The organism is Paenibacillus phytohabitans (assembly GCF_013141775.1).
In the GTDB taxonomy this organism is placed as follows: Bacteria; Bacillota; Bacilli; order Paenibacillales; family Paenibacillaceae; genus Paenibacillus_AQ; species Paenibacillus_AQ phytohabitans.
Genome location: NZ_WHOB01000066.1, coordinates 1 through 57,671, shown reverse-complemented (window position 1 = coordinate 57,671; position 57,671 = coordinate 1). Strand labels below are relative to the sequence as shown.

The window sequence follows — 57,671 nt, the reverse complement described above, 5'->3', positions numbered from 1 at the left end:
AATTAAGGGATCTAATCCAAACGATGATGAAAGGAAGTTGAAACCATAGTGAGCACTCCAGATCCACCCTCAAAGGAATCTTTTGGACAGTTCGTGAATCGCCTGACCGTCCTGGCTGCGCTGGGAAGTGTAATCGTATTGTTTCTGGAGCCAGCGCCAGAATTCAGCCAATTGGCACAATTGGTACTCCGGTATGCAGTCACGTTGTGGCTATGCATTGTGGGTGTACCTCATATTGGGCGAGTGGCTTGGAAGCATCGGAAACGCATGTGGCCATGGCTTATCCAGTTGCGGCAAATGATTCGAAATCGGGAATGGAGACCGGGGCCATCTTCAGCAGACAGATCGTTGAGTAAGCTGCCGAATACCGGGGGTATGGAAACTATGCCTTCCGCACCTTGGCGGGGAGAACCCAATCATAGGCCAGTTGTGCTTGCAACCGAACAGAGTGTTCAATCGGGACCCTATGCGCTATTCCCGCTGAACCCTCGGCCGCATTCTTCTTCTACATTATCGGCAGAGCAGGCCTCGGAGCTCATCTTCAATACCGTACAACTGGCGGGGTTGAAAATGGAGGAACCGCCAGAAATTTTGTCCATCGATGCGGGGCCAACGCTACAAACCATTTCCTTTCGATTACCGGCCCGGCTGCAGCTCAGTGACCTGGTCAAGAAGAGAGATGATCTGGCGAATCATATCGGGCATGACCGGAGTTTCGCAGTGACCTCATCCCCGTTTTCAAGTGCAGCAGCCTTTATATTGCCTCATACTGAACGGGCATTTGTGTATATGAGTGACATGGCACAGGACCTGAAGGTGTTTGCTCAAACAGCTCAACTGCCTATGGTGTTCGGAAAGGATATGGAGGGCAAACCGATCCTCATGGACTTAGCCAAATTACCGCATTTGCTCGTGGCAGGGGCAACCGGTTCCGGGAAATCTGTTTTTATTAATGGACTGCTAACTTCATTAGCTTCCACGCGTTCCCCGCAGCAAGTCCAGTTTCTGCTCATTGATCCCAAAATGGTCGAGTTTACGATGTATACCGGCTTGCCGCATCTGATCTCCCCGCCGGTCACTGATCCGAAACGGGCAGCACTGACGCTCAAGAAGCTTGTGGTGGAGATGGAAAAGCGCTATAAGCGTTTTGCCGAAGCCGGTGTACGGAACTTGCTGCAGTATAACCGGAATCATACGCAGGATCAGCTGCCCTATATTGTTACCGTAATGGATGAATATGCAGACCTGATGGTCATTGCCCGTGCGGATGTGGAAGAAACCGTACAACGCCTGACCCAAATGGGACGAGCTGCGGGTTTACACCTGATCCTGGGGACTCAGCGTCCCAGTGTGGATGTTGTGACCGGCGTCATTAAGTCGAATCTACCGTCCCGGGTCGCTTTTCATTTACTGAGCGTATATGACTTCAAGACGGTCATGGATACAGGTGGGCCGCATTTACTCGGGGGTGGGGATGGAATCTGCATGCTGAATGGTGGGGGACAGAAGAGATTCCAGTCGGCTGCAATTAGTGCAGATGATGATGAGACGACTCGGTATATTGAGGAGTTGAAGCGCTATTGGCAAAACGAATTACGGCTAGGGAAAGTAGATCCTGAAAGAGGAGTAGAAGGAGGTTCTTCTTTGCTTAGTGAAATAGCCGATGAGGAAGTCCGCCAGCCAAGAGGTATTGTGAATGAAACTATCGGGCCATCACCACTAAGCGATGCTCCATTGGTGGATTGGACAGAAGCAGAGGAAGAGGAAGTGCCACCTATAAATGAGAGTGTGTACGATCAGGTTATTCGCTTGGCGCGGGAACATCATGGTGTATCCGGAAGGCTGCTGCAGCATGCACTGAACGTTGATTATGTGACGGCAGCTACTTATGTGGAACAACTCAGCAAAGAAGGGAAGGTCGCACCTGAATATGATCCGGAGTCGGGGTTGAAGCCATGGTTGGTGGATACTCGGGAGAGTGATGAAGAATTACTGCTACGAATGCAGCGAATAATTTGCGAGACAGGCACCGCAAGATCAGCTGAACTGCAGCAAGAACTCGGTATACGTAAAGAGAAAGTGTTACAGTTAATGAGTCGACTTGTGGAAGAGGAGTTCTTATTTCCTCCCTTAAGTCCTAAAGCGGGATATACCATTGCATGGAGCCAAGGGAGAATTGAGCAACTTTTGAAAGGGAATTTTTAGCTTAATTACTCAGGGTTATGGATATAAAATGATAAGTGTTCAGAAATAAAAGAAAGAGGAAATCCTCTTTCTTTTATTTTGTTTCATGTATTTCTTTTAATGTGTTTTTTTGAAGAATATTTGATTTGTAAACAACTAAATAGTGAGAAGTTTTATTAAATTCACTAGTATCAAATTCAGAAGGCACTTTTATATCTACTTTTTCTCCCAACTCCATGGTCACAGTTATATTTTGTTTGTTGATTTCTGCAATCTGTACAATTGCAGTAGTGCTTTTCATGCTATCAATAAAAATAATCATTACGAAGATGATAAGTATAATCAATGCGAATTTTGTTTTTTTTGCCATTATATTCTCCTTTTATTTGTTATTATACACTATATGTGATATATTGTTAAATGTTATACCAAATAAAGGAATTGGAGGAAAAAAAGGATGAAGAAAAAAGGGCTTTTAGTTACGTTGTTATTAGTTTTAAGTTTACCTGTAAGTGGAGTAAATGCTTTTGCTAGTAGTTCAAGCACTAGTGAAACGGGTTTGAATGCGCTTTCAAAGATTGATGTAGTTCAAAAGAAAGTCATTGATCCGAACTTATCGGTAGAGAAATATATGGATGGTAGAGTAGTTGGCGTTGATAATGTAGATACTTTAAACGAAAGCCAGAAAACAAAAATACTGAAAGAGATGAGATTCAACTCTGAAGAAATAAACGCTATGCCAGAACAGTTAAAAGATGATTTGTTAGAATCCGGTGGTGTAAAAGTAGATATTAATACCGAGATAAGTGAGGAATATCACTCACTGGATGGTAAAACATATATTGTTGATGAGAGTAACAAAGAACTTATTCAAAAAATAAAAGATGCTGATTTAAAAGAAATCCAAAAGGACTCTGTTACATCACAGATGCAGACTGCAAAAAATTCAGTGAATGATGGTGCTTTTTCTGCCTATCATTCATTATTGTATAGCGGTAAGACATCTAACGCAAAAGAATTTGTATATTCGTATTTAACATATTATTCAATGTCGACAACGATTTTGCCTGGAGCTATTGACAAAGTAGGTACTGCTTGGAATGTAAATGCTACAAGAACAGGAGCAGTTGCGTATTCTTACCTGGGGAATTCTGGGTACCAAGTTTCAGTTGATGTTTCTTCTGTATATGGTACTTCAACAAGTTATCTCCCGGAGACATATACGAGAGGATATATGAAAAATGACGTGAATATTCCTGTTTCTTACGTAGGGACTACGACAAATTTTGCTAGTGCTTATGCTCATCCGTATGCTCTAGTTTCTCCAGCAGTTAGTTTTGGTCCTCTTGCGGTTTCGTTTTCTTCATTTATTGGAAGTCAATGGTCATGGGGAAGTTCGTTTACAGTTGGAGCAACTTCTTTAAATCCGTAAACTGATTTGAGAAAAATCGCAGTAAACATACGTGATATACTATGTGCATGTTAAAGCGCCAGTGTGGCGCTTTTTCTTTTACCAAAATACTCAGTAATTGCAATTACTGAAAGCAGCGGATACTAGAGATTTATTTTTACTCAAATTAGTATCAAATTAAATATACAGTTCCCGTTTATAGTTCCCAGTTCAAAAGCCAAAAAACCTAGTGATTTAGGCTTATTTTTGTTTTCCTGTACTTCCATATGTCCGGGAACCAAAGAGGGGAACTATAACGGAAGTTATTGTATGTTTAATAAAGCGGAAAAGGTAAACTAAAGATTATTAACGGGCATCGAGAATGCCAAACAGGTTATAAAACCAATCATAGTATTCGGGAATAATTATGAGGCAGATTCTCCAACTAGCAAACGCTGCCCTGTCTTGAGAAACGGCTGGCTAAGACTCGCGTACTTCAACCCTGAAAATCCCATACTTTTTACGTACTTTTCGAACACGTTTCTCTTGAACAATTGAGTTAATCTTATATCATGCAAGAAAACAAAAAGAGGCCGCCCCGGCAATCCAAGGGGCGGCCTTTGTGTTGAGGGAGGAGAGTGCTGTGCAGGAAGTTGGATTTAAAGAAGCAGGAGAAATATTGAATACGCCGGTCAGCACATTGCGGCGCTGGGTTGTCTTGTTGGAGGAGCAAGGGTACACCTTCAACCGGGACGGCAAGCGCAGGCAGCTGGATTGGCTGGATGTAGGTGTGCTGCGGGAAGTCAAGCTCGGGCTCCAGGAAGGAACGCTGGAAGAGGCGATTCAGAAAGCTATCTCTTCATCTGGGGTTAAGCAGGAAGAACATCATCAGCAGGAGTCACGGCCCGTAATTGACTGGGGCGAGTGGGAAGCTTTTGACTTCCAAGTGAGCAGCCTAATAGAAAACTTGTTTTGGCACGGTCAGGAACAGGCGGTGAGCACTTTGCTTACGACTTGGCGAGCACTCAAGGAGACGAAAGGGGGAAAATAACCATGGGAAAAAAGTTCAGCCTTGCTGAGCTGAAGGCTTTGCCCACGCTGAAGCAATCACACACGGATAATTTGAAAAAGGACACCGGGAATGAACGGGTTTGGTTGTCCCGAATGACTGTTGCGGATGGTATGCCATATAACAATCAGGTCACAGTGGAAGTGTTCTCGAACGGTAAATGGAACATCGTAGATACGTACCAGGCACAATAAGGAGTGAACATGAAATGATAAAGACCTATGCTAACTGGAAAGGGGATTTGGAGGATTACCTCCAGATCGGTGATTTGGTAGATGAGGAAATGGCGGATCACTTTCTGAATGTGCTGCCTCCAGCCTGCTGGACGGCGAAGATCATTCAGATCGGGGAGCCGAATAGCGATGTTGGTGGCAGGGCCACCTACGCCACTTTAGAAAAAACAAGTCAAGGTTGGGTGTACCGGGGCAATTGTCACCGGGGCGAGACGGAGGGGAGATCATGACCGGCAAAGCACAGGTGATTGCCTTTGCCAATCTGGGCGGCGGTGATGCCGTTCAGGGCGTGATGAAACTGATCCGCACCTACCCCAAAGATCAGCGAGTGGTGGTCGCGGAATTGCCTTGTGTCGGTTTGCCGCGAATTGCCTACACCTTTGATCAGCAAATTGCTGAGCTCCACAAAGAGCGCACCATGGATCAGTTCCTGCTCGATCTGGACCGGCAAGCCTTAAAGCCGATTCAGGAATACATGGTTCAGCGAAATGGAGTGGACTACTTACTAGTGAATCCACGCTCGCAGCCGGAAGCGCCCGTGATTCGTAAATTGTCTTCGAATCAAACGCTGATCTCAGCCTCCGTAATGCTGCGGCAACAGTTGGAAGCTATCTATGATGTGATCATTCTGCTCACACAGGGTTCGCTGATCCAGCCAACGACTCACTTCGCTCTCCGGACTTCGGATGCAACGGTACTCTACAGCGCTGATGCCATTGATTTTGTCGGCAATTATACGCATTACCGCCGACTGATTGAAGTGTTCAGCGTGGAGCGGGAGCGACTTTATCTGTTCAGTGCAGATACCAATGTCAAAATAGACGAAGCGCCTGTGTATACCAAATTCAGTGAGCTGATCAAGCGCTGGAAGGCGCTTGAACCGAACAAGATCCCTTTGCGGGAAGGACAAGCTGCCGGGCGTGACAATGAAACGGTGGGAATCATTGAACCACTGGAATATCTGGATGTTCAGATTTCCATTCAGGCGGTCAACAGCGAATGGTCAGAGGGGGATGCCAAGAAGCTGGAGGGGCTGCTGAACTTTGTCCGTTACCGGCTGCAGGAGGATCACCTGGACGAATATGTTCAGTCCCTGACCCATGAACCTTCGCGGCAGAAGATTCGTTACTACATCTCGGATTTGATCCGGGAACAGAATGAATATGCCCTATCGATTCCCTTGAATGAAGTGGTGGAATGGGTGCAGAAGGAAATCACGGAGCTTGGAGTACTGCAGGGCATCCTGGATGATCCTACGGTCAGTTCGATTGAGATCAACGGTCCGGAGCAAGTGATCATTGAGCAGGGTGGGCAAGACATACACCGGCCGGATATCCGGTTTCAGAGTGTGTCTCACTTGTATGAAGTGATCAACAAAATGCTCATGCCGATCGGAAAACCGATCTCCAGTACAGATCCGATTGTGGATGCCAATTACCGGGGCTTCCGGATTTGTGTAGTCGCAGATACGAAAGAGTATCAAGGGATTAGCGCCAATGCACCGCTGATCAGTATCCGGAAGTTCCCTCCGGATGTGTACACCGATGAGCAGTGTATCCAGTACGGGAACATCTCGCCGGAGATTGCCGAGTTCCTGCATTTCATAGTTCCCAAGGGAGCCAATCTCGTCATTGGCGGGGGAACCAACAGCGGCAAGACCACACAGCTGATTCGTCTGCCGATGTGCATGGAGCCGATCACCCGCATTATCTCGATTGAGGATTCCGAGGAAATGATGCTGGCCAGCAAACGGCAGTATCTCGATTACCCGAATCTGCCTTCCCTTCTGGTGAAGGAGGTCGAGGATGAGAAGAAGAGCTATGGCATCGCCAAGCTGATTAAAGCCTGTCTGCGGCTCAAGCCAACCGTAATGTGTATTGGGGAGATCCGTGATGAACCGGCAGCGCAGCAAAGCCTGATCGGGATGAACACCGGACATACCGTCTGGACGACCATTCATGCCAATAGCGCGAAAGAGGCCGCGACCCGGTTCCTGCAACTAAACGGTAATACGATGGCTGCAGCCAGCCAGATCTCCGGATCGATAGACCTGATTCTGTTTCAGAAGAAATTGCCCAATGGGGCCCGGGTCGTGACCGAGCTGTCGGAGCTGATTGGCTACCGGGGAACCGAGGAGCCGGTGCTCAATCCGATCTTCAAATACGATTACAGCCGGAAACGGCATATGCGGGTCGGCAAGATCCAGTCCGAGTCGCTGATGGAGAAGATTTATTTGAAGGACCCGGCGCAGGAGGAAGTCCGGCGCTGGTGCGAAGGGAAGGAGCTGAAGGCCATATGATGCCCATTCTGCTATTGGCAGCGGGACTCCTGGTCTCTTTTGGTTTGTTCTCGTTATTGCCAGCGGCAAGCAGCCGGTCCCGGCAGCTGCGTATCGCCTTTGGATTTGAGCAAACCCAAGCAGAAGCGAAGGCGGCAGGCATACACCTGGAATGGCGAAACTATGTGCAGATCCTGAGCATCTCCCTTGTGATAGGAGCAGGGGTGGCCTACTGGACGGCAAACATCTGGTTTGTCGGCGTGGGAGTTGCGATGGGAGTGATTGTACCCAAGATGATCATTTCGGCGGTGAAGTTCAAACGCAGGAAAGAGGTTCTCCTGAACTTGCCAGGGAATCTGCGGCTCTTGTCCTCCAAGTTCCGGGATTGCAAATCCCTGCAGAAGTCACTAGAGATGTCTTTGCCGGTCATGAGCGGTGTGACGGTTCCGTACTTTGAGCAAATGTACGCTTCGCTGCGGATCGGGATTGATGTTCCTACGGTATTGGAGCAGATGAAACAAGTTGTTCAATTCAAAAAGTTCGATGATTTCTGTGAAAAAGTGATGGCCGGGAACAAGGACGGATTCCATGCCCGTTCGGTCGAAGGAATTCGGGAGAGCATCGCAGACATTGCGTCAGACATGCATCTGCTGCAGGAAATTGATATTGAGAATGAGAAAAAGCGGATGGAACCGTTCGTGGTGTTCGGGATCAGTCTGCTCTTCCCGTTCTTGTTTGGGTATCTCGAAAGTCAACTGGTGCTGGAGTTCAAGGCAGCGACCACCCTGCAGACCGGACTCGGCAAGCTGCTGCTGGCGAGTATGATTGTGAGCGTGATGATTGGACTGTGGAAGAAGGATTCGCTGCTGCGCCTGAATCTGGATGATTTGTAAGGGAGGTGAAACATGATTACATCCATACTGTTTGGGCTCGCCGCACTATGTATCGTCATTCCTGTGCTGGGGATCGCCATTCCCGGCTTCCGGCGGCAGCAGCAGCTCATGAATCTGGCGGCTCTGGTCAACCAGTCCGATGCGCAGCGGCTGCGGCTGCAGCAAAATGCTGTGGTCCGGTCCCTAGCGGACAGGCTATCTGCTAGGCAAGGAAAAAGGCAGAGTAGTAAGCAGCGCGAAATGTACGGCATGCTGGGGTACCCGGTGAGTTATGAAATCTATCTCGCCAAGGCGATCATCCAAGCCCTCTTGCCGGGAGGATTTGCCCTCGTGCTCGCGGGGATGGTGCAGCAAGTCTTTTTTGCCATCGCCGGACCGATTTTATCTTTTCTATTCTTTTGGCTTCAAATGCGGCAGATTCCCCAAGCGTATCAAAAACGGCAAAATCAGCTCATTGCGGATTTGCCGTTTTTAATTAGCAAAATGATCACTGCGCTGGAAGTCGGCAAGCCGTTAAACGTGATATTTCAGGAGGTCAGTACCCGCTGTGGTCCTACACTATCTGCGCTGCTTAAGCGCCTCGTTGCCAACATGGGGACGATGTCGCAGAAGGATGCTCTGCAAATGTTTGCCAAAGAGGTCCATGTGCCTGTGGTGTATGATTTTGTGTCGGTGGTTAATGTCGTTGCAGAGAAAGGCTTTCATGAAGCCGAGGATGATCTGAATGGTGTCAAAAACGATTTGCGTAATCTGAGCAAGCTTGCCCTGCGCGAACGCACCCGGGGCAATCCGGGAAAGATGAACCTTTTCTACGGAATGGTTATTGTCCATGTGGTGGTTTTCTTTTTTATGATGCTGATTAAAATGTTCGGCGCATTTAATTCCCTATAAACCCATTTGAGAGGAAGATTAACGAATGAAGAAGCTGATGAAGAAAATGGTTGAAGGTACAAAGCAGGTAGTGGTGAACGCTCCAGGAGTCCTGGCGGTAAGGCTGAACCGGTTCCGGACAGAAGAGCGCGGAGATGCAATGCAATGGGTGATTGGTATTCTGATCACGCTGCTGCTGTTCATCGCCGTGTATCTGCTGTTCAAGGCACAGATTAATACCTTTGTCGTGGATAAAATCTTCGGCAAGATGAACTCGCTTGACTAAGGAGCCTGTCATGCGCCGCAGATGGAAACAGTTCCTCCGGAGCGAGAGGGGGGATGGAATCATGTCCTTCTTCTTTCTGATGATGATCGTCCTGATTATTGCTCTGATCGTCGTGACCATTGTGCAGTATGTGATGATTCGTTCCAACTTACGTACCGCAGCGAATGAAGTGCTGCAGGTGATGAAGGTAGAGAACGGGGCAGATCAGGCGACCCGGACTCGGCTCGATGGGTTGCTCCAAAGCATGGGTATGAATCCGGCAAAGGTCTCGCTTATCGCTACCCCTAAGCCGGTGCAGCGCGGGGATCGCCTGGAAATAACCGTCACTCGGGAGTATAACGTATTTGCCCTGAAGGCAGTCGGTGTGAACTACACCGTACCGATCACCGTGCATCTCCCCGGACTGGCACATGTATTCTACAGGACGGGGGAGTAGGATGTGGATCAAGGTGTTAGGAGCCATTTTGTTTGGTTTGATTCTCGTGGTGCTGGTGATGGATCTGCTAGTGGTGGACAGTGTATATGACTCGACAGGGAGAACGATAGAGAATGCGATTGACGCAGGAATTATCCGTTCCGGCATTGTGACAGATGCCCAGCAGGGACTGGTGCAGCTGGAACAGAATACGCTCCGCTCCGCAACTAGAGAAGCCTTTATCCAGAGTCTAGGCCTGAATGCTGCGATGGAGAATCCGGTGATGAAGAGCAGCAGCTTTGAGCTGCATCTGATGTATGATTCCGGGGATGTTCCCTGGATCGATGTGGTGTTTCGCACGCATGTATCGTTCGCACTTCCGGGAGTTTCGTATCCAGTTACCGTTCACCGCAATATTCCCTATGAGAGTATCTATAAATAATGAGGGAGGAAGACCAAGCCGTTGAAAAAATTATGGAATAAATATACCCGCAGCGCATTGATCGTCCTGCTCGGACTGATCCTTGCGCTGGTTGCGTTTCAGCTCAATAGCCGAAACATTGCCCAGCAGGTGCAGACGAAAAAGATCATTGTCGCGACAACCACTATTGATCCATATATGCCGATCACCAAGGACCAACTGAAATTCCGCGAGATGGTGGTCAGCGAAGTGCCGGAGGATGCGCTGGAAACCGCAGATGAGCTGGATTTCAGCGATGCGTATGCCTCCAAGTATGGATTCATGGCGGGCGCTCCGATTCGCAAGTCGCTCGTCACAACGGCAGCAGCCTCGGGGTTGGGGGCTGCGGTTTCCTTACAGGAAGGCATGCGGCAGATCGGGGTGAAGACGGATCTGGTCTTATCCTCCGGAGATGAGGTCAAGCCTGGTATCCTCGTGGATGCCTATGCATTCGTGTCCGACACGGCAACCGGTCAGTCTAAAAAAATGGTCCTGCCTGAATTGTCTAGTCTGAAAGTTGTGAAACGGCTGAATGCGGAAGGGAAGGTTCCCGATCCGGCCGACGGCGGTAGCTTGATTCCCGCCGTGATTGTACTTGAGGTAACTCCGCAGCAGGCCGCGCTGCTGATGGAGGTCCAAGAAACGGGAAAGGTCTACCTGCTGCCTGCAGGCACCCTTCTTCCGTAGAGGAGGGATTTTATGAAACACAGTAGTTTTTGGTTAGGACTGGTCCTGCTTATAGCAAGTTCCCCGGTAACTCATGCCGAGAAGGCTGAGCCTGAGACCGGAGAAGTGAGCACGGTCATGTCAGCTACCTATGCGGTCTATGACGATCCCCTGGGCAGTCTGCGTGTCGCCGGTCAACCGGCGCATCTGACGCTGAATGCTTCCGGAAACCTTCAGTTCACAGAGTCGCTGAACCTTACGGTGGAGCAACAAGGCGACTCTGGCTGGCAGTATGCCGTTTCGCTTAACGATTTCACCATCCGGCATGCCGTGCAGGAAGGAAACATCCAGGCGAGGATTCCGGCAGGGTATGCTTCGTATCACGTTTCCAGTCTAACCTCAGAGCAAGAAACGGATGGAATCTCGACCGGTTCAGGCGTGTTTGCTTCCGGAACCTCCCAGGTTGTGATGGAGGCGGCGGAAGGCGCGGGCAGAGGAATCACAAGCGCTGAACTGCTGCTGCAGGTAGATCTGCCTTCACTGATTGAGATTGCGGAAGTAAAGAATACCGATCAGGTCTCACCCGGTGAACGGGTGGGACTGCTTGCCGGTGAATATGAAGCTAGCCTGACATTTACCCTGGTCACCGGGCTATAAGAGAACGAGAGAATTGAGGTTAACCATGAAGAGAGTAATCGTTAGTAAAATCATGAGTGTATTACTGTTCGGGTTCATCGGCTGTTTGTGGATGTCTACTGCCGTTCATGCCGACAGTTCCTTTGTCCTGTCTCCGATCAAAGCCGTAGAAGAAGGCCGGGGGTATTATATGGATCAGGTGCAGCCGGGGGACACGCGGGAGTATACCTTTGTGGTCCGCAATGCCAAGGATACGCCGGTACAGCTCAAGCTGTATCCGGCAGATGCCCTTCCGGCGCAAAATGGGGGCCGAAGCTTCTCGGAAAAGGAGCAGCACCTTACCCTGGTCGGGGCCTGGCTGGAGCCGCAAGGTGTGAAGGCCATCACGCTGAAACCGCAAGAAGTGCGTAGTTTCAATTACGTCTTGAACGTACCGGAGGATCTCCTGCCCGGTCAGTACGTGGGAGTGATCGCTGCCGAAGAGCTGATCAAGGCAGAAGAACCGTCTGCAGGTACCGAGGGGCAGCAGGCTTCGGTGGCCATCGATGTGGTCAACCGTAGCGGGGTGCAGATGGTCCTGGAATACAAGGCTGATCAGGCGAATCATGAGATGAGTATTGATGAGTTCAAGCATGATTATGTCAGCACCGGCCATTCCCGGCTGACGATGAAGCTGAGTGATCGCGGAACGATTCTGGAGAAGCCAACCGGCAAGATCACGGTCCGTGACGGGCAGGGGCAGGTCATGTTTGAGCAGAAGTATACAGCGGACTCGATATATGCGGGGAGCACCGCGGATATGGTCTATATCGTCAATGACCGGCTGCTGCTGCCGGATGTCTATGAGGTCAACTACACCGCCTCCTTTTCAGGCAAGACGATCAGCCGAACGATTACCTTCAAAGTCACACCTGAGCAGTCCAAGGCTTCCCAGGTCGCATTGACAGAGGCAGGCAAGATTGAAGTCACACAGACGTTCTGGGATTGGCTGGGGCTGCATCTGTGGGTCGTGGTGATCACGATTGTGGTGATCCTATTGTTTTTTGTGTTGTTGTTCTGGCTGTTGCTTCTGCTGTGGAAACGGAAGAAGGACAAACAGAAAGAGGAAAAAGAGACTGTTCCAGATCCTGTTGGTGCTGTGGATCGGACCTTGGAAGGTTAAGAAGGCAGGACAAAGAGCGGACTCTTCATGGGGTCTGCTTTTCTGTTCTCATTCGGTTCTTTGAAAGGAGGAGATGCTTTTCAACGTGTAGTCCGTCCATTTAACCACGATAAATGATTGAGGAGGAGCAATATGAAGAAAGTATTAGTAGGTTTGTTTATGCTGATGGCCTTAAGCATCCCGATGTCTGCCTTTGCTGCAGATACAGATGAGTCTGAAGTAGTAGTGACCGGTGCGGGACTTCAAATCACCCAGACGAAACCCGCATTCAAGGATATCACGCTTGATTTGAAGCAGAACCAAACGTCAGCAGCAGACAGTAATCTCTATGTCCTGGATGCACGCGGTACGGCAGCGGGATGGGGAGTGGTCCTCCGGGCCACGGATTTCAAACTGACCAAGATGGTGAGCGGACAGGCCGTTGATTTTGTCATTCCGGCATCGTCCGTATCTTTTTCCACGCAGTACAAGACCGCCATTACAGGAACGCCTATTGATTTTGCAGCAGCCAAAGGAGAACTGGCCAATCAACAGGTGTTGTCCTCCGGGGATAGCCGGATTGTGGGGGTGATTCCTTCGGAAGGCGCAGGTACGCATCAGTTCGGGATCGCCTATACCTTGAATGTTCCCAAGCTGATTTCGGGAAGCAATGGGCAGAATGTGGGACTCCTGCAAGGAACGTATACCTCGACATTTACCTACACGGCCACGGCAGGGATTTAACCCATCGCGAGAAAATAAATAAAGGGTTCATAAGAAAGGTGGCATGAATTAATGAGTGTTGTTCGAACGAAAAAAATGAGAAGTCTGCATCTGCTGATGATCGCAATTCTGGTGATTTCACTGGCCTTTATCCCGAATCATATCGAAAAGGCGGATGCCGCGACCTCTATCGCACCGCTACAATCCGTTGTCACGTATAACGGAGCCAATTATCTGCTCATTAACAGTAAGGTATACAAAATGGAGACCACGGGCCAAGCCACGTTACTACTTAGCGATGTGGATACATTTGTAGGAAGTGATGATGCAGCGGTTGCCTTGAAGAAGGATGGCACGGTGTGGGCATTGGCGAAAGATGGGCAGTATGTTGGTAAGCCTACTGGAGCGATTTCTACCTTTACGCAATTAGCAATCGCTGATGTATCGAACATTTGGGTAAATGACATGTCCGTTCGGTACTTAAAGAAAGATGGAACGTTGTTTGCTTCCGGGTTTAACACGGGTGGTTCGCTAGGTGTAGGGAATACGAATTACTGGATTGGCTACATCGCTCCTGTTATTGACGCGAGTTACGGGCAATTGCAGAACGTTGTAGATTTCTTTCAATTAGGGAATGCCATTTCCTATGTGAGAACGAAGGACAAATTATATGCCTATGGGGATAACGTCAGAGGGTTGCTGGGCAATACCTCTGTAGCTGTGAATGGACAAACGGTTACTCCCGTGCAGGTGCTCGGCTTACCCGATCTGACTGGGAAAACCGTGAAGTTAACGGATGCCTCGGAAACCATTGTAGCGCAGATCGGAACGGAAACTTATTATTGGGGGAGAGATCCGTTTAGTGCCAGTTATGCGACGAACCAGACGACAGCGAAGAAAACAACGTTGGCGGTAGGAGAGCTCAATTCCTATTCTGTAAGTTATATTGACCCTGTGAAATATGCCAGTAACAAAGATATGAGTACGGCGAGAGAGCAATTCCATTTTGATTCGTTGATGAGTGGAGCCTTGTATAATTTCGGAGTAACCATTGCCAACTTCAAAGATCCGGTAGCTCTTCCAGGGACCTCACCTTATACAGCCACGCCGGTTAGCCGATTGACGAATGTGGTGAAGTATGTGCCGGTTGGCGAGTATTCCATCGCCTTGAAGACCGATAAATCCCTTTGGTATGTCCGGGATGCGGATGTTCAGAAGATCAACGGGCCTACAGGAGAAATATACAATGTGAAGGACATTGTCACTGCTCCATTGCAATTCCAAAGCAAGCGATTCAGCCAGGAAGTGTACTCTTCGGGTTCTACCACATCGTATATGTGGCGTGCCCTTTCCTACCAGTTGCCGATGTGGATACTTAAAGACAATGGTGATCTGTGGGCCAATGCATTCAGCATGAACTCGGGAGAGGTGAAAATCCCCGTAACAGGAGTCCAGTCATTGGTGCAAGGTGGATACAGCATGTATGCACAGACAGATACAGGCGATGTGTATGATGTGTCGTACATCTACAAATACAGCAATCCAACCAATAACTACAAGTCAGTTAAAATTACCGGGCTGGATACGGTGCAAGTTGTGCTTGAGACGCCTATCCTTACACAGACGCTGGATAAATTCAATAATCATATTCTCTCGGTAGATTACGGTTCTTCTACAGATATTACAACACGGGAATACTCTGTTGATGGGGGGACCACATGGTTGGCGTACACGGCCCCAGTAACCCTAACCGGACAAACAACGGTATCCTTCAAAGCAAGATCGGGAGCAGCCGGAGGCATGTACAGTGCTTTGCTGGAGTCTACGGTTGTGAATGACCCGATCATTATTGCTGCAGGCTATCCGAGAATCGTAGATGCAGGGAATGGGAATGTTTCCGTTGAAAGTGGGACAACCCATCCGGATGTGAACATTGAGATCCAAATCGATGGAGGCAGTTGGCAGACCTACACCGGTCCGGTGGTATTACCTGCCGGAGGACACTCGATGGAGACGCGGGTAACCAATCTGTCTGGTGATGTTCTCGGGTCAGACGCCAAAGCGGTGAATGGTCCTACGCCAGCACCTACAGCCACGCCAATACCAACCGTGGCACCTACGCCAACCGCGACTCCGATGCCGACTGTAGCGCCAACTGTAGCGCCAACGGTAGCGCCTACAGCGACACCAATACCAACGGTAACACCAACCGCTACACCTGTGCCGACAGTAGCCCCTACGGCCACACCGCAGCCGACTATTGATCCAGGCTGGGGCAGTCCAATTGGGTCTGAGGATATTTCCTTTACAGTCCTGGGCGGCGGGTTCAGTTCACAATTCAACGGATTATTGCTCGATACCGTGACCATCGGTACGACCAACCAGTATCAGGTTATTAATAGCGTCACGAATTCTGTGATTGAGGATTCTCGCGGCACCGGGGCAGGATGGAACTATTCACTCCGAATCACCGATTTTGTCAGTGATCCCGTGATTGATAACAGTCTGGGAACAAGCAATCTGGTGGTGAAGATGCCTTCAACCGCCCTCAGCGTGGATGTTACTGATACCACAACGCTGGTAGGACAAGATATGAAGCTCAGTCTTAACGGAACGTATGTCTTTAATAGCGAGCCAGTTGTACTTGCCAAAGCTGAAGCGTTTCAGGGTATGGGACAATATCAGCTGCCGATGAGCTACATGCTCCGGATTCCGGACAAAGTGGAGGTAGTGTCGGCAGGCAGCGGAAGTGCCTACCAAGCCGGAGCGAAGACCGGCCTTCGTGTGGGGACCTACCGGTCACAGTTCACATTTACGCTGGCTTCAGGAATCTAGGACATCCATATGAACTGATCGTCTTCTATTTTGGACGGTCAGTTTTTTTGTTTAATGAATTATAACGAAGGAAGCGTGGAGCCGGTTGCTGAATTGACTTAACATGCTATAATCATTATCAAACCTGTGATATCATCCTGCGATCCTCAAGTATATATAGAATGATTGGGGTATATACTTTACACCAAGTCTAGCCTGGGAGGAATTCTGATGGATGAGAAGAAGGAGGATGGACAGATGATCGATCAGAAACAAGAGGGTAACAAACCAGTGGCTTCCGATGCTGAGGTTCTGAAGCTTGCAAAAAAGGGCATGAAGAAATACAGAAAAACCCTGGATAAGTTGGCTAAGAACTAATGTATATCCAACTTACACCTCGACAGATTATCGAAATTCATGATGCAGAACTGGCCGAATCGAACGGGTTGGCCGGAATCAGAGAACCGGGATATCTTGACTTCATTTCCGAGAAGCCTTTTAGTGTGGTCTTCGGAGAGGAGCAGTATCCCGGTTTATTTTTGAAAGCTGCTGTTTTGATGGACGGTTTAATTTCATCCCATTGTTTTTATGATGCCAATAAAAGGACGGGAGTCCTGGTAACGTATGTCTTTCTCGGGATGAACGGAGTTGAACTGGATGCAGACCCCGAGGAACTCTTTAACGTTGCGATCCAGATCGCAACCAAAAAAATAGGTATTCATCCCTTAGCAACATGGTTAGAGAAGAACTCGTACAAGAACGGGTAATTCCATGCTTTTTGCATACGTTTGTCTTGAATAAAGGCTGTATGCTTGTTCTGTAGGATAATGAAGGCAGGGGATATGAATAGCATCACGACACAAGCGCCGCTGAGGGGCTTTTTATTTTGCCTTTTTCAGTGTTAAGGTGCGGCGGGGGAGAGGAGGGAGGGGGACATAAAACTAGATAATTAGGATAAATTTGGGTTTACATAATGAAATCATTATGTTAGTGTAAAAGAAACTCAAAATGTAGGATGTGAATCTCAATGGCTGCTAAAAAAATGGGCAGACCGCCTTCTGTCAATCCAAAAAGTGAACAACTATCTGTAAAGATGGACAAAACTACTGAGACGATATTGGACAACTATTGCCTTAAACATAATGTCAAAAGGCCTGCAGCCGTGCGTGAAGCAATCTCCCGACTCAACGAAGAGGAAACACGGTATTTTTGGAGTCCGGAGTGGAGGCAATTGCTTGAAGAAAACGAGACCACTTTATTAAAAGGGACAGAGGATCTACAGCAAACCCTTAGCTTGCTTCTTTCGTTGATACGGAGTATGAAAACAAAAACAGGGAGTGAAGATGAATGAGATCCATTCGGTTAAGATTTAGCAGTGCGATTCTAACCATGGTTATGTTGTTAGGTTTGGTGGCGAGTGTCGCCTCTGCAGCCCAAGTCACGGTTTCGGTACAGGTCAATGGAACAGCGCTCAGATTCCCGGACGCGAAGCCGTACTATGAGAATAACCGGGTCATGATACCGATCCGGTTCGTCAGTGAAGCGTTGGGAGCGAAGGTGGGCTATAGCCTCGATAGATCCGTAACCATTGAGTTAGGTCCGAAGAAAATCCTGATGAAGATCAACAGCGATACTGTAACGGTTGATTCTGTGCTGCAGAAGCTGGATGTACCTGCGCGTCTGCAGCAGAACCGTACCTATGTACCCTTGCGGTTTGTGTCGGAGGCCCTCGGTGCTGAGGTGGGTTGGAATCAAGAAAAACGTCTGGTGACGATTACGACAGGAGCATCTGCAACACCGGTAGCGAGTCCTTCCCCTACGGCGACGCCTGCTGTGGGTGGGAATAACATGTTTAAAGTCGGTTTTGAGTGGCCTCGTGAGACAGAGCTGGGTAAGGCTCTGTTTGTCGATAATATGCGAGTATCTGGCGGTAAACTAAGTTTTACTTTGCCTAAAGAAGCTAGTGGTGACTATGACGGTCCTGTTGGGGGTAAATCATATAAGCTTGAGCCAGGTAAATCATACTCATTTCCTATCGGTAAGAATGCAGGTCTAATCTCGCTATCCAAGGCTGAAACGTCTGGTGATAGTTGGGAAGGATACGCCATAGCTTTAGATACAAAATACAATGAGGATATGGCCCTGCTCTTTGGGGCAATTACAAATGATGTAGTAGTCTTTGGGAAGGGGAATAGTGGAGCAACTTTGACTGAAGTTATTCAGAAGGCCAAGTCTCTAAAGTAAGATGAAACTTAAGGGTGAATATCGGTGATCATATGTGCTTAATATAACTTTTTACAAGAGTCTGATTCGCTAAATGCGGCAGGCTCTTTTTTTTGAAATAGTATCCGAATGGAGGGAGAATTATGAGAAAACAAAAGCTAGGAAAAGCTTTTCTATTAATAATTGCTGTAATATTGCAACTGGTCCCGGTGGCTGCTGCAGCGGGAACACCGATGTTGTATCCATATACTCCGTCATGGGAATATGGCCTGGAGGGAGAAAATTTCAATGGTTTTGTCCCTGCATTAGAAAGACAAGTGGAAAATAACCCGTGGCAGCTGTACCAATGGGCTGGATTGTTCACATTCGCAGATGGGCAGACAAGAATAGTCCCTAATTACGATGTCTTTAATGTAAAGAAAACTCCTGTCGATGAGAATTTTAGTAAGGAGAATGGCTTTGGATTGGTTTTTAAAAGTGAAGCAGCTCTTGGTGATTTGTTTGACTCTATTTGGTCGGGTCAACCGATTGAAACTAAACAGCGGAAATATTTCAGTGATCGGTTTGTTCAAACTGCTAAAGATCCCATTTTTAAATCAGGACACGAATACTACTATATTCTCAGGAATGCCTTTCCGTTCCTCCGCACATCCGGCATTGTCCCGCGCATGGGGATAAAGTTCAACAGCACCCAAAAGATCAGTTCTGACTCCTACCGAGCGCTCTATGATGTTTCTCCTTGGCCTAAATTAACAGTATCCCAGGGAAACGCATTGAATGTTGCATTTTCCTCCTATGGTTATTCCGAACGGGACATTCGGGTCATTGCAGCACCTAAGGGGGCATTTCCGGACTTATCCAAAGTGGTTAGTCTGACAGACGGTAAACTAATCCACACCACTGAACCGAGCTATGACGGCAATGTAAGCGTGAATGCAAAGGATATCTCCAAAGTCCTTGGTAAAGATGTAGATATCATCGTGGATGATGGTTATGGCCGGACAGCGATTAAGAGTATTACGCTCCCAGATGAGCAAGCACTAGACTTCGTGCCTACGAAGCTGACGCTCACGGACGGCGGACAGCTCTGGGTGAAGTTCCGGTATGACGGTGATGATATCATGGCTTCCGATTATGTGAATACACGAGGAATGCCAATGAATGCTGCAGTCAAGATTGGCGGTGTGCTTACCGCAGAGTTTTCGCTGGCCTCGATGTACAGCTCACTTCCAGCGACGATAACGAATGGCCAAGAATTCAATTACATGCTTGGCAAAGTCGAGATTGGTGATGATCCGGGGAAGTACTATATCAAAGTAGACGCTACAATTAACAATCCTGTCCATCAGGATCGGGCGCTGGAGTCACCAGCGGCGGCTTACAACAACAATATGCTACATGGGGAATGGATGATTGAACGTGTGGCTCCGAAGGCTGATCTGATTGCGGTATCGATCACTGCTTCGCCGGATTCCATTACCAAGGGCGGTCAGTCCAGCATCACCGGAAAGGTCAAGAATGACAGCGCAGCTGGGCAGAATGATGTGCTCATTCGCTTGTATGATAACGCCAGCAAAATCTATGAGACGCGAAAATCTTTTGCTGCAGGTCAGACGCTAACCGTAGGGCCTTTTAATTGGACAGGCAACTCGACAGGGGTCCACAACCTTACGCTCTCCGTAGATCCCGAGAAAGAGAAGACGGATCAGAATCGGAGCAATAATATAGTCACGACAGGCTGCAGTGTTGTCTCAGGAGCTTCAGGAAGTGGGAGCGAGTGTAATCAGCCTGAGGCTGCTGGTGAATGGTCAGTGTCCTATCCAGTGATCACTGGATATCCAACAAAGTATTACACTTCTAGCTATACAACGGCAGATGGTAAGACTCACTATTTCACTGACTATTACACAGACTACGGTGACCCTAACTGGAGCAGCACTCCTGTAACGTACCAGGAGAATCTGAAAATCTCTGCCGAAGTAAGCACCAAGCAAGGCATAGCGACAGATCTCAATCACCCCAAAGAGACGGATAGGGACAGCCGTGGTTCCTGGGAGATTATTCCCTACGCCAAGAAAAGCGGAAAGGATGCCAATGCAATTACAAGAGCCGGTTACGGTATTGAGCTGAAAGTAAATACAACCTACACCACGAATTGGGAGACCAAAATCCCTGCTGGTCTGGAAGGAACGGCATATCCGTTAGGGGGAACCTATTATGGTCCCGATGCAGTGTATGCTACCTTCTATGATTCAAACTGGAAGTACGAACGCCAAGTCAAACTGGAGAAGACCAGCGGGGACCGCAATAATGCCACCTGGGAGTTACCATTGACCAAGATTACCTCCGACTCCGGCAAAGTCTATCAGAGCCGGAAGTACATGACATCTATGAATGCTCCAGACGGCTATTACAGGATCAAGATTTCAACCGATCCTGCAGGAATGAATGGCTTGGTGACTTGTATTACGAAACAAGTAGAAATCTACGGCAGCATGTATGATGATGTACAGAATGTAAGACGGACAAACTGAATTTAATGTAGCTTACCCCATCGTTCGCGGTGGGGTTTTGCTTGTGAGTCCCGTGAGGGCTCACTGAAGGAGGAAATTATGATACCTAATTTATGTTCGCTGGTGGAAGCTATACTTATCTGTGGCTTACAGCTGCTATTCCCGGATCTAGGAGTATAAAGTTATGGCCATAGTAAACATGTTGCTAATAATGAGTCTAATCATGCTTTGCTGCTGGTTCAGTTACACCGATATTAAGGAGCGTCGGATTTCCAATAAGCTGACGTATCCAGCAATTTTAGTTTTGCTTGTGTTTAGGATCGTGTCTAGTCCGGAATATTTATGGGGGCTGATCACAGGTGCAGTGTTTTTCCTAATCTTTATGATCAGCCCCCGATCCTTGGGAGCCGGGGATGTGAAACTGGTTGTACTGGTTGGATTAGTCATCGGCCTGGAGCGAGTGGTGGTAGCTCTGTTGTTAATGTGCATTTTTGTTTTTGTGTACCAAGGGGGAAGAAAGCTGCTGTCATTGGGGGTTACGCATTCAGTGCCTCTGGCACCTTTCCTTACTTTGGGGTTGCTAGGGATCGTTGTCGGTTTATGACTTTGAATTGTCGATTTACAGATTGTTACAATCATGTTAATGTGAAATAACACTGATCGGAAGCACCGGCGTGTAGTCCGAAAGAATCGGCAAAATCGCCCTGTTAGCTTAGGCTGGCAGGGCGATTTTTTGTTTTAGTGATTTAAATTGTAATTACTGGGAAAAATATTACAAGAAGCGTACTATTATTCGTCTGTTTGTTTAAGTCTTGAATAATTGTGGTCAGATAATATCAAAGGTAAAGGTGGCTGTATGTATGAAGAATATCAAAGTTACTATAGAGAATTGTTATGGTATAAGTAAATTAGAACATGAATTTGACTTTACTGAAACCAATTCTGCTTATGTAATTTATGCGCCGAATGGGGTTATGAAGTCCTCTTTTGCTAATGTATTTGATGACTACAGTAAGGACAAAGACTCAAGCGATTTAGTTTTTAAGGACCGTATATCATTGCGAAAGATAATAGATGCATCAGGTAATGAAATTGATAGAGAGTCGATTTTCGTAATTAGGCCGTATGAGAAAAAATATAAATCAAATCGTGTTTCTACTTTGCTGGTAAAGGAGGAATTAAAAAAAAGATACTCTGAAATTCATGAAAAGATAGATAGCGCTAAAGACTTACTCATGAAAGAGTTGAAGAAAAACACTAAACTAAATAAAGTTGAAGATGAAATTACTAGTGCTTTTAGTGCGGGGAAATCAAAAATTTTAGAAATATTGTATCAACTTGAGGATTCAGTTTCAGCTGATAGTTAGATTTATCCGTTTTCAAGTATTTCTTATAAGGTGGTATTTGATGAGAAGGTTATTGAGTTTCTATCTACTGGAGATTTTAAGTATCAAATCAAGCAATACATAGAGAAGTACAATGATCTAATAAAAAACTCGAATTTTTTACGGAAAGAGTTTAACCATTACCATGCCACTACTGTTCAGAAAAATTTATTGGATAATGGGTTTTTCAAGGCTGAGCATACAATTAACATGAATATGAAAGGTGTTAAAACAGAGATAACTTCAGCATCCGAGCTGTCAAAGCTAATAGATGAAGAGAAAAATAAAATTTTATCGGATATCCACCTTCAAAAAATATTTCAAACTATTGATAAAAAAATTTCAAATGCTCAATTAAGAGAGTTTAGAGATTATTTATTCGAGAACCAAGATTTATTGATTGAACTAGAGAATATTCAAAATCTAAAGAAGAAAGTTTGGCTTTCTTATCTTCAGCAACATTCCATTTTATATTTCAATTTAATTAAGGAATACAAGGACGGACAAGTTGAGTTAAAAAAGATAATTAAGCAGGCGAATGAAGAAAAAACGGATTGGGAAAATGTAATTGATATTTTTAATAGAAGATTTTATGTGCCATATACCCTTAGAATGAGTAATAAATCAGATAGCGTATTACGAGACGAAGCGCCTAGTGTTGAGTACGTTTTTAAAGATCGAGATGAAAATTCCGAAACTGTAAGTGAGGAAATATTGCTATCGATATTGAGTCAAGGTGAAACAAGAGCTCTTTATTTGTTAAACATTATTTTTGAAATTGAGTGCAGGAGAAAGCAAGGTCTACAGACATTACTAGTTATTGATGATATTGCCGATTCCTTCGATTATAAAAATAAGTACGCTATTATTGAGTATCTAAAAGAAATCTCTGATTCGGAAAATTTCAGTTTAGTGATATTAACACATAATTTCGATTTCTACCGAACAGTACAAGACAGAATAAACACGGATAAATTTACTCAATCATATATGGCAGTGAGGAACGTTGATTCTATAAACTTAATAAATCCTGGCTATAAATATATAAGTAATCCTTTCGGGAACTGGAAAAAAGACTTGAATGACAAAGTTAAATTAATTGCTTCTATTTCATTTGCTAGGAATATAGCTGAATACGTAGGGGATAAAGTTAATTTTAATAAACTCACTTCAATTCTACATAAGAAGGATAACTCGGGAACTCTTTTAATAAAAGACATTGAAAGCTCCTATAAAGAAATCTTTAAAGATATGGATCAGTTGGTATTAAATGATCCGGATAAGTATGTATTAGATGTGATTTTTGAGGTAGCTGAGCAACTTTGTGGTGAGTCAACTGAGACAGGGTTGAATTTGGAAAATAAGATTGTGTTGTCGATAGCAACAAGAATTAATGCAGAAATCTATATGATTTCAAAAATTCACGACCCATCTTTTGTTTCAAAAATTAAAAGCAATCAGACAGGGAAATTATTTGGTCGATTCAAGAATGATTTTTCAAATGAGGCAGAGTCTATAAAAATTCTTGAAAAAGTTAATCTAATGACACCTGAAAATATTCACTTGAACTCATTTATGTTTGAACCAATACTGGACTTAACTGAGCATCACTTGAAAGATCTTTATGTAAATGTTAAACGATTAATTATATCAGAAGAGCAGAGTGAAATGTTTGCCGCAACAACAACAGAGAGTTATGATCATTAGTGGTTCAAGACTAATCAGTAAAGAGGAACTCACCTTAGTAACAATGCCAGGATGAGTCTTAACTTTTAGTGCATCTGGAAAGTTAAAAGCACCGATCCTTCAGCTCAATTGTAATAGTAACCCCCTACCAACTTTAAATGGTCGGTGAGGTTTTGTTTAGAATGACAAGTCGTAAAAAGTAAAATTGAGGAGATATTAATAATGAGTAATGGATATGTATATGTGCTTACAAATGAGAGCATGAAAGGGTTAGTGAAAATAGGAATTACGTCTATAAGTCCCCTCGAAAGAGCAAGGAAATTATCGAAGCATACTTCAGTACCTACGCCGTTTAAAGTTGCTTATGAAGTTTATATAGAAAATAGTAAAGAATTGGAAAAAGAAATACATACAGAGTTGGATGATTTTAGAGTTAATTCAAGGAGAGAATTTTTCAATTATCCGTTGAATAAAACCATTGAATTAGTACAATTGTTATCAAAAAAAGATAGATCTAATAACGAAGATATTTATGAATCCATCGATATACTAGGTGCATTAAAAGAAAAATACGAAGACTTTATAAATGAAAGTGTAACTTCGGTAAAATTGTATCAAACCAAAGAAAGAGTATCCTTACAGGTAACTTCTGAGTATGAAATAGGAAATGATTTATTAGACGAAGTGATTAGGAGAACGGATTTAGGATTTATTAGTGACGGGGAGTATGAAAAATCCTTGGCATTTGATCCAAAAAAGCCAATTCAAGTTAATGTAGATAGTTTCTTAATGAGTAGCCCTGCCACTCACGTTGTAAGCCATACAGATTTGTTTACTGAGAAAGGGGCAGAGCAACTTTATAATGAAGATGTGCATGGAATTCAATATAGTAATGAAGACTAAGGTTATCCAATTAACTTTCTAAGTTGACCAACATATCTATGTCTTTAATGAACGTGTAAACACAGGGATACCCATGTACAAGGAGATTTAGGAAGAAGTGATATGCTGGCCAATTACTTAGTATTACTCCAGCGGGAGGGCGGTGCTAAGGTAGCATTTCGTTCTAACAAAACTTCTAACCAATCTTCTAACAACAACCAAACATCAACAAATCTTTAGAAGTAACTATACGCTTAAACACGCGATTTATTGCCCAACAGACCCCAGAAAAACCTTATAAATCTATGCTGGGTCGCACTCGTAATGCGTAGGCCGGGGGTTCAATTCTCTTCACCAGCATAGGTGAGATTCCAATAGTGGTGCTGCTTTCCGAGATTTCGGGGGCAGCGCTTCTTTTTTTTGGAAAATCAGAGCTTCTGATATTCTTCTAACCTTTACTCAAGTAAAGTGATTGTTTCAGGTTCTTCCTGCGCTTTGTGACGAAATCCTAAGATGAAAATACCAATGTCCCGAAGGGCCGCTTCTTGCAGTTTTGGAAATACATGAGAGTAAGTAACCAAGGTAACATTGATAGAGGAGTGCCCAAGTCTCTCCTGAACAATCTTGGTATGAACTCCGGGCTTTAGGAGCAGGGTTGCGTGAGTAACCCGGAGATCATGGAATCAGATGTTTGGGAACGATAGACGTCCCTCTCTAATCTGCTTGAGTATCCAATAATAATTCTGCAGTAAGAGACGCCGAACTAATTCAGTACTGATACAAGTCTAGATAATTAATGCTGCTTAATCCGTTTGGATTTCATGATTTTCTAGTCTCTGATTACGTTTCTCTTTTTGACGGCTCAATAGACACACTGTGCTTTCGACTAAAGTGATGGAGCTGATACTGCTGCCAATCTTCGCATCATCCACTACATGGATCTTCTCGACATATGTCTATGCCTGTCGAACTAATGTATTTCAACACGATTTGTTATGTAGCAGGGAGATTTACACAAATCTATCTATTTTCGACAAAACGCGACAGCTTAATTATACATAGTTCAAACAATTTAGATATACAATTTACTTTGGTGGTATGAAATTCACGTTTTTAAAAATTGATTTTTAACATGAGAGGACGCGTTTTTGTTGAAGAAAAAGCACAGGAAATCATTCTTATTACTCGTCATTATTATTACCGTTTTATGTCAATCCGTGATAATGACACAAACTTCAAGCTTCGTTGCGGCAGCAGCAGATGAATCCGCAGTAATTAGAGATTCTCATTCTATTTATGCTGTAAAGGAACTTGAAGATAAGCGTACCAGAAATAGCAAAACCTACTTAAATAGTGACGGAACCACATCTGTTCAAATGGAAGAACATTCATTAAATTATCTTGATGGAGAAGATTGGAAAGAGATAGATACAACAATCAAGTCGGATAACACGGATTCGAATTACTCACATAGCATGTTGACAAACAATTATAAGGTGAGATTGAACAATAAAAAGGATAAAGAAGCTATATCGTTTTCAATTTCCGACCAAGCAATAACATATGAAGCTAAAGGCATGAATAGCGTTGCAGGGGTAGTAAATGGAAGCATCATTACATATCAGAATGCATGGCAAAGCACGGATATGCAGTATATGGTCGAAAATGATCAATTAAAAATGGAATTACATTTGGCGAACAAAAGAGCACCTAAATCATTCACATTTAATATTGGTACGAAGAATGTATCTTATCATTTAAACCAGGATGGATCTATTGATTTTTTTAATGAAAATGGAGAAATATCTTTTCAAATTCCTCGCATGTGGGTTAAAGATGCTGCTGACAACGAAAAACGGTATGATAAACTGCAAATTAATTTGACTCAGCAAAAGGGTCAAACGACGTTAGTACTGACGCTAGATGATCGCGATTTGCAATACCCAATCATCATAGATCCGACAACTTCGTTGCCCTCCGCAGCTGCTGGAACACAGCACACATTGTGGATAAGAAAAGTTGATGGGACAGTTTGGGCATGGGGGAATAACAATTATGGACAATTGGGTGATGGAACTACTACCACTAATAAAGATGATCAAGAACTTATAAATGTGCGTGGCTTATTAGATGTTATTTCTGTTGCAGCAGGAGGCAGCCATTCGTTAGCTGTCAAACAAGATGGCAGCGTCTGGGCATGGGGAGCTAACGATTACAGTCAATTGGGCAATGGCACTACTACCAACAGTTCTAAGCCGATACAAGTCAACAATTTGGCGAATATGAAAGCTGTCGCGGCAGGAAGAAACCATTCGATAGGCGTCAAGCAAGATGGCACTGTTTGGGTGTGGGGAGATAATTCAAATGGACAAATGGGAGATGGTACAACTTCATTTAACTCGGCTCCTGTTCAAGTGAGTGGACTATCAAATGTAATTGCTGTTGAGGCAGGAAACGACCAATCTTATGCTATTAAGCAAGATGGAAGTGTTTGGGGATGGGGATATAGCGTTTTAAGTACTAAGGTTCTTACTCCACTACCAGTAAGTGGTTTATCGAATGTAAAGGCAGTTAGCACAAAAGGTCATCATTCTTTAGCGCTCAAACAAGATGGAACTGTTTGGGGATGGGGGTATAACGTCAATGGACAATTAGGCAATGGGACAACTGATTCTAGCTCAACGCCTGTACAAGTGAGTGGTTTAACGAACGTAATTGCCATTGCTGCGGGGACAACTCATTCCTTGGCTCTCAAACAAGATGGTACAGTCTGGGCCTGGGGATCCAACTCTTTTGGAGAATTTGGTATTGGCACAACTACCAGTAGTTCAACGCCTATATTAGTAAGCGGGCTGAACAAAGTAACCGAAATTTTCGCGGGGGATGGATATTCAACAGCCATCAGATATGACGGAACCGTATGGGCCTGGGGATATAACCATTTGGGACAAACAGGAAATGGATCAACAGGGATAAGAAAAACTCCTGTGCAACTGAACGGAATGTCAAATATCATATCTACTACTGCAGGCGCTTCTCATTCATTAGCAGTCAAGCAAGATGGAACAGTTTGGTCGTGGGGGAATAATGAATATGCCCAATTAGGTGATGGTAGTTACAACGATCATTATACGCCCATACAAGTTAGTGGAATAACAAATGTGAAATTAATTGCAGCAGGAAGGTACTACTCTATAGCGGTCAAACAAGATGGCACTGTTTGGAACTGGGGGGGGAGTAGTGCTTCAATCCCTAAACAGGTGAGTGGTCTATCAAATATAAAAGCGATTGCTGCAGGAGAGAGCCATTCCCTAGCAGTCAAAGAAGATGGAACAGTTTGGTCGTGGGGGGGGAATTATGATGGACAATTAGGCAATGGTACGAATGTCTACAGTTCAATACCCGCTCAAATAAATGGACTTTCAACTGTCATATCTGCTGCAGCAGGGCAATATCATTCGTTAGTACTCAAACAAGATGGAACCGTATGGGCCTGGGGAAATAACGCCGCTGGGCAATTAGGCAACGATACGATAACTAACAAATCGTACCCTATCAAAGTAAATGGTTTATCTAATGTGAAATCAATTGCAGCAGGACTTAACTTTTCCCTGGCACTCAAACAAGATGGAACTGTATGGGCCTGGGGAGATAATACAAATGGACAATTGGGAAATGGAACGAATATAAGAAGCTTAACACCTGTAAAAGTTATCGGCTTATCAAATGTAGTCTCAATTGTGTCAGGAGGTAGCCATTCCTTAGCAGTAAAGCAAGATGGAACCATTTGTTCGTGGGGAAATAATTCCTTTGGACAACTGGGGAATAGTATGACTGCCAACAGTTCGACGCCTGTGCAAGTGAGCGGATTGCGGAATGTAACAATGGCTGCTGCAGGGGATGATCACTCACTTGCCATTAATCAAGATGGTAATATTCAGGCGTGGGGTGCTAACTATTATGGGCAAGTTGGAGACGGGTCTCTTTACAAGTTATTTCCACAAAAGGTTTTTGGAACTGATCCGTCCGGGATAAATATAACCTTTGCAGCATCGACATTAGATCCTACGGATCAGCCTGTTACTATAACAGTCTTTGTAACGGGTAATTGGGGTGGAACACAATTAAAATGGGCTTCAGGAGAACAAGAAGGGAGTTATTTCCTAGCAGGAGGCACAGAGATAATCGGTAACAAGTTTACGATATCGACTAACGGGACATATACCGTATGGGGTAAAGATATAGAAGGGAATGTTGGGGGTCTAATACTCCAAATTAATAATATAGAACCCCCAAGTGCTCCAAGTGATCTAAAGTCGGAAAGTTTCGATTATGCCAACGTGTACTTATCTTGGACTTCATCGATAGCCAATTTCGGTGTGAAACAATATAACATTTACAATGGTGATACTTTAATTGGTACAACTCAAAATACGAATTACTTAGTCTCTAACATAAGTACCCCTTCTATTTATCGATTTACTGTAAAAGCTGTAGACACAAATAATAATATATCTTCGGCTAGTAATATCAGTGTTATTGATTTTAGCGATATAACTCCTCCAACTACACCAATGAATTTTTCTTATAAGGATGTTAAATTAAGCGGTGTTACATTAACGTGGTCGCCATCAACTGATAGCTCGGGAATCAGCAAATATATCATACGTGATCAGAGTACTAACAAAGAATATATATCAACTGGAACTTCGTATACCATCAACAATTTAAATAGTGCTTCAACGTATTCATATTCAGTGAGTGCAGTTGATGCTCTCGGGAATAAGTCGCACAGCAGTTCGATTTTGCAAGTAACAACTGATGGATATATTAATAAGAATCTAGAAGTTAAAGTAGATGGACTCTCTACTAATGAGGGTGTTTATAACGCAAGAACATATCGTAATGGTAAAACATATGTTAATATTTCCGGTTTATCTGGAGACGTTAATGGTATAGTCGAGGGTATTGATTACCTAAGAGAAGGTATGGATAACTGGTACTCTACAAACTACTTATCACAACGAGTGAATGTAACAGAAACATCTGATAAGGTTTTGCTTACTCCTAAACCAGTTACTTCAATGAAAACATTCCAATTATCAAGTGTATCCGAAAATGTTTACGATTTTTCAAGTTCCTCATCTGTGTCAGAGAATGTTTATGGTTTGAGAAGCATATCCAATCATGATTATGATGGTATGATCGAGGAGGTATATGATTATCTGTATACTCATCCTACTAATGAGAATGAAATAAATGAATTTTTTAAATCGTTAAGAGCAAGAATTAACAATAATTTAAAGATTACTGAGGAACCTGCATTACAAATCAGCTCATTTAGTGCAACAGGTACTACAGCCGACAGCGGTTACGAACCTGGTCCTTCAAATTCTCAGGAATTGGCATTAGAGAAAGAAAACTCACTTAAAGCACTTTGGTCTATGGCTAATGGCTATTTAGCATTAATTAGTGCAGAGAACCTGTTTGACACAAGTGAATTAAGTAATGGGAATGGCGATGCATTTAGACACGCTTATTGGGGAGCACTGATGGTCGCTGATCCAGATGTTGGCTATAATTGGGCTGGGAGATGGGGAACTGCGCATGAAGAGGGAGAACCCAATAATCCAGCAGATCAGAAGCTAATGGATTTATATAATAACTTTGCAGGAAGATCAATAGGTCTCTTGTATACCACTAAATTTAATGGTCAAAAACTACCTGACAGTTGGATGCAGGATTTGAAGCTAGAAGTTTTACTCGCCTTAGAGAATGGTGAATTAAAAAGAATAGATAATGAGCCAGTGTTTACATCGCCATCTCAGGTTACAACTTTTAATTCCTTAAGTGCCATAAGTCCTATGGGTGCTACAATTAATCCTTATGATAATATTGAAATGTCTGAGAAACATATGAAAACAGATACGACAGGACGAATTACATCAACTCAGCCAGCTCCTGCAGGATTGGCGCACATTAAAACTTATCTTTCAATAAATAGATTTAAAAACGGTTGGGGACAAGTTCAGTATGTCGGACATAACCAACTTACTATAAGGGCCTGGATAAATGACCAATATAAGGGGCGGACTTACCAAGACATTACAGTACCAATGGAAATGGCTCTGTATAAAGGGGGATACTTTGCAACTCCTCAAAGCATAAAAGCAGCTTTAGCGAAATACTTTGAAAAAAAGATGACTAATGGGGTTTATGTAAGACAATGGGGAGCGGAATCGACAGGAATCATTTATAAAGTAGATGGTATGTCTCAATTTAACGTTTTTGGTGGAAATAGAAGTGGTAGTTGGGTTGATATTAATACTTTTATAAATTCAATGGGCCCTTTGTGGGAAACTGAATATCTTGCGTATACAAATTCAGATGCATTAAGAGATCTTCAGAAAAGCCTTGATTTAATTTCTGTTTTCCCAGTCGTTGGTGTTGTTGCAGGAAGTGGAAGTATAATCATTAGTTTCGTATCAGGAAATACAAAAGATGCTGCTCTTGCGGCTGGTTTTACAGCGGCCGGTCCAGTTATTGGTAAATTCGCCAACTATGGAGGCAGCGCTATATTAAGAGTTTATAACTCAACGAAAGTGACTACGATTCTACAAAAAGCAGGAAGCTCGATAAGTAATCTAAAGTCGGCTATAAAAAATACGTCTAGTGACTTGAATTCACTAATCACCAATGTTTATTCGGGGTATAATGGAAGAATAGAACTCGAGTACGCAGACATAGGGCGAATGAATTTTAATCAAGCTCAATTGATTGAAGGAACTAATGAAGTTGCAGAGGCTAAATATAAAAACTTCTTAGAGACCAAATGGGCTGAAACAACTCCCGAAATCAATACAGCATTTGAAGATGCGATGGTTGGTGAGCATTTCAAGAAAAGTGGTAGAATTAAAGTGCTAAAAGAGAATGCTTATTATAGAAAAAATCAGTATACTTATACTACTGATCACATGGGTCGGATTAATAAGGTTGAAGGTGACCTTGTATTAAAAACAGCAAATAGAAACGAATACGCTCAAGGTATAGCAGGCAGACAGGATCGAATTAGAGACTTAAATGATCCTGATGCTGGTGGACATTTAATAGCATCTTCATTTAATGGATCTGGTGAATTAGATAATTTGGTTGCAATGAACGCTCAAATCAATGGGTCTGGTGGGAAATGGTATGAAATGGAGGAAGTATGGAGAAAAGCACTTAATGATCACTACAGTGTGAATGTCAAGATAGAGCCAGTATATTCTGGAGTGTCACAAAGACCATCTTCGTTTATTGTAAAATATCGAATTGGCGATGATGAACCTATTTTACTAACGATATACAATAAGGTTGGAGGTTAACACATATATGGTGAATTCAGAGAAAATGTATCAAAATATAGGAAATAAATTAGTGGGAATAATTCCTGATGAGTGGGATAAAATTTATCTCTATGCAGAAGTATTACCTGGTTCGAGTATCATTTATTTTTACTTCAAATCTGCTACAAAAAATGAATTGATATACAGTCATAACATCCCAGAAATTTATGGAGTAGATGAACGGATATATGAAAGGTTGCACGGGGAGTTAAGAGATTATTTCGTTGAATTAAATAAGGAGTTCAGAAGTACTCTTGATCAACCTTGGACAAATCTGACGATGTATTTGGATCAATCAGGTAAATTTAATATTGATTATAGTTATGATGAAGTTATTAACAATCCTTCTAAACAACTTACTATCTGGAAGTATGAAGTTCTTGGGTTATTACCTAAAAATGCATTCCATCAAGAGTATTTAGATGAATATTTAAAAACTAAAACGGATTAATTCCCCAGAGGTGTCCTTCAGCCATTTAACGGCTGACTGAGGCACCTCTCCTTGTTTATTTAGGCATAGAACTTTCAAACAGGAAAATGAAGTTTCTAATATGAATATTTAATTAAACTGCAAGTAACTTAATGCTCAGCTCTACGCAAAGTCTAGGAACAGCATGTCGGCGGCTTCACCGGTATTGGTACTTTAGAGGGAATTCACTGTTTTTCAAAATATTAATCCGAGAGTAGCCTAGAAGGAGATTTTCTAACTTCCAAAAGATTTCCCCTCTTAGAAAAACGTCTGCCCGAAAATCGCTACGTCAATCCTACATCCCATACTTTTTCCGTATTTCTCCAATACGTTTCTCTTGAAAAATTAAGTTAATCTTATATCTGGTCAGTCAAAAGTTCTATAACTCTAAGAAACCAGCGATTCGCGCTCCACATCAGTGTTTTCCTGCTTGTATATAATTATTTCCGTTATGAATAATGGATTTTGAGTAAACAGGTGAAAAATAAACTTGCGTAAATAAGCGGCAATGCTGGCCTCTGAGGCCACGGCATGGGAGGCGTTGCAAATAGCAGGAAAACGGCCCCGAGGTTCGGCCTGCAATCTGCAAGGCGACAAGTTGTAGGCGCCCCTTCTCAATGCACAGGCACATCCAGATTCAAATCCGTACTGTACAAAAATGGTAGCGGCCCTCATGCACTACGAGCACAAAGCGCAATTCCTGGTACAAGCCTTAGTCCCAAAGCAGATCCAGGCATATAAAACGAACCGTTTCTTCGTTACCGTAAAGTGGAAGAGTTGTGTTTATTTCATATGATTTAGTTGATAAAGAAACTAGGGCCCAAATGGACTGAAATTAGGTAACGAAATGAAATGTGTGCAGTAGTCGAAATGAATACCATATAGAAGATACTCCTCAGTGATAGCGTGTTTTATTATGGCTTTGGCCAGTTGAGTGTGTGAAACGCCCGAAACTATAAAACCCGCTATGCGGGTGGAGGGAACCGAGGGGTTGCCCCAAGGCCAACAGAGGTTGTACCCCAAGAGTAAACCACACGTTGGACTGGTGGTCCTAATTAATCTATAGTAACAAATTTATTGATGAAGTCTTGTCGGTCCGATTTGTTGAAGTGGCGATCACTAATCTTTTCTCTCCATATATCATTTGAAGTAATTGAACTAAAGTCAACGTTGTAGAAGCTTTCTATCTCACCCTTAGTCAGATCAACGGAATATGTCTCTCCATCATAAGGAATAGTCATATCAACTGTAGCAGTACTTGGAAACTGTTTGAATAATCGAGTAGTTTCCTGCATGAGCAACTTATTGATCTGATCTCCAGTAGCAAAATAATCTACATAATCCTCTTTGGTAATACCAGAATTCGGATTGGCGTCTTTATATTCATTGAAGTCTTTAAAGAAAATCACACTTATACTATCCGTTCCGACTTTGACTTCTTTGATAAAAGTTTTTCCCGTAAGATTCGCTGTGTAGGTAAGTACTTCATCTTTGGATAATGGTAATTGATCACTAGCTACTGTTTGTGTCGGTTCTGAGGTTGATTGGACTGTGGGCTCAACCGTTGGCTCTGAAATAGGAGTGGTAGTTGGTTCTACAGTAGCGACTGCAACCACTTCTTCTACAGGATTTACAGTGGCAATAGCTATGGTCTGATCATTAAGTTCTTTATCATTACCCAGGCTACCAATACCTCCAATAAGGAGAATTAAAAGTACCCAGAACCACCATTTTTTATAAACCGGCTTTTGCATTCTTTTTCCCCCTAAATACGATAATAATTCACAAAATAAGTCTAACATAACTAGTTAAATTTTACCATTTACGCTTGGGATATTTCTGATGACGGCAAAGTATATACGTTCCATCTCCGCCGGAACGTCAAATTCTCTGACGGTACGGCGTTTAATGCCGCTGCCGTTAAATTCTCCTTCGAACGCTGGATCAGGGATCCGGCCAATTCATTAAATGTGGCTACGGCAATGAAGTCCCTTGATGTTGTGGACGAACATACGATTACAATGACATTCAACAAAGCCTATTATCCGTTCTTAACGGAGTTATCCTTTGCCAGACCGGTACGGATGATCAGCCCTTCTGCTGTGGAGCCTGCCGGGGATATTAAGGGTACATTTGTCCAAGCGATCGGAACTGGCGCCTGGATGGCAGAGAGCTACACAACAGATCAGGAAGCTGTACTTGTCCGGAATCCGAATTATTGGGGAGAAATGCCGAAGCTGTCCAAAATTATTCTGAAGGTCGTCCCTGACCCGCAGTCCAGAGTACTGGCGCTGCAAAGCGGGGATGTTGACATTGCCGGAGGCCAACTGGGTAAAATCCCGGTCGAAAGCGTGCCGGTAATCGAAGCAGCTTCCTCATTAAGTCTGCAAAAAGCACCAGGAACTAACTCTCATTTCATGATCTTTAACTACAATACGCCCGCTCTTCAGGATCTGAATGTGCGCAAAGCTATCAATCTGGCAATCAATAAAAAAAGCATAGTTGAAGATCTTATGGACGGCATCGGCAGTGAAGCCCAAGGCTTGTTCCCGCTGACAGTCCCTTATGTAACGGAGTCCAATAATACCTGGTACGGCTTCGATCCGCAGGAAGCGGAGCAACTGCTGGCAGCTGCCGGCTACACGGATACGGACGGAGACGGGATTGCCGAGAAGAACGGAACACCGCTTGAGCTCAATTTCGTGCTGCAGCAGGGTGAATATCCGGAATGGAAATCCATCAGTGAGCTGATTCAGTCTGAGCTAAGAGAGATTGGCATTGCCGTCAATCTTCAGGTGCTTGAGCCGAATGCCTACTACGATGCGTTGTGGACAAGCAAAGCTTATGATCTGATCATGTACCGTACTTATGATGATGCCTATAATCCGCATGCGTTCCTGCTGTCCCTGTTCCATGCAACAGCTGAAGCCCCTGCTGTGGTATGGTCTGATGCTGCACTGGAATCACAAATTGACACCGCAGTAGGAGCAACCGGCCTTCAGGAACGTCAGAGCGCATATGACTCTATTTTCTCCAAAATGTATCAGGAGGCTATGTTTGCAGCTATATATTTCCCAGATGATATATTGGCAGTAAATAATAGAGTGACCGGATTCCGGCCGGGGTTCACCACCTTTACGCCAATCTTCTGGAACCAGCTGGACATAGGTGAAGAATGATGCTGAAAGAGATCTCGAAATACTGGACTTCAAGCTCGGAGAGTTATGACAAAGTCATACAGACACAATTCCGCAGCCCCAAAACCATCACTCTCTGGAAGCGGCTGCTTATGAAAGGGCTGGGGACAAAGCCCGGGCAAAAGGTGCTGGATGTAGGAACAGGCCCCGGATTTTTCTCCATCCTCTTATCACAGATGGGTCATCTGCCTACAGCCTTGGATGCTTCTCCGGGAATGATTGATAGAGCTGCACGGAATTTCAAAATTTATGGATACCAGGTTCCGGCTTATGTCGGAGATGCCGCCGGCTTGCATAAGGAGTTAGAAGATAGCTTCGATGCAGTGGTCTGCAGAGACGTGGTATGGACGCTGCCTGATCCGCAGCGGGCTTATGCTGAATGGTACCGGGTGCTGAAACCAGGCGGAACCTTGATTATTTTTGACGGCAACTATTTGTATAAAGAGAGCAAGACTGTATTCCGCAGACTTTGGTATGCTTTGTCCTGGACACTGATCCTGCTCACAGAGCAAAGAATCCGCCAGCGGAGCAGTCAAGATAAGGAGTTGTTAAGCGGCCTGCCATTCGTTAATGTACTGCGGCCTAAAGCTGATGAAGCCGCGCTGAGACAGGCCGGGTTCCGCAGCATTGATGTTCAGCGGAACTTTATCCCTGCCCGTGCGATGCCGCTGAATTATTTGAAATACGGCTATCAGAATGCAAACCGGTTCATGATACTTGCCAAGAAGGAGTGATTGATAGATGAGTATACAACAAGAGGTGGAAATGTATTGGGAAGGCGAAGCGGAACTGTATAGTGAAGGCATTCAAAAGGAGCTTAACGGATTCCAGCGGGAAGCCTGGCTGAAGCTTATCCTCGCCCATGCACCACAGAAGGAAAGATTGCATGTGCTTGATATAGGCTGCGGCCCCGGCTTCTTCTCGGTGATTCTCTCAAGTGCCGGGCATCTCGTTACTGCGGTCGATTGCACTGATAATATGCTGGAAGAAGCGCGGGCCCACACCAGCCGGGAGGGGGTGACGGTTACTTTCCGCAAGATGGATTCGCATAAGCTTGACTTTGCTGCGGAGAGCTTCGATCTGATCGTGTGCCGCAATGTCACCTGGAGCCTCACCCATCCGCTGACAGCCTACAAAGAGTGGAAAAGAGTCCTTAAGCCTGGAGGACGGCTGCAGGTCTTTGATGCCAACTGGAATCGCCATCTTTGGGACGAAGAGATGAAGCGGAAGCACGCAGAGGATCAGCAAGCCTATGTAGATAAGGGTTTCGGTGAGCTTCCACATCATAAGGATATAGAGGAGACGGACCGTCTGAGCCTTGTCTTGCCTCTGACCAGAGAGTGGCGTCCCGAATGGGATATACGGACTCTCAAGGAGGAAGGGTACTCCGCTATCTATGCTGAAGAGAATCTGAACGCCAAAGTGCTGGACGAGAAACAGCAGGTCCTGAACCGGTCAACGCCGATGTTCATGATCTGTGCTGAGAAGTGACAAAGAACGAACATAAGCTGTGGTCGAGCTGATCGATCCGTTCGGACAGCCCTCGGAGAAGCTTCTCTCTCTGGGCGAGGAACCGGGCGGAGCCGGAGCCTTAGGCAGCTTGTCATTCTCGCTGAACAACAAAGCGTATAAGGCCCTTACCGGCGGAACGGTGCAGGTGAATATCTATGATGAGTTTCAAGGGATGCGGATTCTGCTGGGAAGCCAGAGTTATCCTGTTGCTTATGAGCGGGCTGCGCCCCGGAGGACAGAGGGGGTTCCCGAACCCTCTTTCCCCGTTAACTGATGAATCGTTTGGTAAGGGCTGCAGTACATCGGTTAAATGCTAACTGCCGCTTTCCGGGGCAAAGCATTAGAAATTTTTATGAAATCCTGCACATAATACAACATTTCCTTCATCCTATCGGCCCAAACTCAAAATTGTTGTACAAAAGGCATGATTTCACCTTTCTCAAGCGACTTAGCAGGATTATTCTTGTATTTCATACAACAATCCACCAGAATACCTGGCTATCTATGAATCAAAGTTGCAAAACGTACAACATTCATGTCTACAGTGCTTCCTAAGAAGCCTTCACTCTGCCTGAAATGAATCAAGTCTATAGAGATCTAAGGCGCAGCTAACCCCATCGTTCACGATGGGGTTAGCTGCGCGACTTTATCTTTTATAATCCGTGGCCGAAGGAAACCTCTGACAGATAGAGCGCGTCAAAATGAAATGGATTATTATGTCAATCATATCCATCTCTAAAGGCGAAATAAACATATAATGTCATTTATGCCACCAGAATTATATTTGATTAGCTAAATTCCATTCCTATTCGTGTTTCCTGCCGCATATATATCCTTTACCAAGTCCACCAAATCCATAAAACGGAGAGGGCCGAACACGAAGGAGGGATTTGTTTGACCAGCCAGGCTTCCATATTCCGTGAACAAATCATTAAGCTATCCGCCGATTATTACCGCAGCCGGTGGCCGGAACGACCGTTCGTGCCGGGGCGCGATTATGTTCCCGTCAGCGGCAAGGTGTTCGATGAGGAGGAGCTGGGCAGCCTGATCGATGCTTCTCTTGATTTTCATTTGACCGCGGGACGATACACCTCGGAGTTTGAGGAACGCTTCGCCGGGCTTATGGGGAGGAAGTATGCGCTGCTCGTCAACTCCGGCTCCAGTGCCAATCTGCTGGCGGTCGCCGCGCTTACTTCGCCGCTGCTCGGGAAGCGCCGGCTGCTGCCCGGTGATGAAGTGATTACGGTCGCCGCGGGGTTTCCGACTACCGTGAATCCGTTAATCCAGCACGGTCTGGTTCCCGTATTTGTCGATGTAGACATCCCTACCTATAACATCGATGTAACGCAGCTGGATGCCGCGCTGAGTCCCAGAACCAAAGCGATTATTGTCGCGCATACTCTGGGCAATCCGTTTGACCTGGGCTTCATCCAATCCTTTGCTGACCGCCACGGCCTGTGGCTGATCGAGGATACCTGCGACGCTGTAGGGTCGCTTTATGAGGGGCAGCCCGCCGGCTCCTTCGGCGATTTGGCAACAGTCAGTTTTTTCCCTGCGCATCATCTGACGATGGGTGAAGGCGGCGCGGTACTGACATCGAACGCCCGGCTCAAAAAAATTGTTGAATCGCTGCGCGATTGGGGCAGGGATTGCTGGTGCACGCCAGGAACCGACAATACTTGCGGCAAACGCTATGACTGGACCAAAGGCGGGCTTCCTCCGGGCTACGACCATAAATATACCTACAGTCATATCGGCTACAACCTGAAGGCGACTGACATGCAGGCGGCCATCGGGGTAGCTCAGCTTAAGAAGCTGGAGGGGTTCACCGCAGCCCGCAAGCATAACTTTGAGTTCCTGAAGGCTGCTCTGAAGCCTGCAGAAGAATGGCTAATTCTGCCGGAAGCGACGGCCGGGAGCGAGCCAAGCTGGTTCGGCTTCCCGGTCACTGTGAGGGAAGGAGCGCCTATTTCGCGCAATGAGCTGGTGCGGAGCCTGGAGGAAGCGCGGATTGGCACACGTCTGCTGTTTGCCGGTAACCTGTTGAAGCAGCCGGCTTATGCGGGTGTGGTTCACCGTATCGCCGCTCCCCTGACCAACACGGACAGGATTATGAACGATACCTTCTGGTTAGGGGTATTTCCCGGTTTAAACACTGAGATGCTTAGTTACACCGCGCAGGTGATACTTGGCCTGCTCGAGGGAAAGGAGGAGAGCAAGGAATGAAGGTCGTTATTCTGGCGGGCGGTTATGGAACCCGGATCAGCGAGGAGACCGAGCTGAAGCCCAAGCCGATGATCGAGATCGGCGACCGGCCCATTCTTGTGCATATTATGGAGCATTATGCCAGCTACGGGTTTGATGATTTCGTTATTTGTCTGGGGTACAAAGGGCATGACATCAAGAAATATTTTGCGGACTTCTATTTGCAGAACTCCGATATTTCGTTTGATTACGGAAACGGCAACCAGATTACCCGCCACAACCGCCAGACGCGCAATTGGAAGGTGACACTTGCGGAGACAGGCAAGGAGGCGATGACCGGGGGGCGTATCCGGCAAGTCCAGAAATATACCGGTAACGAGCCGTTCATGCTGACCTATGGGGATGGCATTGCGGATGTGGATGTACAGAATTTACTGGCCTTTCACCAGTCGCACGGCAAATGGGCGACCATCACCGCCGTTCAGCCCCCGGGACGTTTCGGGGCCCTGGAAATAACAGGGGATGACAAGGTGGAGGGCTTCGTAGAGAAACCCAAAGGTGATGAAGGCTGGATCAACGGTGGATTCTTCGTATTACAGCCGGAGATATTCTCCCTGATCAGTGATAACAGTACGGTTTGGGAGCAGGACCCGCTCCGGGAGCTGGCCAGAAGGAACCAGCTGATGGCCTATAAGCACCACGGCTTCTGGCAGCCTATGGATACGCTCCGCGACAAGCGGTATCTGGAGCAGCTATGGCGTGAGGGAGGCCTTCCATGGATGAAGAGTTTCTGAAACGCTCTGCGTTCTGGAAGGACCGCTCCGTGTTCATTACCGGCCATACCGGATTCAAGGGAAGCTGGCTTAGTCTATGGCTTACCCTGCTGGGTGCCAGGGTAAGCGGGTATGCCTGGGACCGGGAAGAGCATGCTCTCTTCACGCTTACCGGGGGTGAACAGGAGGTCAAGACTACATGGGGGGATGTGCGGAACCGGCACCGCCTGGATGCAGCGCTGCGGGAAGCGGAACCAGAGGTTGTGTTCCATCTGGCTGCCCAGCCCCTGGTCCGGACTTCCTACCAAATTCCTGCAGACACTTTCGAAGTCAATGTGATGGGGACGGTAAATCTGCTCGAGGCGGTCTGCAGCAGCGTGGATTCCGGCAGCCGGATCAAAGCTGTCGTCAACATCACTACGGATAAATGCTACGACAATCTCGAATGGATATGGGGATACCGCGAAACGGACCGGTTGGGCGGGTATGATCCCTACTCGGCCAGCAAGGCATGCTCCGAGCTCGTAACACAGGCTTACCGCACGAGCTTCTTCCATCCGGAACGTTATGCCGAGCATGGTGTAGGCATTGCAACCGCCCGTGCCGGCAATGTCATCGGAGGCGGAGACGATTCGCCGGACCGGCTGGTGCCGGATTGCCTGAAGGCATTCGCTGCCGGGCGGCGGCCGCTCCTGCGCAGTCCGGCTGCAACGCGGCCGTGGCAGCATGTGCTGGAGCCGCTTGGCGGATATTTACTGCTGGCTGAGAAGCTGGTAGCAGAGGGAGCAGAATATGCCTCGGCATGGAATTTCGGCCCGGAGGAAGAGAGTGTGCACAGTGTAGAGAAGGTTGCAGCTAAGCTCGCTGCACTCTGGGGGGACGGGGCTGGCATCAACCTGGACCCTGCCGGTTCATCCGCGCTGCACGAGGCTGGAGAACTGCAGCTTGACAGCACCAAAGCCCATCGTCTGCTGGGCTGGTATTCATGCTGGAGTGTGGAGCAGGCGCTGCAGAAGACCGTAGAATGGCAAAAGGCGCTAGAAGCTAAACAGGATATGCGGAAGATCTGTGAGCAACAAATCCGCGAATATATGACAGACGAAATTAGGAGGGCAAAATGATTACTATCAGTCTATGTATGATTGTGCGTAATGAAGAGAACGGGTTAGGCAGATGCCTCGAATCGGTGCGGGATATCGCGGATGAAATCGTCATTGTCGATACCGGCTCGACAGACCGCACGAAGGAGATTGCCGCAGAATATGGTGCTGTCATCTACGACTTCGAATGGATCGACGATTTCGGGGCAGCCCGCAATGAGGCTTTCAGCAAGGCGACTAAGGAATATATACTTTGGCTCGATGCGGACGATGTCATTGAGGAAGCAGACCAGAAGTTGTTCAAGGAACTTAAGGAGACTCTGTCCACGGCATACCATTCCGTAAACATGCCGTACAATCTGGGGGTTGACAGTGAGGGGAGGGTGACCTCAAGCCTCCGGCGGAACCGGCTGGTCCGGAGGGACTGCAATTTCCAGTGGATCGGCCCGGTGCATGAGTATTTGGCGGCGGGGGGGCCCACGCTGGAGAGCAATATATGTATCACGCACAAAAAAGATAAAGAATACACTGACCGCAACCTGCGTATTTACCGCGGACGCGAGGCCAGGGGGGAAGACTTCTCACCGCGCGACCTCTACTATTTTGCCAACGAGCTGCGTGATCACGCACTTCATGAAGAGGCGCTCAACTATTACGGCAAGTTTCTGGAGACCGGTCAGGGCTGGATCGAGGACAATTACCAGGCGTGCCTGAAGATGGCGGAATGCTGCGAACGCCTGGAGAACAAGCAAGGAAAGATGCAGGCGTTATACCGGACCTTGAACTATGATATTCCCCGTTCCGAGTTTTGCTGCCGCCTGGGATTTGAACTGATGGATCAGGGCCGCCATGAACATGCCATTTACTGGTTTGAGCTGGCAGTCTCGCTTCCGAGAAGAGCGTCTATGGGCTTGCAGGATATGACCTCCACCACTTGGGTTCCCCATCTGCAATTATGTGTCTGCTATGACCGCTTAGGCCAGCATGTTAAAGCGAATTACCACAATGAAGTTGCGCTTTCTTATTATCCGTCGCACCCCAGCATGCAGCTTAACCGTAAATACTTCCAGGAATTTCTCGGTGACTCCTATGTAAATCTGATTAAGGCTTCTTCGTAAATGTGCAATTTCCCATAGCCGGATGGATCTACGGCCAACTGCCCTGTCAGGCAGTTGGCCGTTTTTTGATGCAAAAAAACGCAAATAGGTAATTTTACACATTTATTTCGTGGAACGCGAATACCATTAAAATATATAAGTCCACTAGAAAGAGGAGAGATGTTATGGTTCGCCATTACACGCAACTGGAATTGATCACGATATCGAAATTACCTCCGACCACAGTGAAGAGATGGTTAGAGTATTTCTCTTATTTTGTAGCCGCGACCCGTCAGGGAGACCAGGTGCTTTACCCCTATGAAACTTTGAAACTACTGAAGCGGATCAGTGAACTGCGTGCAGAGCGTTACCATCTCAGTACCATTGTTCGTCTGCTGATTGAAGACGGCTTTCCGATGTACGGCAAAGAGGACAAGAAGGAGTTGCAACCTCCTCCGCCAATGGAGATAATCAGCGCTGAGCCGAAGAAGCCGGACCGCCAGCAGCTGCTTGTCGCTTCCCTTGCCGCGCTTGCCGATGAGCTTAACCGGATTGCGGATCATCTTAACCATTTGAAGGTGCAATAAATACATGCCGGCCCGAATTCTGTGAGCGGAGCTTCATGGTTTGAGCTTGTCCATTTTGAGATCAGGATGCGTACTTTTTCTGAAGCGGGTGCAGATGAGACTTGGGATTTCAGCAGCCGGAACAGGCGGAAAGTAAGCCTGCCGCCTGAATCTAGCAATCTTTTTCTCCCGGCCTCACCATAACCCTCTACCAATCTGGTAAGAAGATTTACCGGAAGGACATCAGCGGATTGCTATTCTTCTTCTTCCTCTTCTTCTGACTCTATCATTTCGTCTTCCGCAATCGTTTTGTCCAGCCAGCTGCCCGGTTCACTCAACAGGCGCAGTATACGGTCCATTTTGCTTAGACTCAGCCATTGTCCCCGCGTGATCTCTTCCAACAGTCTGGAGGTGGTATTGTTCAATTGGATGATGTTGCGAAAGTTGATATTTCCGGGATCGGATTGCACGAAGGCCTGCATGGCTTCCGCTTCGGCATTGATTATGTGAGATAAGGACATCTCGTTGATTGCAATGGAGGCAAGCAAAAGAGAGATGCTATCCTCCCGCGTAACCGAGATATCGGGAGTAATGTTGGGAATGTTGGGCATTGACATGTAGATCTCCTCCAGAACATAAAGATTTCCGTACGTTTGATATCTGGTTATAGCTATATATACATCGGCGGCAGGTTGTCCTATTCCCTTTATTCTCTGAAATCCGTTAAATCCGATATAAGCCGGCTGAACCTTGGACTAGAGGTGATAGGGACAGGCCAAAAGCTCATATATATAACGGTAAAGAGATGAACGTAAGCGGGGAGGGAGAAAAGTGATGCTAAAGCAGGAACGGTTGATAAAAGCGGTTATTCTGGCTGCAGCTCTGGAAGAGGACGCGGTCTCGGCTCTGATCGCGGCTGAAATCCGCAAACTTGAATATGTTATTGCCGCAAGTGGAAGCTTGCCGGGAGAATCTAGTACACATAATCTTCAATCCTTACAACAGGCGGTTGCCAGAATCATCGAAGCCTTGGCGCAGAAGCAAGCCATGATCTGCCGGACACTGGACACCAGCAGGCGGCTCATGAGCGGGGTGAACGATTATGAATGCTGAATTCGGACATTCAGAGGATGAACTGCTGGTGAAAGCGATCCATAAAACCGTGGGACAAATTGAGCTGTTGAAGCAAACCTGTCAGCGGCTCTCAGTCAATGCGGATGCGGAGCTGGCCCGGTTTATGGCGGAAACGCACCGCCTGCTTGAAAAGGCTCAAGCAGCCGGCCAAGGCCCGGAAACAGAATCGCCAGATCGCAGAGTAAAGGACTATGCCTTCATAAAGAACGATAAGAACGACGTACGTCCCGCCGCTGCTCCATTTGTATCCAAGCGTAAGCTTATCTATTCACCCGGGAAAGCGGGCCGTCTTACACTTAAGCACCCGCCGCAGGTCAAGCGCAAGCGTGTTTACCGCAAGAAGCGAAGCCGGCTGGAACGCACGCGCACCTCAGGAGACCGCGCCCTGTTGCAGCGGCAACGTACACTGCGGCAGCACACGGCACAGCAGCCACGGGTGTGGCAGGGAGCTGCCGAGCATCAACCGAAGCCGCGGCGTCTGCAGCCGCAGCAGCCGCCCAAGGTACTGCGCCATATTATGCCGCAGCAGCCGAAGAAGCCGGATGTATATTCAGGAATTATAACCTCCCAGAACCTGAAGCGGCCACGAAACATGTAGATTGTATCCCTTCTCTGGTGGACTGCTTGTACAGAAGCTGAAATAGCGAAACGCCACAGGAAGTTTTCTGGCACAAGGGCCGTACGTTCTCCTGAAGCGTTATCATTCACCACGAAATCCGCTACATCCACAGTGTGGCCCCGGCTCTGCTGCAGCTGTCAGCCGCCGGGAAGCTGCCATTCTCCGGCTTCAGGGTCGTAGCTGTCCACGACTCTGGCGGGATTGCCCGCAGCGATGCAGAAGTCCGGCAAATCGCCGGACACCACGCTGTTGGCTGTGACCCTGCAGCCTTTGCCAATCGATACGCCGCCAACAATAACACAGTGGGCGCCGAGCTCGCTGCCGGCACCGATCCTTACACTCTGAGTGCTTGAGGTAATCCACTGGTCCCGGATAGGGATGCCGATATTGCGGTATTGATGATCGGTGTCGGCAATATATACATCAGGTCCAATGATTACATCCTCCTCCAGAACGACGCTATTGGCGGCGGCAATAATCAGATTCCGGCTGCACTTGCAGCCGTCGCCTATTGTGATTTTGGGCACTGTCCCTTGGCCGGGAATGAGGACTGTGAACCAGCTGTTCTCAAGGATGAGCACATCACGGCCAATGGAGATCTCCTCCGGGCAATTGATATCGGTTTTTTCCATGATGAGGCTATCTGATCCGTATTTATAAAAACGGTTTATATGAGAAAGACCGATGCTCTCCATATTCGAAATCCCCTCCCTGAAATTATAGGCTGGGCCGTTCTCCGACCCGCCCGGTGTCGCGGCTGTTTCAGACAAGCCCGTGCTTGGCCTGAATCATTTTCACCCTTGCCTGAAGATCGCCAAAGTACGCTTCATCGCGGTAGGCCGCAGTAAATATCTCTTCGAAATCCCCGGGCTTCAGCTGTTCGAGGTGCCGCTCCAGCATATAATTGTACCACCAGAGCAGAAAGGTGTAGGCGATGTGTTTTTTCTCGGCAGCTAACGCAGAGGCTTCCAATCCCTTATCCAGGAAGTAATTAAGGATATTTAAATAGGAATTGATAAATGTCTGGGCGAAGCTGTATCCGCCGGTGATCTTGCCGCTGCTGGACAGCAGTTTGCGGCGATAAACGCAATAATCCGGTGTTATATTGAGAATGGAGAACTCCAGATAGACCTGGTTAAGATTTGAATGGAAAAAAAGGTCAGGAGTGGGGATTTGTTCAAATTCCTTCCTGCGCATGATAATTCCGGACATAAAGGTACTGTAAATGGAAACATGCTGTACATAATTGCTTATGCCTGCCGCCCGGTCAATCTGCCCGCTGTTACGAAGGATATCCAGGAAGATCAAGCTGCAGTCCCGGTTCTGTTCTGTAATACTGCACAAGGCTTCAAGAGAGCCCGGGAGCCAGTAATCATCGTCACCGTGAAGCTTGATAAATTCACCGTGGGCATAACCGGCACACTTCAGGAAATTATAGTCCGCGCCTTCGTTGCGTTCGTTGCGGAAGTAGCGAAGGTTGGAATAACGTGATTGATATTTCCGGACGAGCTCCTGAGTGCCGTCCGGGGAGGCATTGTCGGAAACGATTACCTCGAAATCTTGCAGTCTGGCGTTCTGGCTATAAATACTGTTCAGACAAATATCCAGCTCTTGTTCACGGTTATAGGTAGGAATGCAGATGCTGAGGAGTAGGGGCGGGCTGGGGTCTTCCGCAGGCAAGACGTCTTCTTCATCGGATGAGACACCGGTCTTCCGCCACCGCCGGGTTATAGGATCATACTGTTTGATAACCCGTGCCGGGGTACCGGCCGCAACACAATAATCGGGAATCACTGTGCCGGACACTACGACCGAACCTGCACCAATGACACAGCCTTTACCGATGGACACCTGTCCGGCAATTACGGTGTTCATACCGATCCAGCTTCCCGAACCTATGGTTACAGTATGGCTCCAGGAATCCACTCCCTGCTTTCTGATAGGGAGATCGGGGTTCTGATAAGCGAGGTTGTGGTCCGAGATATGCACATTGGGGGATATGATCACCTGGGAACCGATAGCGATACGGTTGACCGCCGACAGGTTGCACCGTCGTCCGATATCGCTTCCCGTACCGATGATAATTCGCGGATCTCCGCTGTAATTGTCATAGGGAAGCATCATCCAACAGTCAGACTGCAGCTTGACACCGTCGCCTAGTGAGATACCTCTCGTACCGAAGAGGTCACATGTAGGGTGAATATTACATCCGCCGCCAAGCCGGTGGAACTGGTGCTTGCCAAGGCTTTTACCATAGCCATAAGACTCCATGAAGACTTGTCGGGCTTCGGCGAAACCGTTAGCTGTATTCACAAAACCGCAATCATGCAGGCACCAGGGCAGATGCTGTCTGGGGATGCCTACTTCATAACCGCTTGCGATAAACTCCTGACATTGTGAGGCGTCATAGAAATGCCAGCCGTCAAACCAGTCTTGGCGCCAAGGGAGGTCATACTGTGTGGCCAGCAGCAATCCGTCGAGTGCCTCTACACTTTCGTAATCTCCCGTTGGCTGCAGGAATTCCAGAGGTTTCAGCATACCGGTATGACTGTCAATCACTTTACCGTATTTTTGTTCGGCATCCCACCAAGTCACAGAGGACGGTAACGCTTTAGCCCCAACGGTTCCCAGAATACCCAAGGCCGGATAATCAGAGAACAAGCGGACGATATCTGCAATAAAATGGTGGTGGAGGATATGGACATCCTGATGCAGATATACCTTGTACTTGGCATCGGACTGGCGCATTGCCCCGTCGTAACCGGCCGCGAGTCCCGAAGCACCCGTCACGATTTGAATATCTACGGTAAATCCTTCCGGAATCTTTAATTGCCAGAGATTTTTTTTGCAGCGTTCCGCTAGCTCTTCATTGTTCACACACATGATAAAACAAACTTTACGGTCATCCATGTCGCTGAAATCCTCTCCTTTATCCGCAAGGTCCGACCCACAATTAATGGACTTCCCGGACTTGCGGCCTGCGGTTTCGTCATTTGCCTGAGCATAATATATGTATATTCAGGCAATCCCCAAACATCAATCAAATTTAGCAAAGATACATATAATTTGACCACTCTCTATAATCTACGGGAATATCAATGGATAACAGGTACATCAAACATTTTATATCGGCACAGGTAGAATCGCGGATTTGACATCAGCAGCGCATATTGACGGTTTATCCAAGAATTCAGAGACTCCTCGGTTTGAGGGAGATCGGCCGCCCGATTCCACTCCTGGCGGTTCAGAATGTGCAGGAGCGGTTCAGTAGAACGTTCGGCGGTAAGCTGGTGGTACTCGGACAAGCCCTCAAGCATTTCCGTCTGCGGGGCGCCCCGGACAAGCATTTGCTCGATCAACACAAATGCGCAGTCCGAATGAGTGTGCAGCACATTCAGAAACGGAATAAGAGATCCGGGCGAGAAGCAGGCGGCAGAATCGTGCGCCATCACAAACTTCCCGCGTGCCATATCTACTGCTTGGGGGAGAGGGAGGCTTCCAACGGTGGAAGCCTGATTTCGGAGATAACGGAAGCTGTGGTACAGACTCCCGTAGTGGCTTGCCACTTCCTCAGTTTCGTCTGCAGAAGCATCGTCCAAGACGCAGACCTCGATTAAGCCGGCATCATCGGTCTGTGCATAAATAGATTCCAGACAGCGCCGCAGCTCATCGGCCTGATTATAAACCGGTATGCAAATAGACAAAAGAGGCTCCTTTCTCCTGCGTTCCAGGAGCTCCCGGGCCTGAGCTTCGCTTTTTACCCGAATCCACTCTCCGCTTGAAGGTTCGTAGATTCGCCGGAATACAGCCGGATTGCCAGCGACGACGCAGTAATCCGGCACATCCTGCAGGATAACGCTTCCTGCGCCGATCACACAGCCTTTGCCAATCTTCACGTTGCCCAAAATGGAGGAATAAGCGCCGATCCAGGAGCTTTCACCAATCGTTACCGAGGACACCCCGTTTACTCCCTTCTCCCAAGGCTGCTTTGCGTCTGTTATAAACACGTGGGGACCGGTCATCACATCCGCTTTTAATTCAACCTTGTGTAGTGCCGTTATCGTCAAATTGCGATTGCATTCACAGCGGTCTCCGATGACGATTCTGGGTGAGCCATCCCGTGCAGGAAAGGGGATATCTAACCGATAGCCCTCCTTTACCAACACCTCTGTGCCGAACGCCGTCTGCTCCGGTAACGAAAATACACCGTCTGAGGCAATCTTACAGCCTGATCTGTAGCGGTAGAAGCGATAGTAGAGCGAGGGAGAAATAGTATCCATGAAGATCCTCCTTTAATCAACAATAGGGTACATGCAGGTAGTGAATCTATTCTAGCTTATGAGTCGAAACAGGAATCATGCGAAGCAAATCCGGTCGAATGATCCGTCAGAGACAGCATATATATAAACCAGAAATCCGGAAAATCCGAATTTTAAGAATCTGCAAGAAGGAGGAGCATACTTGCCGACCATCAGTTTGTGCATGATTGTACGCAATGAAGAGAAGAGCTTGGGGCGATGCTTGTCATCAGTCGCGGATATTGTGGATGAGATGGTAATTGTGGATACCGGCTCCACAGACCGTACGAAACAAATTGCAGCCGACTTTGGCGCGCATATCTATGATTTTGAGTGGATTCAAGATTTCGCAGCAGCACGCAATTATTCGTTCAGCCAAGCAACCTGTGAGTATATCCTATGGCTCGATGCGGATGATGTCATTGAAGAAACCGACCGGGAACGGTTCAAGGCTTTGAAGGCCTCTTTATCTTCCGAATATCATTCGGTTTCTATGACCTATATTCTATCCGCAGATGACGATGGGAAGCCTTTAGTAACCTTGAGGCGAAATCGTCTGCTCAGACGCGACTGCCAGTTCCAGTGGATTGGCGCCGTACATGAATATGTTGAGATTACACCACCAACGCTTCAGAGCGATGTCTGCGTCACACACAAGAAAGACAAGGAATATACAGAACGCAATTTGCTGATTTACCGGAAGATGAAGGCCGAGGGTCAGAAATTCTCCCCGAGAGACCGACTATATTTCGCCAACGAGCTGTACGATCATGCCCATTATCAAGAGGCGTTGGAGAACTATAAGCTCTTCCTGTCCGAGGGCGAGGGATGGATAGAGGACAATATTCAGGCGTGCATTCGGATGGCGGACAGTTATGGGGCACTTGGAGAAAAGAATAAACAGCTGCAGTCGCTGTGCCGTACGTTCGACTATGATCTCCCGCGCTCGGAAGCTTGCTGCAAAATAGGCTATTATTTCATGGAATTACAGCAGGTTGAAAAGGCGGTTTACTGGTTCGAAATTGCGGTGTCCTTACCGAAGAGGAATGATCTGGGTATGGAGAATGAATCTACCCGAACCTGGCTTTCCCATTTGCAGCTCTGTGTCTGTTATGACAAGCTGGGCGATCATAAATATGCTGACTATTGTAATGAAGTTGCACTCGCGCAATATCCTGCTCATCCCAGTGCCCAATATAACCGGAATTATTATACAAAACTGCTGGGCGACAGCCACGTGGAGATAGACGGCCTATTACTTGAGGAACGAAAGGAGTTGGTCCAATGAAGACGAGTATCATCATTCTCACTCTTAATCAGCTTCCCTTAACCATTCAATGTCTGGAGAGCATCAAGCGCGGAACTCCGGAAGAGCATGAGATCATTATTGTCGACAATGCCTCCAAGGACGGAACAGCGGATTACCTGAAGTCACATTATCCGGAGATCAGGCTGATTGAGAATGCGGAGAATTTGGGCTTTGCCAAAGGATGCAACCAAGGGATCGAAGTAGCGGACGGGAATCAGATTCTTTTCTTGAACAATGACACCGTAGTTCCGCCCGGGTGGCTGGCACCCATGCTCCGCGCACTGCACAGTGATCATGCGGTCGGGATGTCCGGACCTGTAACGAATTATATCAGCGGCCATCAGTGCGTTCCCGTAACCTACAGCGAACTGAAGGATATGGAGGGATTTGCAAAAGAATACTGTGAGGCTAAACGCGGCTCGGTACAAGAAGTCCGCCGTCTGATTGGCTTCTGTCTGCTGGTCAAACGCAGCGTCCTGGATGAAATAGGATGGTTCGATGAACGTTACGGCCTGGGCAATTACGAGGACGACGATCTTTGCCTCAGGGCAATTCAGCAGGGCTACAAGCTGCTTATTGCAGAGGATTCGTTCATTCACCATATTGGCCATGCCAGTATGGGACAGAATCCTTCCTTTGATTTATCCACGCTGCTGAAGCAGAACGCGAACAGAGCTTTTCAGAAATGGGGGGCTAAAATTCACTCATTGATTTACGCTCCCCCCATAAGCCTATGCGTAGGGATTATATCTTCAGGCAATGAAGCTGCGCTGGAGGATACGCTGGCTTCATTCACAGATTTGGCGGAGCAGATTATTGTGGTAAACCGTTCAGGAAATGAACGCATAGCCGAAACAGCCGCCCGGTATAACCGGCAGGTCTATTCCGTGAAAGGTGAACTGAGCGTGCAGCTGTGCCGGGAATGGATCAGCCGTATGTCGACAGAGCCTTATATTCTATGGCTTCAAGAAGGTGATTATCTGACGGCAGATGAACGCCGGAGGTTCACAGGGCTTAAGCTTTCCCTGTTCCACCAGTACCAAGTAGTGTCTCTTCGTGCTGCAGATGGTGCCCGCTATATGACCAGGCAAACTGGCGAGAGGATTTTTCCGGAGGAAATTGAACAGCCGCGCCTAAGCACTTTTTTTGGCTATGCCAGCGCAGTAACCATTAGCAACCGGCTTGAAAAGGCAGGCATGAATGCTTCGGCGGCGGTGTCATCCGAAGCATAGGCAGTGGTAACCCATTTTGAATTGGAGGGGAATTATGGAACAGGATCTCGTTACGATTGCAATATTGGCCAAGGACAAGGCGCATGTGCTACCGCTCTATTTGCAACTCATTGAGAAGCAGACCTACCCGGCTTCGCGAATCAATCTGTATATCCGCACGAACAACAATAATGACCGCACCAAAGAAATTCTTGAAGAATGGGTAGAGCGTGAAGGCGGGAGATACCATGAGGTACATTTTGATGCCAGTGATGTGGAAGAACCTGTACAGGACTATACCCCGCATGATTGGAATGATCTCCGGCTTAGGGTGATGGGGAGAGTAAGGCAGGAATCCATAGAATGGGCCAAATCGAGAGATTCTCATTATTTTGTGCCGGATTGCGATAATTTCATCATACCGGAGACGCTCGAGCGTCTGCTCACTACTCATTTGCCGGTCGTCGGCCCTTTGCTCAGAGTGGCTGAGTCTCCTTTAAGCTATTACTCTAATTTTCATCATGAGACGGATGATTATGGATATTTCAAATCGTCAGGTCTGTATATGGAATATCTATTTCAGCATGTAAAGGGACTGGTGGAAGTTAATGTTATTCATTGTACCTATCTGATGCGCCGCGAAATTCTGGATCATGTCCAGTATGAGGACGGCAGCGGCCGCCACGAATATGTCATTGTGAGCGACGGTCTGAGAAAAGCAGGAATCCCGCAGTATCTGGACACCCGTAAGAAGTATGGAATGCTGACCTTCTGCGATACGGAAGAACAGTTCCTTCCGCTCGATCTTACGGGCGATAATTTCGAACAGCGGAATGGAGGCTGAGCCATGAAGCTGGTACTTCTATCCGGCGGCTCAGGCATACGCCTGTGGCCGCTCTCCAGCAGTATCCGAAGCAAGCAGTTTCTTCAAGTGCTGCCTGCACCAGGCGGTGGACACGAATCGATGCTTCAGCGGATCTGGCGGCAGTTGTCTGCTGCGGGGCTTAACCATGAAGCTTATATCGCAACGTCAAGCGGACAAGAAATGCTGATCCGGAAGCAGCTTGGGGCTGCGCCCCCGATCATTATTGAACCCCGGCGAAGAGATACGTTTCCGGCGGTGAGTCTTGCTGCAGCCTTTTTGAATTCCGTGGAGAAGATTTCCCCCGAGGAGACCGTTATTGTCTTACCGGTGGATGCATATGTGAGTGATGACTTCTTCTTCAAGCTGCTTGAACTGGATAACGCCCTGCACCACTCCGGTGCGGAAATTGCTTTACTTGGGGCAAAGCCGAACGATCCTTCAGAGAAATATGGATATATTGTTCCGGATACCAGTTCTGTTTCCGCCACAAGGACTCAGGCAAATCGGACCTATGTGTCCGTTGATCGCTTTGTCGAGAAGCCGGATAGGATTGCGGCGGAGGCGCTGCTGGCGCAGCAAGCAATGTGGAATTGCGGCATCTTCGCCTTCCGGCTCTGCGATCTGCTGAAACGGCTAGAGAATTCAGGGTTTCCGACGGATTATGTGGAATTACAGAAGCAATATCATCGCCTCCCCAAGAGCAGCTTCGATGTTGAGGTATTGGAGGGAAATAGCCGGCTTATCTGTGTGCCCTATCTGGAAAGCTGGAAGGATCTGGGGACTTGGAATACCTTGTCTGAAGAGCTTGCCTCCCCTGTTCTAGGACGGGGTCAGATCAGTGCAGATTCAGTAAATTGCCAGATTGTCAATGAGCTAGACATTCCGGTGATGCTTGTGGGGCTGGACGATGTAATTGTTGCAGCAGGTCCCGGGGGGATTCTCGTTGCCCGTAAAGATGCAGCGGATTACCTTAAACAGCTGCTTCCTGTGCCAGATATCGAGAGCCGGAAGGAAAGCGTTCATAGCGACTAACAGGCCCCAAAAGCACTATGCCCGTCCGACTTTATCCGACATTGTTCTACGTCTGCGGTTCGCATCATAAAGTATAGATGTGATGCCAAACTCCACTAACATCACCACATCCGGCCCATCCGTAAGGTCCGGTAGATCCACAATCGAAAGGAGGCAGCTCCAGCATGACCGATAGCAATGGTAGCGAACATCCCACTGATCTCTTTATGCATGATCGTCAAAGATGAAGAACCGTGGATTGCGCGCTGTCTGCTCAGCGTACGGGACAGTGTGGATGAGATCATTGTCGTGGACACAGGCTCCCATGACCGGACGATGGATATTGCTCATGGTTTAGGAGCGAAGGTCCTGCAATTCCCCTGGAAGGAGAGCTTCGCAGAGGCGCGCAATTATAGTCTCCGCCATGCCACGGGAGAGTGGGTGCTGTGGATGGATGCAGATGAAGAACTCGCTACTGGTGACGCGCCGAAGCTTAGGCAGGTAAGAACAATCAAGGACAGCAAGCTCGCTTCTCTCGAAACGGTCCATTTCAATGGCGCATATCGGCCGCAGCCTGATGAAGCTTACCGCTTGGCCCAGTGCCGCCTATTCCGTAACGGAGAGGGAGTCCATTTCACCGGCGGTATTCATGAGCAGCTGAGCTTGTCCGGACAGCATGCTACTACGGACACAAGATCGCCAGTCTTGTTGCCGGTCCGGCTGTTCCATTATGGCTATCTGCAATCTATGACATCCCTGAGGTCCAAACATGAACGCAATCTGAAGCTGCTGCAGCAATCCATTGCAGATAATCCGAATCCCGATCCGTGGAGTCTTTATCATATAGCAAGTGAATATCAACGGATTGGGGAATACGCGCTTGCCTTCCGGCAGGCCAATTACGCTATTGCCACGTCACTGGGTCAGAGCAAGCTGCCTCCTTCACTCTTCTATAAGCTTAAATATGGTTGCTTACTGGCATCAGGCAGCTTCAGGGAAGGCTGGCCCGGCATTGACAAGGCGATCGGTCTCTACCCGGATTATGTGGATCTGCATCTTTATAAAGGAAGCATTCTGATGCACATCGGGCAAACGGAGGCCGCGATCTCCGCTTTCGAGCATTGTCTGGTTCTTGGAGAAAATGCTCTTCAATATATGATTCTCAAAGGAGCAGGAACCTTCTATCCCTGCTATTACCTGGGCAATTGCTATGAAATGCGAGGGTTGCCCGGTGATGCTGCTGTCTGGTATCGCAGAGCGCTGGAGTATTCGCCTGCATTCGTGGAGGCTGCACTTAAGTTATCGCAGCTGGGTGGAAGCGAGCAAGTGCCAGAACGGCTACAATCGGGCAACCGCGCCCCCTCCGTACCTTCTCTTCGGAAGAGTTCTTTTCGTTCAGCTACACCCCCGGTAAAGACTTGGTCAGTGGTAGTGCTGCTGGGCGTGGATGACGTTCCGCTCACCGCTCTTCGAAAGTGGGCTGAGAGCTGGCAGCCGTTCGCGGATGAATGGATCATTATCGATGCGGGAATGGGTGAAGATGGGCGGAAGCTTGCCGGTGAACTGGAAGCGCAGGTGATTCATTTCCCTATTGAAGAAGATCCGTCTCAGCTCTGGGAGAGAATGAAGGAGGTTCTCACGGCTACATATGTGCTGTGGCTGAATCCCTATGACGAAATGAGCGGAGAAGACCGGGAAGTATTGAGTGACATGAAGAAGTCACAAGATAGCCAGCAAACTATGTTCTCTCTTAATCTATGCTTGCAAGAAGAAGAATTAGACCGGGAACTCTGGGTTGTCCAGAGGAATCGTCTGGCTCACCAGGAGACCATACTTGGTTGTAATCCAATCAGCGGAGAGTTTATTGCTGTTCCGGGAAGTATGAGCAGGAACAGCTCCATATGGCTTCGAAAATGGTAAAAATGCCCAAACGGATAGATGTTTATAAGAATTAGTTTAGTGAAAGGGGAAAAGGATTATGAGTATCGGAGCAACAGGAGCAACGGGACCAACAGGATCACCGGGAAGAAGAGGTGATGACGGAACTAACGGCGATAACGGTTTTGACGGTAATACAGGAGCTACGGGGATAACGGGCGCTGGTGCTACCGGTAACACAGGAGCTACGGGGATAACAGGCGCTGGGGCTACCGGGAACACAGGAGCTACGGGGGTAACGGGCGCCGGGGCTACCGGAAACACAGGAGCTACGGGGATAACAGGCGCTGGGGCTACCGGGAACACAGGAGCTACGGGGATAACGGGCGCTGGGGCTACCGGGAATACAGGAGCTACGGGAATAACGGGTGCTGGGGCTACCGGGAACACTGGGGCCACCGGATTTACAGGCTCTATTTCAAGTATTTTTGCAACATTTACAGCCTTTTCACCTACATCGGCTACCACCGATAATACACCTATTGGAACTTTTCAAGTATATGATCAAGATCCCAATGCATCTATACAACTACTTGATAGCAATACCTTTGTATTGCCGGGAGGCCATCAATATTATGTCTCATATGAAGCTTCTATAGCATATACGAGCACCGCTGCACCAGGACTTGGTTTGCTTTATGATGGTCTATTATCCTCTGCATCGACAGTTTATTCAGGTGCTATAGGAGAATCACCAAGATTTATAAGTCCAGTATCTGCTGTGCGAATCGTAGATGCTACACTCGGTCCATTGAATTTGCAGGTTGTGCTTTTAAAAGCAGGCACCGCCACTTCTTCAAACGTACAACATGCTCCTTCATTCCGAAGTGCCGCAGTTACCATTTTCGCTTTAAATTAATAGTTTTAGGAACTGATCTTTCTTGGGTAGATTTTGAAACGGATACCGTCCTTATTACAGAGGATGTGTACCCGTTTCTTAATTATCTAAGAAAGAAGAGACATGTTCTTGGGATGAAGGTTTTGTCTTGTCTTGTGATTCAGACCAGCGAGGAGTTGATAACATATGATTGGAGCAACCGGAGTTACAGGACCTACAGGACCTACAGGTCAAACTGGCGGTGTTGGGCGTACGGGAACTCAAGGTGCCAGAGGGACTACAGGGCCGCCAGGAAGAACAGGTACCGCAGGTAGTGTAGGTGATACCGGATCTACAGGAGTCACTGGGGCGACAGGGTTCACAGGTCTAACAGGAGTGACTGGGCTTACGGGAGTGACTGGAGTAACTGGACTCACTGGTGAGTCTGGGGCAACAGGACTCACTGGTGAAACAGGCGCAACGGGGCTTACAGGTATTCCGGGAGCCACAGGTGAGACAGGAGAAACCGGAGCGACGGGGCTTACGGGTGAGACGGGAGCAACCGGGCTTACGGGAGAAACGGGAGCGATGGGGCTTACGGGTGAAACTGGGGCAACGGGGCTCACCGGAGAAACGGGAGCCACAGGTGAGACGGGAGAAACCGGAGCAACTGGGCTTACGGGTGAAACCGGAGCGACCGGGCTTACGGGAGAAACCGGAGCAACTGGACTTACGGGTGAAACCGGAGCGACCGGGCTTACGGGAGAAACCGGAGCAACGGGGCTTACGGGAGAAACCGGAGCGACAGGGCTTACGGGTGAAACCGGGGCAACTGGGCTTACGGGAGAAACCGGAGCAATAGGGCTTACGGGAGAAACCGGAGCAATAGGGCTTACGGGAGAAACCGGAGCAATAGGGCTTACGGGTGAAACGGGAGCAACGGGGCTCACCGGAGAAACGGGAGAGACGGGGCTCACAGGTGAAACAGGAGAGACGGGACTTACGGGTGAAACGGGAGCAACGGGGCTCACGGGTGAAACCGGAGCGACGGGGCTGACGGGTGAGACGGGAGCAACAGGGCTCACGGGTGAAACCGGAGCGACTGGGCTGACGGGTGAGACGGGAGTGACGGGGCTTACCGGTGAAACCGGAGCGACGGGGCTGACGGGTGAAACGGGAGCGACTGGGCTTACTGGGGCAACGGGGCTCACCGGAGAAACAGGAGCCACCGGTGAGACGGGTGAGACGGGAGCGACCGGGCTTACCGGAGAAACGGGAGCGACCGGGCTAACGGGTGAGACGGGAGCGACAGGGCTGACGGGTGAGACGGGAGCAACGGGGCTCACCGGAGAAACAGGAGAGACTGGACTTACGGGTGAAACCGGGGCGACGGGGCTAACGGGTGAGACGGGAGCGAC

At 47.1% G+C, this 57,671-nt stretch carries 51 protein-coding genes and 3 pseudogenes (1 of these 54 running past the window's edge); 47 read left to right on the top strand and 7 right to left on the bottom strand.

Features of this window, described 5'->3' with window-relative positions:
- Together GC101_RS22370 and GC101_RS22365 are read left to right on the top strand one after the other, a co-directional pair.
- Positions 1–41, top strand: partial view of a hypothetical protein gene (locus GC101_RS22370; RefSeq protein ID WP_171719071.1) — the 3' end only. It extends 211 nt beyond the left edge of the window; the window shows 41 of its 252 coding nt (coding positions 212–252); its start codon lies beyond the left edge, outside the window; its stop codon occupies positions 39–41.
- A gap of 307 nt (positions 42–348) precedes the next feature.
- On the top strand, positions 349–2,205 hold the full coding sequence (locus GC101_RS22365) for an FtsK/SpoIIIE domain-containing protein (RefSeq protein WP_171719070.1): 1,857 nt from the start codon (positions 349–351) through the stop codon (positions 2,203–2,205).
- A 73-nt stretch (positions 2,206–2,278) separates the two neighbouring features.
- On the opposite strand, the gene GC101_RS22360 is transcribed toward GC101_RS22365, so the two are convergent.
- Positions 2,279–2,554 (bottom strand): hypothetical protein, encoded by a 276-nt coding sequence (locus tag GC101_RS22360; protein ID WP_171719069.1) that lies wholly within the window; start codon positions 2,552–2,554, stop codon positions 2,279–2,281.
- 87 nt (positions 2,555–2,641) lie between these two features.
- Here GC101_RS22360 and GC101_RS22355 point away from each other — a divergent pair, with 87 nt between their 5' ends.
- The 25 genes from GC101_RS22355 (at position 2,642) to GC101_RS22235 (ending at position 24,768) form a co-directional block, all read left to right on the top strand.
- On the top strand, positions 2,642–3,616 hold the full coding sequence (locus GC101_RS22355) for a hypothetical protein (protein ID WP_171719068.1): 975 nt from the start codon (positions 2,642–2,644) through the stop codon (positions 3,614–3,616).
- A gap of 601 nt (positions 3,617–4,217) precedes the next feature.
- Positions 4,218–4,625, top strand: a complete 408-nt coding sequence (locus GC101_RS22350) for a hypothetical protein (protein WP_171719067.1) — start codon at positions 4,218–4,220, stop codon at positions 4,623–4,625.
- A 2-nt stretch (positions 4,626–4,627) separates the two neighbouring features.
- On the top strand, positions 4,628–4,837 hold the full coding sequence (locus GC101_RS22345; RefSeq protein ID WP_171719066.1) for a hypothetical protein: 210 nt from the start codon (positions 4,628–4,630) through the stop codon (positions 4,835–4,837).
- A gap of 14 nt (positions 4,838–4,851) precedes the next feature.
- Positions 4,852–5,106 carry a hypothetical protein gene (locus tag GC101_RS22340; RefSeq protein ID WP_171719065.1) on the top strand — a complete coding sequence of 85 codons (255 nt, stop codon included), beginning with the start codon at positions 4,852–4,854 and terminating at the stop codon, positions 5,104–5,106.
- Positions 5,103–7,175: a TadA family conjugal transfer-associated ATPase gene (locus GC101_RS22335; RefSeq protein WP_171719064.1), complete on the top strand. Its 2,073-nt coding sequence runs from the start codon at positions 5,103–5,105 to the stop codon at positions 7,173–7,175. Before GC101_RS22340 ends, GC101_RS22335 begins: the two co-directional genes overlap by 4 nt.
- Positions 7,172–8,047: a hypothetical protein gene (locus tag GC101_RS22330; protein ID WP_171719063.1), complete on the top strand. Its 876-nt coding sequence runs from the start codon at positions 7,172–7,174 to the stop codon at positions 8,045–8,047. The genes GC101_RS22335 and GC101_RS22330 overlap by 4 nt, the downstream gene beginning before the upstream one ends.
- A gap of 12 nt (positions 8,048–8,059) precedes the next feature.
- Complete coding sequence (locus tag GC101_RS22325) at positions 8,060–8,938, top strand: hypothetical protein (protein ID WP_171719062.1); 879 nt, start codon at positions 8,060–8,062, stop codon at positions 8,936–8,938.
- A gap of 25 nt (positions 8,939–8,963) precedes the next feature.
- Positions 8,964–9,203: a hypothetical protein gene (locus tag GC101_RS22320; RefSeq protein ID WP_171719061.1), complete on the top strand. Its 240-nt coding sequence runs from the start codon at positions 8,964–8,966 to the stop codon at positions 9,201–9,203.
- 61 nt (positions 9,204–9,264) lie between these two features.
- On the top strand, positions 9,265–9,639 hold the full coding sequence (locus GC101_RS22315; RefSeq protein WP_171719060.1) for a DUF4320 family protein: 375 nt from the start codon (positions 9,265–9,267) through the stop codon (positions 9,637–9,639).
- Between the two features lies 1 nt (position 9,640).
- Positions 9,641–10,060: a hypothetical protein gene (locus tag GC101_RS22310; RefSeq protein WP_171719059.1), complete on the top strand. Its 420-nt coding sequence runs from the start codon at positions 9,641–9,643 to the stop codon at positions 10,058–10,060.
- Positions 10,061–10,081: 21 nt separating this feature from the next.
- Positions 10,082–10,765, top strand: a complete 684-nt coding sequence (gene cpaB / locus GC101_RS22305) for a Flp pilus assembly protein CpaB (RefSeq protein ID WP_171719058.1) — start codon at positions 10,082–10,084, stop codon at positions 10,763–10,765.
- Between the two features lie 12 nt (positions 10,766–10,777).
- Positions 10,778–11,401, top strand: coding sequence for a hypothetical protein (locus GC101_RS22300; protein WP_171719057.1), 624 nt, complete (start codon positions 10,778–10,780; stop codon positions 11,399–11,401).
- Positions 11,402–11,426: 25 nt separating this feature from the next.
- Entirely contained in the window at positions 11,427–12,542 is a 1,116-nt protein-coding gene (locus GC101_RS22295) for a WxL protein peptidoglycan domain-containing protein (protein WP_171719056.1), read from the top strand.
- Between the two features lie 132 nt (positions 12,543–12,674).
- Positions 12,675–13,265, top strand: a complete 591-nt coding sequence (locus tag GC101_RS22290) for a hypothetical protein (protein ID WP_171719055.1) — start codon at positions 12,675–12,677, stop codon at positions 13,263–13,265.
- A gap of 51 nt (positions 13,266–13,316) precedes the next feature.
- On the top strand, positions 13,317–16,079 hold the full coding sequence (locus GC101_RS22285; protein ID WP_171719023.1) for a hypothetical protein: 2,763 nt from the start codon (positions 13,317–13,319) through the stop codon (positions 16,077–16,079).
- Positions 16,080–16,289: 210 nt separating this feature from the next.
- Positions 16,290–16,436 (top strand): hypothetical protein, encoded by a 147-nt coding sequence (locus GC101_RS22280; RefSeq protein WP_171719054.1) that lies wholly within the window; start codon positions 16,290–16,292, stop codon positions 16,434–16,436.
- Positions 16,436–16,825: a type II toxin-antitoxin system death-on-curing family toxin gene (locus tag GC101_RS22275; RefSeq protein WP_171719053.1), complete on the top strand. Its 390-nt coding sequence runs from the start codon at positions 16,436–16,438 to the stop codon at positions 16,823–16,825. The genes GC101_RS22280 and GC101_RS22275 overlap by 1 nt, the downstream gene beginning before the upstream one ends.
- Positions 16,826–17,085: 260 nt before the next feature.
- Positions 17,086–17,409, top strand: coding sequence for a hypothetical protein (locus tag GC101_RS22270; protein WP_171719022.1), 324 nt, complete (start codon positions 17,086–17,088; stop codon positions 17,407–17,409).
- Positions 17,406–18,302, top strand: a complete 897-nt coding sequence (locus tag GC101_RS22265) for a copper amine oxidase N-terminal domain-containing protein (protein WP_171719052.1) — start codon at positions 17,406–17,408, stop codon at positions 18,300–18,302. Before GC101_RS22270 ends, GC101_RS22265 begins: the two co-directional genes overlap by 4 nt.
- Positions 18,303–18,734: 432 nt before the next feature.
- Positions 18,735–18,959, top strand: coding sequence for a hypothetical protein (locus GC101_RS22260; RefSeq protein WP_171719051.1), 225 nt, complete (start codon positions 18,735–18,737; stop codon positions 18,957–18,959).
- 95 nt (positions 18,960–19,054) lie between these two features.
- Positions 19,055–20,815 (top strand): CARDB domain-containing protein, encoded by a 1,761-nt coding sequence (locus GC101_RS22255; protein ID WP_171719050.1) that lies wholly within the window; start codon positions 19,055–19,057, stop codon positions 20,813–20,815.
- 163 nt (positions 20,816–20,978) lie between these two features.
- Complete coding sequence (locus tag GC101_RS22250; protein ID WP_171719049.1) at positions 20,979–21,398, top strand: prepilin peptidase; 420 nt, start codon at positions 20,979–20,981, stop codon at positions 21,396–21,398.
- Positions 21,399–21,654: 256 nt separating this feature from the next.
- Positions 21,655–22,161: a hypothetical protein gene (locus GC101_RS22245; protein WP_171719048.1), complete on the top strand. Its 507-nt coding sequence runs from the start codon at positions 21,655–21,657 to the stop codon at positions 22,159–22,161.
- Positions 22,162–22,191: 30 nt separating this feature from the next.
- Positions 22,192–23,886, top strand: coding sequence for an ATP-binding protein (locus GC101_RS22240; RefSeq protein ID WP_171719047.1), 1,695 nt, complete (start codon positions 22,192–22,194; stop codon positions 23,884–23,886).
- A gap of 201 nt (positions 23,887–24,087) precedes the next feature.
- Positions 24,088–24,768 carry a GIY-YIG nuclease family protein gene (locus GC101_RS22235; RefSeq protein ID WP_171719046.1) on the top strand — a complete coding sequence of 227 codons (681 nt, stop codon included), beginning with the start codon at positions 24,088–24,090 and terminating at the stop codon, positions 24,766–24,768.
- 434 nt (positions 24,769–25,202) lie between these two features.
- Here GC101_RS22235 and GC101_RS22230 read toward each other — a convergent pair.
- A pseudogene (locus tag GC101_RS22230) lies at positions 25,203–25,430 on the bottom strand (tyrosine-type recombinase/integrase); the annotation flags it as partial.
- Between the two features lie 465 nt (positions 25,431–25,895).
- Between GC101_RS22230 and GC101_RS22225 the strand changes: the two are divergent.
- Complete coding sequence (locus tag GC101_RS22225) at positions 25,896–32,111, top strand: RCC1 domain-containing protein (protein ID WP_171719045.1); 6,216 nt, start codon at positions 25,896–25,898, stop codon at positions 32,109–32,111.
- Positions 32,112–32,118: 7 nt separating this feature from the next.
- Positions 32,119–32,583, top strand: a complete 465-nt coding sequence (locus GC101_RS22220) for an immunity protein YezG family protein (protein ID WP_216626714.1) — start codon at positions 32,119–32,121, stop codon at positions 32,581–32,583.
- A gap of 1,073 nt (positions 32,584–33,656) precedes the next feature.
- Here the strand turns inward: GC101_RS22220 and GC101_RS22215 are convergent.
- Complete coding sequence (locus GC101_RS22215) at positions 33,657–34,355, bottom strand: hypothetical protein (RefSeq protein ID WP_171719044.1); 699 nt, start codon at positions 34,353–34,355, stop codon at positions 33,657–33,659.
- Between the two features lie 66 nt (positions 34,356–34,421).
- Between GC101_RS22215 and GC101_RS22210 the strand changes: the two genes are divergently transcribed.
- The 9 genes from GC101_RS22210 (at position 34,422) to GC101_RS22170 (ending at position 43,072) form a co-directional block, all read left to right on the top strand.
- Positions 34,422–35,780 (top strand): ABC transporter substrate-binding protein, encoded by a 1,359-nt coding sequence (locus tag GC101_RS22210; protein WP_171719074.1) that lies wholly within the window; start codon positions 34,422–34,424, stop codon positions 35,778–35,780.
- The gene (locus GC101_RS22205; RefSeq protein ID WP_246354461.1) at positions 35,777–36,532 is read left to right on the top strand and encodes a class I SAM-dependent methyltransferase; all 756 of its coding nucleotides are present in this window, start codon (positions 35,777–35,779) and stop codon (positions 36,530–36,532) included. The genes GC101_RS22210 and GC101_RS22205 overlap by 4 nt, the downstream gene beginning before the upstream one ends.
- A 7-nt stretch (positions 36,533–36,539) precedes the next feature.
- Positions 36,540–37,289: a class I SAM-dependent methyltransferase gene (locus tag GC101_RS22200; RefSeq protein WP_171719043.1), complete on the top strand. Its 750-nt coding sequence runs from the start codon at positions 36,540–36,542 to the stop codon at positions 37,287–37,289.
- A gap of 19 nt (positions 37,290–37,308) precedes the next feature.
- Complete coding sequence (locus tag GC101_RS22195; protein WP_171719042.1) at positions 37,309–37,584, top strand: hypothetical protein; 276 nt, start codon at positions 37,309–37,311, stop codon at positions 37,582–37,584.
- 620 nt (positions 37,585–38,204) lie between these two features.
- The gene (gene rfbH, locus GC101_RS22190) at positions 38,205–39,536 is read left to right on the top strand and encodes a lipopolysaccharide biosynthesis protein RfbH (protein ID WP_171719041.1); all 1,332 of its coding nucleotides are present in this window, start codon (positions 38,205–38,207) and stop codon (positions 39,534–39,536) included.
- Complete coding sequence (rfbF, locus tag GC101_RS22185) at positions 39,533–40,309, top strand: glucose-1-phosphate cytidylyltransferase (RefSeq protein ID WP_171719040.1); 777 nt, start codon at positions 39,533–39,535, stop codon at positions 40,307–40,309. Before rfbH ends, rfbF begins: the two co-directional genes overlap by 4 nt.
- Entirely contained in the window at positions 40,291–41,409 is a 1,119-nt protein-coding gene (rfbG, locus tag GC101_RS22180; RefSeq protein ID WP_171719039.1) for a CDP-glucose 4,6-dehydratase, read from the top strand. Before rfbF ends, rfbG begins: the two co-directional genes overlap by 19 nt.
- Positions 41,406–42,506, top strand: coding sequence for a glycosyltransferase family 2 protein (locus tag GC101_RS22175; protein WP_171719038.1), 1,101 nt, complete (start codon positions 41,406–41,408; stop codon positions 42,504–42,506). Before rfbG ends, GC101_RS22175 begins: the two co-directional genes overlap by 4 nt.
- Before the next feature lie 164 nt (positions 42,507–42,670).
- Complete coding sequence (locus GC101_RS22170) at positions 42,671–43,072, top strand: MerR family transcriptional regulator (protein WP_171719037.1); 402 nt, start codon at positions 42,671–42,673, stop codon at positions 43,070–43,072.
- Positions 43,073–43,305: 233 nt separating this feature from the next.
- On the opposite strand, the gene GC101_RS22165 is transcribed toward GC101_RS22170, so the two are convergent.
- Entirely contained in the window at positions 43,306–43,668 is a 363-nt protein-coding gene (locus GC101_RS22165) for an alpha-helical endospore appendage domain-containing protein (protein WP_171719036.1), read from the bottom strand.
- A 217-nt stretch (positions 43,669–43,885) separates the two neighbouring features.
- Here GC101_RS22165 and GC101_RS22160 point away from each other — a divergent pair, with 217 nt between their 5' ends.
- Together GC101_RS22160 and GC101_RS22155 are read left to right on the top strand one after the other, a co-directional pair.
- Entirely contained in the window at positions 43,886–44,164 is a 279-nt protein-coding gene (locus GC101_RS22160) for an alpha-helical endospore appendage domain-containing protein (RefSeq protein WP_484549363.1), read from the top strand.
- On the top strand, positions 44,154–44,783 hold the full coding sequence (locus GC101_RS22155; RefSeq protein WP_171719034.1) for a hypothetical protein: 630 nt from the start codon (positions 44,154–44,156) through the stop codon (positions 44,781–44,783). The genes GC101_RS22160 and GC101_RS22155 overlap by 11 nt, the downstream gene beginning before the upstream one ends.
- A 158-nt stretch (positions 44,784–44,941) precedes the next feature.
- Here the strand turns inward: GC101_RS22155 and GC101_RS22150 are convergent, their stop codons facing one another.
- The 3 genes from GC101_RS22150 to GC101_RS22140 form a co-directional block, all read right to left on the bottom strand.
- Complete coding sequence (locus GC101_RS22150) at positions 44,942–45,436, bottom strand: acyltransferase (protein WP_171719033.1); 495 nt, start codon at positions 45,434–45,436, stop codon at positions 44,942–44,944.
- 130 nt (positions 45,437–45,566) lie between these two features.
- Positions 45,567–47,714 (bottom strand): glycosyltransferase, encoded by a 2,148-nt coding sequence (locus tag GC101_RS22145; RefSeq protein ID WP_171719032.1) that lies wholly within the window; start codon positions 47,712–47,714, stop codon positions 45,567–45,569.
- 185 nt (positions 47,715–47,899) lie between these two features.
- Positions 47,900–49,084, bottom strand: coding sequence for a glycosyltransferase (locus GC101_RS22140; RefSeq protein WP_171719031.1), 1,185 nt, complete (start codon positions 49,082–49,084; stop codon positions 47,900–47,902).
- Positions 49,085–49,265: 181 nt separating this feature from the next.
- Between GC101_RS22140 and GC101_RS22135 the strand changes: the two genes are divergently transcribed.
- The 7 genes and pseudogenes from GC101_RS22135 to GC101_RS36950 all read left to right on the top strand — a co-directional run.
- Positions 49,266–50,390, top strand: coding sequence for a glycosyltransferase family 2 protein (locus GC101_RS22135; protein WP_171719030.1), 1,125 nt, complete (start codon positions 49,266–49,268; stop codon positions 50,388–50,390).
- A complete protein-coding gene (locus tag GC101_RS22130) occupies positions 50,387–51,643 on the top strand; it encodes a glycosyltransferase family 2 protein (protein WP_171719029.1) in 1,257 nt (418 codons plus the stop codon). Before GC101_RS22135 ends, GC101_RS22130 begins: the two co-directional genes overlap by 4 nt.
- Before the next feature lie 34 nt (positions 51,644–51,677).
- Positions 51,678–52,466, top strand: a complete 789-nt coding sequence (locus GC101_RS22125; RefSeq protein WP_171719028.1) for a glycosyltransferase family protein — start codon at positions 51,678–51,680, stop codon at positions 52,464–52,466.
- A gap of 3 nt (positions 52,467–52,469) precedes the next feature.
- The gene (locus GC101_RS22120) at positions 52,470–53,519 is read left to right on the top strand and encodes a sugar phosphate nucleotidyltransferase (protein WP_171719027.1); all 1,050 of its coding nucleotides are present in this window, start codon (positions 52,470–52,472) and stop codon (positions 53,517–53,519) included.
- Between the two features lie 177 nt (positions 53,520–53,696).
- Complete coding sequence (locus GC101_RS22115; protein ID WP_171719026.1) at positions 53,697–55,418, top strand: glycosyltransferase; 1,722 nt, start codon at positions 53,697–53,699, stop codon at positions 55,416–55,418.
- 58 nt (positions 55,419–55,476) lie between these two features.
- Positions 55,477–55,926, top strand: a pseudogene (locus GC101_RS36590) (hypothetical protein); the annotation flags it as partial.
- Positions 55,927–56,463: 537 nt separating this feature from the next.
- Positions 56,464–57,671 (top strand): annotated as a pseudogene (locus tag GC101_RS36950) (collagen-like protein); the annotation flags it as partial.

What these genes read in the sequence shown, in the direction of transcription:
- GC101_RS22360 (WP_171719069.1), bottom strand. Translation starts at nt 2,554, where the DNA reads ATGGCAAAAAAAACAAAATTCGCATTGATTATACTTATCATCTTCGTA.
- GC101_RS22355 (WP_171719068.1), top strand. Translation starts at nt 2,642, where the DNA reads ATGAAGAAAAAAGGGCTTTTAGTTACGTTGTTATTAGTTTTAAGTTTA.
- GC101_RS22345 (WP_171719066.1), top strand. Translation starts at nt 4,628, where the DNA reads ATGGGAAAAAAGTTCAGCCTTGCTGAGCTGAAGGCTTTGCCCACGCTG.
- GC101_RS22340 (WP_171719065.1), top strand. Translation starts at nt 4,852, where the DNA reads ATGATAAAGACCTATGCTAACTGGAAAGGGGATTTGGAGGATTACCTC.
- GC101_RS22335 (WP_171719064.1), top strand. Translation starts at nt 5,103, where the DNA reads ATGACCGGCAAAGCACAGGTGATTGCCTTTGCCAATCTGGGCGGCGGT.
- GC101_RS22330 (WP_171719063.1), top strand. Translation starts at nt 7,172, where the DNA reads ATGATGCCCATTCTGCTATTGGCAGCGGGACTCCTGGTCTCTTTTGGT.
- GC101_RS22325 (WP_171719062.1), top strand. Translation starts at nt 8,060, where the DNA reads ATGATTACATCCATACTGTTTGGGCTCGCCGCACTATGTATCGTCATT.
- GC101_RS22320 (WP_171719061.1), top strand. Translation starts at nt 8,964, where the DNA reads ATGAAGAAGCTGATGAAGAAAATGGTTGAAGGTACAAAGCAGGTAGTG.
- GC101_RS22315 (WP_171719060.1), top strand. Translation starts at nt 9,265, where the DNA reads ATGTCCTTCTTCTTTCTGATGATGATCGTCCTGATTATTGCTCTGATC.
- GC101_RS22310 (WP_171719059.1), top strand. Translation starts at nt 9,641, where the DNA reads ATGTGGATCAAGGTGTTAGGAGCCATTTTGTTTGGTTTGATTCTCGTG.
- GC101_RS22300 (WP_171719057.1), top strand. Translation starts at nt 10,778, where the DNA reads ATGAAACACAGTAGTTTTTGGTTAGGACTGGTCCTGCTTATAGCAAGT.
- GC101_RS22295 (WP_171719056.1), top strand. Translation starts at nt 11,427, where the DNA reads ATGAAGAGAGTAATCGTTAGTAAAATCATGAGTGTATTACTGTTCGGG.
- GC101_RS22290 (WP_171719055.1), top strand. Translation starts at nt 12,675, where the DNA reads ATGAAGAAAGTATTAGTAGGTTTGTTTATGCTGATGGCCTTAAGCATC.
- GC101_RS22285 (WP_171719023.1), top strand. Translation starts at nt 13,317, where the DNA reads ATGAGTGTTGTTCGAACGAAAAAAATGAGAAGTCTGCATCTGCTGATG.
- GC101_RS22280 (WP_171719054.1), top strand. Translation starts at nt 16,290, where the DNA reads ATGGATGAGAAGAAGGAGGATGGACAGATGATCGATCAGAAACAAGAG.
- GC101_RS22275 (WP_171719053.1), top strand. Translation starts at nt 16,436, where the DNA reads ATGTATATCCAACTTACACCTCGACAGATTATCGAAATTCATGATGCA.
- GC101_RS22270 (WP_171719022.1), top strand. Translation starts at nt 17,086, where the DNA reads ATGGCTGCTAAAAAAATGGGCAGACCGCCTTCTGTCAATCCAAAAAGT.
- GC101_RS22265 (WP_171719052.1), top strand. Translation starts at nt 17,406, where the DNA reads ATGAGATCCATTCGGTTAAGATTTAGCAGTGCGATTCTAACCATGGTT.
- GC101_RS22260 (WP_171719051.1), top strand. Translation starts at nt 18,735, where the DNA reads ATGGCTTTGGATTGGTTTTTAAAAGTGAAGCAGCTCTTGGTGATTTGT.
- GC101_RS22250 (WP_171719049.1), top strand. Translation starts at nt 20,979, where the DNA reads ATGGCCATAGTAAACATGTTGCTAATAATGAGTCTAATCATGCTTTGC.
- GC101_RS22245 (WP_171719048.1), top strand. Translation starts at nt 21,655, where the DNA reads ATGAAGAATATCAAAGTTACTATAGAGAATTGTTATGGTATAAGTAAA.
- GC101_RS22235 (WP_171719046.1), top strand. Translation starts at nt 24,088, where the DNA reads ATGAGTAATGGATATGTATATGTGCTTACAAATGAGAGCATGAAAGGG.
- GC101_RS22220 (WP_216626714.1), top strand. Translation starts at nt 32,119, where the DNA reads ATGGTGAATTCAGAGAAAATGTATCAAAATATAGGAAATAAATTAGTG.
- GC101_RS22215 (WP_171719044.1), bottom strand. Translation starts at nt 34,355, where the DNA reads ATGCAAAAGCCGGTTTATAAAAAATGGTGGTTCTGGGTACTTTTAATT.
- GC101_RS22205 (WP_246354461.1), top strand. Translation starts at nt 35,777, where the DNA reads ATGATGCTGAAAGAGATCTCGAAATACTGGACTTCAAGCTCGGAGAGT.
- GC101_RS22200 (WP_171719043.1), top strand. Translation starts at nt 36,540, where the DNA reads ATGAGTATACAACAAGAGGTGGAAATGTATTGGGAAGGCGAAGCGGAA.
- rfbF (WP_171719040.1), top strand. Translation starts at nt 39,533, where the DNA reads ATGAAGGTCGTTATTCTGGCGGGCGGTTATGGAACCCGGATCAGCGAG.
- rfbG (WP_171719039.1), top strand. Translation starts at nt 40,291, where the DNA reads ATGGATGAAGAGTTTCTGAAACGCTCTGCGTTCTGGAAGGACCGCTCC.
- GC101_RS22175 (WP_171719038.1), top strand. Translation starts at nt 41,406, where the DNA reads ATGATTACTATCAGTCTATGTATGATTGTGCGTAATGAAGAGAACGGG.
- GC101_RS22170 (WP_171719037.1), top strand. Translation starts at nt 42,671, where the DNA reads ATGGTTCGCCATTACACGCAACTGGAATTGATCACGATATCGAAATTA.
- GC101_RS22165 (WP_171719036.1), bottom strand. Translation starts at nt 43,668, where the DNA reads ATGTCAATGCCCAACATTCCCAACATTACTCCCGATATCTCGGTTACG.
- GC101_RS22160 (WP_484549363.1), top strand. Translation starts at nt 43,886, where the DNA reads ATGCTAAAGCAGGAACGGTTGATAAAAGCGGTTATTCTGGCTGCAGCT.
- GC101_RS22155 (WP_171719034.1), top strand. Translation starts at nt 44,154, where the DNA reads ATGAATGCTGAATTCGGACATTCAGAGGATGAACTGCTGGTGAAAGCG.
- GC101_RS22150 (WP_171719033.1), bottom strand. Translation starts at nt 45,436, where the DNA reads ATGGAAAAAACCGATATCAATTGCCCGGAGGAGATCTCCATTGGCCGT.
- GC101_RS22145 (WP_171719032.1), bottom strand. Translation starts at nt 47,714, where the DNA reads ATGGATGACCGTAAAGTTTGTTTTATCATGTGTGTGAACAATGAAGAG.
- GC101_RS22140 (WP_171719031.1), bottom strand. Translation starts at nt 49,084, where the DNA reads ATGGATACTATTTCTCCCTCGCTCTACTATCGCTTCTACCGCTACAGA.
- GC101_RS22130 (WP_171719029.1), top strand. Translation starts at nt 50,387, where the DNA reads ATGAAGACGAGTATCATCATTCTCACTCTTAATCAGCTTCCCTTAACC.
- GC101_RS22125 (WP_171719028.1), top strand. Translation starts at nt 51,678, where the DNA reads ATGGAACAGGATCTCGTTACGATTGCAATATTGGCCAAGGACAAGGCG.
- GC101_RS22120 (WP_171719027.1), top strand. Translation starts at nt 52,470, where the DNA reads ATGAAGCTGGTACTTCTATCCGGCGGCTCAGGCATACGCCTGTGGCCG.
- GC101_RS22115 (WP_171719026.1), top strand. Translation starts at nt 53,697, where the DNA reads ATGGTAGCGAACATCCCACTGATCTCTTTATGCATGATCGTCAAAGAT.